The 57,671-nt window shown below is 71.8% G+C and carries 46 protein-coding genes and 1 pseudogene (2 of these 47 running past the window's edge); 20 read left to right on the top strand and 27 right to left on the bottom strand.

Translation table 11 applies throughout. The features are described 5' to 3' along the window. Window positions 1–307: the 3' portion of a bifunctional polysaccharide deacetylase/glycosyltransferase family 2 protein gene (locus ACFYYR_RS23425; protein WP_388856778.1), read on the top strand. 1,775 nt of this gene lie to the left of the window's left edge; the window shows 307 of its 2,082 coding nt (coding positions 1,776–2,082); its start codon lies off the left edge, out of view; its stop codon occupies window positions 305–307. Between the two features lie 297 nt (window positions 308–604). Further along, the gene (locus ACFYYR_RS23420; RefSeq protein ID WP_388856775.1) at window positions 605–2,290 is read left to right on the top strand and encodes an LCP family protein; all 1,686 of its coding nucleotides are present in this window, start codon (window positions 605–607) and stop codon (window positions 2,288–2,290) included. A gap of 391 nt (window positions 2,291–2,681) precedes the next feature. Here ACFYYR_RS23420 and ACFYYR_RS23415 read toward each other — a convergent pair whose 3' ends face one another. Next, on the bottom strand, window positions 2,682–3,116 hold the full coding sequence (locus tag ACFYYR_RS23415; RefSeq protein ID WP_388856966.1) for a RidA family protein: 435 nt from the start codon (window positions 3,114–3,116) through the stop codon (window positions 2,682–2,684). Window positions 3,117–3,214: 98 nt separating this feature from the next. Then, window positions 3,215–4,345 (bottom strand): acyl-CoA dehydrogenase family protein, encoded by a 1,131-nt coding sequence (locus ACFYYR_RS23410; protein ID WP_388856772.1) that lies wholly within the window; start codon window positions 4,343–4,345, stop codon window positions 3,215–3,217. A 119-nt stretch (window positions 4,346–4,464) separates the two neighbouring features. Here ACFYYR_RS23410 and ACFYYR_RS23405 point away from each other — a divergent pair, with 119 nt between their 5' ends. Beyond that, entirely contained in the window at window positions 4,465–6,249 is a 1,785-nt protein-coding gene (locus ACFYYR_RS23405; protein ID WP_388856769.1) for an AMP-binding protein, read from the top strand. A gap of 9 nt (window positions 6,250–6,258) precedes the next feature. Next, window positions 6,259–7,092: a PaaX family transcriptional regulator C-terminal domain-containing protein gene (locus tag ACFYYR_RS23400; RefSeq protein WP_388856766.1), complete on the top strand. Its 834-nt coding sequence runs from the start codon at window positions 6,259–6,261 to the stop codon at window positions 7,090–7,092. 89 nt (window positions 7,093–7,181) lie between these two features. On the opposite strand, the gene ACFYYR_RS23395 is transcribed toward ACFYYR_RS23400, so the two are convergent. Both ACFYYR_RS23395 and ACFYYR_RS23390 read right to left on the bottom strand, forming a co-directional pair. Continuing rightward, window positions 7,182–9,611, bottom strand: a complete 2,430-nt coding sequence (locus ACFYYR_RS23395; protein WP_388856763.1) for an FAD-dependent monooxygenase — start codon at window positions 9,609–9,611, stop codon at window positions 7,182–7,184. Continuing rightward, a complete protein-coding gene (locus tag ACFYYR_RS23390; RefSeq protein ID WP_351513560.1) occupies window positions 9,596–10,423 on the bottom strand; it encodes an enoyl-CoA hydratase family protein in 828 nt (275 codons plus the stop codon). Before ACFYYR_RS23390 ends, ACFYYR_RS23395 begins: the two co-directional genes overlap by 16 nt. 323 nt (window positions 10,424–10,746) lie before the next feature. On the opposite strand from ACFYYR_RS23390, the gene ACFYYR_RS23385 reads away from it, so the two are divergent. Continuing rightward, the gene (locus ACFYYR_RS23385) at window positions 10,747–11,169 is read left to right on the top strand and encodes an ATP-binding protein (protein WP_351513562.1); all 423 of its coding nucleotides are present in this window, start codon (window positions 10,747–10,749) and stop codon (window positions 11,167–11,169) included. A gap of 220 nt (window positions 11,170–11,389) precedes the next feature. Here ACFYYR_RS23385 and argF read toward each other — a convergent pair whose 3' ends face one another. The 14 genes from argF to ACFYYR_RS23315 all read right to left on the bottom strand — a co-directional run bounded on the left by argF (window position 11,390) and on the right by ACFYYR_RS23315 (window position 30,609). Next, complete coding sequence (gene argF, locus ACFYYR_RS23380) at window positions 11,390–12,397, bottom strand: ornithine carbamoyltransferase (protein WP_388856760.1); 1,008 nt, start codon at window positions 12,395–12,397, stop codon at window positions 11,390–11,392. Window positions 12,398–12,529: 132 nt separating this feature from the next. Then, entirely contained in the window at window positions 12,530–13,756 is a 1,227-nt protein-coding gene (locus tag ACFYYR_RS23375; protein WP_388856757.1) for an arginine deiminase, read from the bottom strand. Between the two features lie 80 nt (window positions 13,757–13,836). Continuing rightward, the gene (locus tag ACFYYR_RS23370) at window positions 13,837–15,558 is read right to left on the bottom strand and encodes an acyl-CoA dehydrogenase family protein (protein ID WP_388856754.1); all 1,722 of its coding nucleotides are present in this window, start codon (window positions 15,556–15,558) and stop codon (window positions 13,837–13,839) included. 49 nt (window positions 15,559–15,607) lie between these two features. After that, window positions 15,608–16,156 carry a PadR family transcriptional regulator gene (locus ACFYYR_RS23365; protein ID WP_388856751.1) on the bottom strand — a complete coding sequence of 183 codons (549 nt, stop codon included), beginning with the start codon at window positions 16,154–16,156 and terminating at the stop codon, window positions 15,608–15,610. A 201-nt stretch (window positions 16,157–16,357) separates the two neighbouring features. After that, entirely contained in the window at window positions 16,358–19,321 is a 2,964-nt protein-coding gene (locus ACFYYR_RS23360) for a polynucleotide kinase-phosphatase (RefSeq protein WP_388856748.1), read from the bottom strand. Then, complete coding sequence (locus tag ACFYYR_RS23355) at window positions 19,318–20,805, bottom strand: 3' terminal RNA ribose 2'-O-methyltransferase Hen1 (protein ID WP_388856745.1); 1,488 nt, start codon at window positions 20,803–20,805, stop codon at window positions 19,318–19,320. Before ACFYYR_RS23355 ends, ACFYYR_RS23360 begins: the two co-directional genes overlap by 4 nt. A 185-nt stretch (window positions 20,806–20,990) precedes the next feature. Continuing rightward, window positions 20,991–21,374, bottom strand: a complete 384-nt coding sequence (locus tag ACFYYR_RS23350) for a hypothetical protein (RefSeq protein WP_388856742.1) — start codon at window positions 21,372–21,374, stop codon at window positions 20,991–20,993. 190 nt (window positions 21,375–21,564) lie between these two features. After that, the gene (mmuM, locus tag ACFYYR_RS23345; protein WP_388856739.1) at window positions 21,565–22,560 is read right to left on the bottom strand and encodes a homocysteine S-methyltransferase; all 996 of its coding nucleotides are present in this window, start codon (window positions 22,558–22,560) and stop codon (window positions 21,565–21,567) included. A gap of 279 nt (window positions 22,561–22,839) precedes the next feature. Next, window positions 22,840–23,763 carry an LLM class F420-dependent oxidoreductase gene (locus tag ACFYYR_RS23340; RefSeq protein ID WP_388856736.1) on the bottom strand — a complete coding sequence of 308 codons (924 nt, stop codon included), beginning with the start codon at window positions 23,761–23,763 and terminating at the stop codon, window positions 22,840–22,842. Between the two features lie 237 nt (window positions 23,764–24,000). Beyond that, a complete protein-coding gene (locus ACFYYR_RS23335) occupies window positions 24,001–24,477 on the bottom strand; it encodes a DUF6099 family protein (RefSeq protein WP_388856733.1) in 477 nt (158 codons plus the stop codon). A gap of 164 nt (window positions 24,478–24,641) precedes the next feature. Then, entirely contained in the window at window positions 24,642–25,016 is a 375-nt protein-coding gene (locus ACFYYR_RS23330) for a nucleotide pyrophosphohydrolase (protein ID WP_388856963.1), read from the bottom strand. 236 nt (window positions 25,017–25,252) lie between these two features. Next, the gene (locus ACFYYR_RS23325; protein WP_388856730.1) at window positions 25,253–26,395 is read right to left on the bottom strand and encodes an AAA family ATPase; all 1,143 of its coding nucleotides are present in this window, start codon (window positions 26,393–26,395) and stop codon (window positions 25,253–25,255) included. Window positions 26,396–26,480: 85 nt separating this feature from the next. After that, on the bottom strand, window positions 26,481–26,873 hold the full coding sequence (locus tag ACFYYR_RS23320) for a cell division protein SepF (protein ID WP_388856727.1): 393 nt from the start codon (window positions 26,871–26,873) through the stop codon (window positions 26,481–26,483). Window positions 26,874–27,375: 502 nt separating this feature from the next. Then, complete coding sequence (locus tag ACFYYR_RS23315; protein WP_388856724.1) at window positions 27,376–30,609, bottom strand: cytochrome P450; 3,234 nt, start codon at window positions 30,607–30,609, stop codon at window positions 27,376–27,378. 441 nt (window positions 30,610–31,050) lie between these two features. Between ACFYYR_RS23315 and ACFYYR_RS23310 the strand changes: the two genes are divergently transcribed. After that, window positions 31,051–31,680 carry a PAS domain-containing protein gene (locus tag ACFYYR_RS23310; protein WP_388856721.1) on the top strand — a complete coding sequence of 210 codons (630 nt, stop codon included), beginning with the start codon at window positions 31,051–31,053 and terminating at the stop codon, window positions 31,678–31,680. 107 nt (window positions 31,681–31,787) lie between these two features. Here the strand turns inward: ACFYYR_RS23310 and ACFYYR_RS23305 are convergent, their stop codons facing one another. Both ACFYYR_RS23305 and ctaD read right to left on the bottom strand, forming a co-directional pair. Then, on the bottom strand, window positions 31,788–32,156 hold the full coding sequence (locus ACFYYR_RS23305; RefSeq protein WP_388856718.1) for a hypothetical protein: 369 nt from the start codon (window positions 32,154–32,156) through the stop codon (window positions 31,788–31,790). Between the two features lie 44 nt (window positions 32,157–32,200). Then, window positions 32,201–33,934 (bottom strand): cytochrome c oxidase subunit I, encoded by a 1,734-nt coding sequence (ctaD, locus tag ACFYYR_RS23300; protein WP_388856715.1) that lies wholly within the window; start codon window positions 33,932–33,934, stop codon window positions 32,201–32,203. 158 nt (window positions 33,935–34,092) lie between these two features. On the opposite strand from ctaD, the gene ACFYYR_RS23295 reads away from it, so the two are divergent. Beyond that, on the top strand, window positions 34,093–34,686 hold the full coding sequence (locus tag ACFYYR_RS23295) for an RNA polymerase sigma factor (protein WP_388856712.1): 594 nt from the start codon (window positions 34,093–34,095) through the stop codon (window positions 34,684–34,686). Beyond that, the gene (locus ACFYYR_RS23290) at window positions 34,683–35,861 is read left to right on the top strand and encodes a CU044_5270 family protein (RefSeq protein ID WP_388856709.1); all 1,179 of its coding nucleotides are present in this window, start codon (window positions 34,683–34,685) and stop codon (window positions 35,859–35,861) included. The genes ACFYYR_RS23295 and ACFYYR_RS23290 overlap by 4 nt, the downstream gene beginning before the upstream one ends. Window positions 35,862–36,087: 226 nt before the next feature. Here the strand turns inward: ACFYYR_RS23290 and ACFYYR_RS23285 are convergent, their stop codons facing one another. Beyond that, window positions 36,088–37,143 carry a fatty acid desaturase family protein gene (locus ACFYYR_RS23285; RefSeq protein ID WP_388856960.1) on the bottom strand — a complete coding sequence of 352 codons (1,056 nt, stop codon included), beginning with the start codon at window positions 37,141–37,143 and terminating at the stop codon, window positions 36,088–36,090. A gap of 199 nt (window positions 37,144–37,342) precedes the next feature. Between ACFYYR_RS23285 and ACFYYR_RS23280 the strand changes: the two genes are divergently transcribed. From ACFYYR_RS23280 to ACFYYR_RS23260, 5 genes are all read left to right on the top strand, one after another. Then, window positions 37,343–38,716, top strand: coding sequence for a sensor histidine kinase (locus ACFYYR_RS23280; protein WP_388856706.1), 1,374 nt, complete (start codon window positions 37,343–37,345; stop codon window positions 38,714–38,716). Further along, window positions 38,704–39,348, top strand: coding sequence for a LuxR C-terminal-related transcriptional regulator (locus ACFYYR_RS23275; protein ID WP_388856702.1), 645 nt, complete (start codon window positions 38,704–38,706; stop codon window positions 39,346–39,348). The genes ACFYYR_RS23280 and ACFYYR_RS23275 overlap by 13 nt, the downstream gene beginning before the upstream one ends. An 88-nt stretch (window positions 39,349–39,436) precedes the next feature. Beyond that, window positions 39,437–40,045 carry a hypothetical protein gene (locus tag ACFYYR_RS23270; RefSeq protein WP_388856699.1) on the top strand — a complete coding sequence of 203 codons (609 nt, stop codon included), beginning with the start codon at window positions 39,437–39,439 and terminating at the stop codon, window positions 40,043–40,045. A gap of 168 nt (window positions 40,046–40,213) precedes the next feature. Continuing rightward, the gene (locus tag ACFYYR_RS23265; protein ID WP_388856696.1) at window positions 40,214–40,492 is read left to right on the top strand and encodes a hypothetical protein; all 279 of its coding nucleotides are present in this window, start codon (window positions 40,214–40,216) and stop codon (window positions 40,490–40,492) included. After that, on the top strand, window positions 40,489–40,887 hold the full coding sequence (locus ACFYYR_RS23260; protein ID WP_388856693.1) for a PIN domain-containing protein: 399 nt from the start codon (window positions 40,489–40,491) through the stop codon (window positions 40,885–40,887). Before ACFYYR_RS23265 ends, ACFYYR_RS23260 begins: the two co-directional genes overlap by 4 nt. A 787-nt stretch (window positions 40,888–41,674) precedes the next feature. On the opposite strand, the gene ACFYYR_RS23255 is transcribed toward ACFYYR_RS23260, so the two are convergent. After that, a complete protein-coding gene (locus ACFYYR_RS23255) occupies window positions 41,675–42,268 on the bottom strand; it encodes a TetR/AcrR family transcriptional regulator (protein WP_388856690.1) in 594 nt (197 codons plus the stop codon). 94 nt (window positions 42,269–42,362) lie between these two features. Here ACFYYR_RS23255 and ACFYYR_RS23250 point away from each other — a divergent pair, with 94 nt between their 5' ends. Beyond that, window positions 42,363–42,578, top strand: coding sequence for a hypothetical protein (locus ACFYYR_RS23250; RefSeq protein WP_388856687.1), 216 nt, complete (start codon window positions 42,363–42,365; stop codon window positions 42,576–42,578). Between the two features lie 278 nt (window positions 42,579–42,856). Here ACFYYR_RS23250 and istB read toward each other — a convergent pair. The 3 genes and pseudogenes from istB to ACFYYR_RS23235 form a co-directional block, all read right to left on the bottom strand. Beyond that, window positions 42,857–43,652, bottom strand: a pseudogene (gene istB / locus ACFYYR_RS23245) (IS21-like element helper ATPase IstB). Continuing rightward, the gene (gene istA, locus ACFYYR_RS23240) at window positions 43,649–45,283 is read right to left on the bottom strand and encodes an IS21 family transposase (protein ID WP_388856957.1); all 1,635 of its coding nucleotides are present in this window, start codon (window positions 45,281–45,283) and stop codon (window positions 43,649–43,651) included. Before istA ends, istB begins: the two are co-directional and overlap by 4 nt. A 285-nt stretch (window positions 45,284–45,568) precedes the next feature. Further along, window positions 45,569–46,645, bottom strand: a complete 1,077-nt coding sequence (locus ACFYYR_RS23235) for a TerD family protein (RefSeq protein ID WP_388856684.1) — start codon at window positions 46,643–46,645, stop codon at window positions 45,569–45,571. Between the two features lie 281 nt (window positions 46,646–46,926). On the opposite strand from ACFYYR_RS23235, the gene ACFYYR_RS23230 reads away from it, so the two are divergent. The 3 genes from ACFYYR_RS23230 (at window position 46,927) to ACFYYR_RS23220 (ending at window position 49,740) form a co-directional block, all read left to right on the top strand. Then, a complete protein-coding gene (locus ACFYYR_RS23230; RefSeq protein ID WP_388856681.1) occupies window positions 46,927–48,816 on the top strand; it encodes a DNA/RNA helicase domain-containing protein in 1,890 nt (629 codons plus the stop codon). A gap of 247 nt (window positions 48,817–49,063) precedes the next feature. Further along, window positions 49,064–49,261: a hypothetical protein gene (locus ACFYYR_RS23225; protein WP_388856678.1), complete on the top strand. Its 198-nt coding sequence runs from the start codon at window positions 49,064–49,066 to the stop codon at window positions 49,259–49,261. Between the two features lie 5 nt (window positions 49,262–49,266). Beyond that, window positions 49,267–49,740, top strand: coding sequence for a protease inhibitor I42 family protein (locus tag ACFYYR_RS23220; RefSeq protein WP_388856675.1), 474 nt, complete (start codon window positions 49,267–49,269; stop codon window positions 49,738–49,740). An 81-nt stretch (window positions 49,741–49,821) separates the two neighbouring features. Here the strand turns inward: ACFYYR_RS23220 and ACFYYR_RS23215 are convergent, their stop codons facing one another. Then, on the bottom strand, window positions 49,822–51,240 hold the full coding sequence (locus ACFYYR_RS23215; protein ID WP_388856672.1) for a DEAD/DEAH box helicase: 1,419 nt from the start codon (window positions 51,238–51,240) through the stop codon (window positions 49,822–49,824). Between the two features lie 209 nt (window positions 51,241–51,449). Between ACFYYR_RS23215 and ACFYYR_RS23210 the strand changes: the two genes are divergently transcribed. Further along, window positions 51,450–51,617 (top strand): hypothetical protein, encoded by a 168-nt coding sequence (locus tag ACFYYR_RS23210; RefSeq protein ID WP_388856669.1) that lies wholly within the window; start codon window positions 51,450–51,452, stop codon window positions 51,615–51,617. Between the two features lie 238 nt (window positions 51,618–51,855). After that, window positions 51,856–53,046 carry an acetyl-CoA C-acetyltransferase gene (locus ACFYYR_RS23205; RefSeq protein WP_388856666.1) on the top strand — a complete coding sequence of 397 codons (1,191 nt, stop codon included), beginning with the start codon at window positions 51,856–51,858 and terminating at the stop codon, window positions 53,044–53,046. A 123-nt stretch (window positions 53,047–53,169) separates the two neighbouring features. Here ACFYYR_RS23205 and ACFYYR_RS23200 read toward each other — a convergent pair whose 3' ends face one another. Beyond that, the gene (locus ACFYYR_RS23200; protein ID WP_388856663.1) at window positions 53,170–54,639 is read right to left on the bottom strand and encodes an MFS transporter; all 1,470 of its coding nucleotides are present in this window, start codon (window positions 54,637–54,639) and stop codon (window positions 53,170–53,172) included. Window positions 54,640–55,262: 623 nt separating this feature from the next. On the opposite strand from ACFYYR_RS23200, the gene ACFYYR_RS23195 reads away from it, so the two are divergent. Next, on the top strand, window positions 55,263–57,671 hold the 5' end (the start) of the coding sequence (locus ACFYYR_RS23195) for an amino acid adenylation domain-containing protein (RefSeq protein ID WP_388856660.1). 9,867 nt of this gene lie beyond the right edge of the window; the window shows 2,409 of its 12,276 coding nt (coding positions 1–2,409); the start codon lies at window positions 55,263–55,265; the stop codon falls past the right edge of the window.

The raw sequence follows: 57,671 nt of genomic DNA, 5'->3' as shown, positions 1-57,671 counted from the left end.
CTTCGCGCTGTACGGCGGGCTGTTCCTGAACTCGGCCCAGTCGATCCTCATCTGGGTCGGTTTCCTCAGCGTCCAGATGCTCGGCGCCGGCTACGCGCTGAAGCTGGACGGCGAACGGCTGCGGACGCTCTGGGTGATGCCGCTGCAGCTGTTCGTCTACCGGCAGCTGATGTACCTGGTGACGATCCAGTCCGTGGTCACCGCGCTGCTCGGCAGCCGGCTGAAGTGGCACCGGATGCAGCGCTCCGGCACGGCGGGCCAGCAGGTGCTCAGCGAACCCGCGCGCAAGCCGGTGCAGTTGAAATGAACAAGTGGTTCCGTTTCGTCGGAACCACGTCCGCACGACCGTCCGCCCGGGCCGGGGATCCGTCCCCCGGCCCGGGTTTTCGCATGCCCTCCACCGGGAAACACCCGGGCGGCCCACCCCGCCCCGGGATCCCATCGACGGTAAAAGTGCTTCTCCTGCGGGAATTCACCTTCTGCGCGGCGTCCGGGGATACTGGCGATTCGTCTCGTTCTGCCGGGCGGCACAATTCCCCTTCTTTCGGTCGGTTGTCCGAACCGCTTGGCGAGGACGCCCGGTAACCGTGCAGACTTTCACGTCATGAACGACTGGCCGGACAACTGGACCGACGAGACCCGAAGCGGCGGTTTTACGGAGCCGGCGCATGTCACGGGGCAGCTGTGGCGACAGGACGGCTACGCGCCGGAATACGGCGCGGCGCCCGATTACGGCACGGGGCCTCACTACGGCGGGGCGCCCGATTACGGCATGGGGCCCGATTACGGCGCGCCTGGTTACGCCACAGCGCCCGACTACGGCACAGCGGCCGATTACGGCGCGGTGCCCGACTACGGTGCGGTGCCCGATTACAGCGCGGTGCCCGACTACGGCGCGGCGCCGCACCCGGGGGCGCCGGGCGACCCGCTGCTGCCGGGGCACGTGACGCCGGAGCAGGTGACGCCAGGGCAGGTGACATCGGCAGCGGCGTACGGGAACCACCCCGTGCCGACGCCGGGGGACGACCTGCCGCACCCGCACGGCGGCCACCTGCTGCCGCCCCAGGGAGACCCCCTGCTGCACGACCCCCAACAGGACCCTCTCGCCTCCCAAGAGGCTCCTCCGCTGCACCTCCAGGAGACATCGACGCTCCCGGCGGTGGGCGGAGAGACACTGCTGCCGGCACAGGACGACATGCCGCGCGCCGCGGTACGGCGCACCCCGCCGGCCCGGTTCGGCGGCGACCGGGGCGCCGCGGACGGGGACGGGCCGGAGCGGCGCCGTACCGCCGGGTCCGGCGCGAAGCGGCCCCGCCGCAGGAAGCGGACGCTGCTGATCCTGGCCGCGGCGCTGCTCCTGAGCCCGGGCGGCGCGTACGCCTGGGGCGAGGGGAAGCTCAACCACGACGTCGACCTGGACAAGTACGGCAGCCGGCCGGCGGCGGGCAAGGGCACCAACTACCTCATCGTGGGCTCCGACAGCCGTGACGGGCTCACCGCACAGGCCAAGAAGGACCTGCACACCGGCACGGGTGAGGGCCGCCGCACCGACTCGATGATGGTGCTGCACACCAGCCCCAAGGGCAGGACCACGATGCTGAGTCTGCCGCGTGACTCCTGGGTGACCCTGCCGGGGTTCGTCCGCCCCGAGACCGGCAAGCACCTCCGCCCGGCGAAGAACAAGCTCAACGCCGCGTTCTCGCTGGGCGGCCCCGAACTGCTGGTCCGGACCATCGAGAACAACACCGGGCTGCGGATCGACCACTACGCGGAAATCGGGTTCGCGGGCTTCGTGAACATCGTCGACGCGGTCGGCGGCGTGGACGTCTGCCTCGACCGGGCCATCAAGGACGAGAAGTCCGGCGCGGACCTGAAGAAGGGCTGCCAGACCCTGCACGGCACCGAGGCGCTCGCCTTCGTCCGCCAGCGCCACCAGGAGGCCGAGGGCGACCTGGGCCGGGCCAAGAACCAGCAGAAGTTCCTGGCCGCACTGGCCAAGAAGGCCGGCAACACGGACACCATGCTCGACCCGCCCAAGCTCTACGACGCGATGGACGCGGGGCTCGGCACGCTCATCGTGGACAAGGACACCCGGCTGTGGAACCTCACGGCCATCTTCAAGGGCCTGAAGAGCGTCTCGGGCGGCCAGGGCACGAAGATCAACGTGCCGGTCTCCAACACGAACCTGCGCACTTCCAAGGGCAGCGCCGTGGAGTGGGACGAGGCCAAGGCGAACCAGCTCTTCAGCGAACTGCGCAACGACCGGCGGGTGACGGTCACGGACAAGTGAGCGGGTGGCGGTCCGCGCGACGGTGACGCTTGCGCGGCAGTCGCGGTGGGGCGGCGATCCCCGGTGGCGCAGCAGTCCTGACGGCGCGGCGGTTCCGGTCGGGTGGCCGTGACGGTTGCGCGGCCGGCCGGACGGTGGTGACGCGCCGCGGGCACGGGTGACCGGCCGGCCGGGATTTCACGGAGCGGAGGCCGCTCCCTCCAGGCGAGGGGGCGGCCTCCGGTCTGCGTCCGGGCCCGGCCGGTGGAGGGGACAACGGTGCCGGGACAAGGTGCCGGGAAGAACGGCGCCGGGAGGCTGGTGCCACAGCCGGTGCAGGCCACGGGCCACGACGAGGCCCGTGGCTTCGCGTCGGCACCCGGATCGTCCCCCTCCCTCCGTCCCCCGCCCCTCACACGACCGCGATCCCGTCCAGTTCGACCAGCGCCTGCTCGTCCCAGAGCCGGACCGCGCCGATCACCGCCATCGCCGGGTAGTCGCGGCCCGCCAGCCTGCGCCAGATCCTGCCGAGTTCGGGGGCGTGCGCGCGGTAGTCGGCGACGTCCGTCGCGTAGACCGTGACCCGGGCCAGGTGCTCCGGGCCGCCGCCCGCCGCGCGCAGGGCGGTGAGGAGGTTGGACAGCGCCGTCTCGAACTGGGCGGGGAGCGTGCCGCCGACCACGGCGCCGCTCCCGTCCAGGGCGGTCTGCCCGGCCAGCAGGACCAGCCGCCCGCCGGTGGCCGTCACGGCGTGGCTGAAGCCCGTGGGGGGCGAGAGCTCCGGCGGGTTGATCCGCCGGAGGCCGGCCGGGGCGCCGGCGCCGTCGGTGCTCGTTGCACCGCCGATGCTCTTCGTGTCGCCGATACTCTTCGTGCCACCGATGCTCTCCGCGCCTTCGGCGCTCTCCTCGCCGGAGGCGTCGTTCGCGGGCCGGGGGGACTCGTTCATCGGTACAGCTCCTTCGCGACGATGGTGCGCTGGACCTCGGTGGCACCCTCGTAGATCCGCGGTGCGCGGACCTCGCGGTAGAGGTGTTCCAGGAGGTGGCCCTGTTGCAGGGCGCGGGCGCCGTGGATCTGGACGGCGGCGTCCACGACGTACTGGGCGGTCTCGGTGGCCAGCAGCTTCGCCATGGCGGCCCGTTTGGCGATGTCCGGGGCGCCCCGGTCGTACGCCGCCGCGGCGGCGTGCACCAGCAGCCGGGCGGCCTCGGTGCGAGTGGCCATCTCGGCCAGCTGGTGGGAGACCGACTGGAGGTCCCTGAGGGGACCGCCGAAAGCGATGCGCCGGGCGGCGTGCGCCAGGGCGGCGTCGAGTGCCGCCTGCGCCATGCCCACCGCGAACGCGCCGACGCTCGGCCGGAAGAGGTTGAGGGTGCGCATGGCGACCCCGAAGCCCGCACCGGGCTCGCCCAGCAGATCGTCCGCGGTGACGGGCACGCCGTCGAACACCACGGTGCCGATGGGGTGCGGGCTGAGCAGGGCGAGCGGTTCGCCGGACAGTCCCGGCCGCCCGGCGGGGACGAGGAAGGCCGTGATGCCGCGGGCGCCGCGGTCCTCCCCGGTGCGGGCGAACACCGAATAGAAGTCGGCGTGCGGGGCGTTGGAGATCCAGCACTTCTCGCCGCTCAGCCGCCAGCGGCCCGGTCCGTCGGCCTCGGCGCTCAGCGCCAGGGCGGCCGCGTCCGAGCCCGCGTCCGGCTCGCTGAGCGCGAACGCGGGCACCGCCCGGCCCGCCACGACCTCCGGAAGCCACTCCTCCCGCTGCGCCCGGTTGCCGGACTGGACCACGGGGTAGGCGCCGAGGCCCTGGAGCGCCAGCGCGGTCTCCGCCTCGGTGCACTCCCGGGCCAGGGACTCCCGGAGGAGACAGAGGTCGAGGGCGGACACCCCGGCCTCCCCCGCCGCCGGGAAGACCCGGCCGAGCAGCCCCGCCTCGCCGAGGGCGGTGACCAACGGCCGGTTGATCAGGCCCGGTTCGCCCTCGGCCGCCAGTGCGCGCAATCGCCCGGCGGCGAGCTCCCGTACCTGGTCGCACCACTTCTCCTGCTCCGGTTCCAGCGCGAATGCGGGCACGGACAGCCCCTCTCTTATCGCGGACCGTTGACTGTCGTCACTATCACGTTACGCTCGTTCAGCAACCGCACGGCCGGAACCACCCCGATTCCCGGACCGGCGCAAGGGGGCGCACCGCCATGGAGCTCAAGCCATCGGCCCACGTGGACACGTTCACCCGCGACCACCTGCCGCCGCCCGACCAGTGGCCGGAGCTGTCGTTCGGCCTGCCCGGGCTGTGCTACCCCGACCGGCTCAACTGCGGTACGGAGCTGCTGGACCGCACCGTGGAGCGGTTCGGCGCGGACCGCCCCGCCTTCGTCGACGGCACCGGCGAGGTCTGGTCCTACGGCGAACTGCAGGAGCGCACCGACCGGATCGCCCATGTCCTGACGGCCGAGCTGGGCGTGGTGCCCGGGAACCGGGTGCTGCTGCGCGGTCCCACCACCCCCTGGCTGGCGGCCTGCTGGCTCGCGGTGATGAAGGCGGGAGCCGTGGCCGTGACCGTGCTCGCCGCGCAGCGCCCCCTGGAGCTGGCGGGCATCTGCGCGACGGCGCGGATCCGGCACGCCCTGTGCGACATCCGCTCCCTGGACGACCTCGCGAAGGCCGAGGTGCCGGACCTGCGGATCACCACCTACGGTGGCGACGGCCCCGACGACCTCCGGACCCGCGCCGCCGCCGCGCCCGCCGGCTACCGCGCGGTCGCGACCTCCGCGGACGACGTGGCCCTGATCGCCTTCACCTCCGGCACCACCGGCCGCCCCAAGGGGTGCCTGCACTTCCACCGCGACGTGCTGGCCATCGCCGACACCTTCTCGGCACATGTGCTGCGCCCGCGGCCCGAGGACGTGTTCGCGGGCAGCCCGCCGCTCGGCTTCACCTTCGGGCTCGGCGGGCTCGTCGTCTTCCCGCTGCGCGCGGGCGCCTCCGCCCTGCTGCTGGAACAGGCCGGGCCGCGGCAGTTGCTGCCCGCGATCGGGCGGCACCGGGTGTCCGTGCTGTTCACCGCGCCGACCGCGTACCGGGTCATGCTGGAGGAACTCGACGCACAGCCGGGGCGAGACGTGAGCTCGCTGCGCCGCTGCGTCTCGGCCGGGGAGAACCTGCCCGGGGCCACCTGGAACGCCTGGCGCCGCCGGACCGGGCTGCGCATCATCAACGGCATCGGGGCCACCGAACTGCTGCACATCTTCATCTCCGCCGCCGACGAGGCGATCCGGCCCGGCACCACCGGGATTCCGGTTCCGGGCTTCGAGGCGCGCGTGATCGGGCCGGACGGGTGGCCGGTACCGGACGGCGAACCGGGGCTGCTGGCCGTCCGCGGGCCGACCGGCTGCCGCTATCTCGCGGACGAGCGGCAGCGCGAGTACGTCCGCGGCGGCTGGAACGTCACCGGTGACACCTATGTCCGGGAGCCCGACGGCTGGTTCCGCTACGTGGCCCGCGCCGACGACATGATCATTTCGGCCGGGTACAACATAGCGGGCCCCGAGGTCGAGGACGCCCTGCTGCGCCACCCCGACGTCCTGGAGGCCGCGGTGGTGGGGCGCCCCGACGAGCGCCGGGGGCAGGTCGTGGTGGCGTACACCGTGCTGCGGGACGGGGCGCGCCGCGACGCGGCGGCGACCGAGGCCCTGCGGCAGTTCGTCAAGTCCGAGATAGCGCCGTACAAATGCCCTCGGGAGATCGTCTTCCTGAACGCGCTGCCCCGGACACCGACCGGGAAGCTGCAACGGTTCCGGCTCCGCGCCCCGGGCGGGGCCGAAGCGCCGCCCGGCACCCCGGACGGGAGCGGGGGCGGCGGGGCGGAGGGCGTTCCGAGCGCGCACGGGGACGGAGAGGCGGCGAGCGCTCCGGACGGGCGCGGGAACGGAAGCAGGGGCGCGGACGGCAGCGCGACCGGGACGGCCGCGGCGTTTTAGAGTGACCCCGTGGCAGAGCAGCACACACCGCGGTCCCTGATCGTCACCTTCTACGGCGCGCACGGGCGCGGGAACGGTCCCGGCGGAGGGCGGCCGGTGCCGATCGCGGCGCTGATCCGGCTGCTGGGCGCGGTGGACGTGGACCCGCCCTCGGTGCGCTCGGCGGTCTCCCGGCTGAAGCGCCGCGGGCTGCTGCGGCCGGCCCGGGCGGAGGGCGGCGCGGCCGGCTATGTGCTCTCCGACGACGCCCGGCAGCTCCTCGACGACGGCGACCGGCGCATCTACGACCGGCCGCCCGCCCGCCTCGACGACGGCTGGGTGCTGGCCGTCTTCTCCGTGCCCGAGCAGGAGCGCCACAAGCGCCATCTGCTGCGCTCCCGGCTGGCGCGGCTGGGGTTCGGCACCGCCGCGCCCGGGGTGTGGATCGCCCCCGCGCACCTGCTGGAGGAGGCCCGGCACACGCTGGAGCGGCTGGAACTCGCCGGTTACGTGGACCTGTTCACCGGGGCGCACACCGGGTTCGAGCCGACCGCGCGCTCGGTGGCGCGCTGGTGGGACCTGGACGCGACGGCGGAGCTCCACCGGGACTTCCTCCGGACCCACGAGCCGGTGCTGCGGCGCTGGTCCGGTCCGGCCCCCGGCGACCCGGCCGAGGCCTACCGGGACCACCTCCTGGCGCTGGACTCCTGGCGGCGGGTGCCGTACGCCGACCCGGGCCTGCCGGCGGCACTGCTGCCGGCGGACTGGCCGGGCGGACGGAGCGCCGAGGTGTTCGCGGCCCTCCACACCCGGCTGCGCGAGGCGGCGGCCGGCCATGTGCGCGGGGTGCTGGAGGCGGGCTGACCGGCCGGGCCCCCGACGGACCCGGCGGTGCTCGTGCGGGACCGGGTGCGTTCCCCCGTCATCCCGCCCCCCCCCTCAGCCGTCCCCCGTCAGCCGGCCGTCGGGGCGTCCAGCGTCAGCCGCGGCTTCGGGGCGTCGGTCCGGCCGGTCGGGGGTTTGCGGCTGCCCGCGGCGTACGGCAGCGGCCAGGGCGCTCCGGGACCGCTGTAGCCCTGGTCCGCGGCGGCGTGCAGCGTCCAGTGCGGGTCGTAGAGGTGCGGCCGGGCCAGCGCGCACAGGTCGGCGCGGCCCGCCAGCACCAGGGAGTTGACGTCGTCCCAGGAGGAGATGGCGCCGACCGCGATGACCGGCACGCCGAGGGTGTTGCGGATCCGGTCGGCGTACGGCGTCTGGTAGGAGCGGCCGTACTCCGGGCGCTCGTCGGGGACGACCTGGCCGGTGGAGACGTCGAGCGCGTCGGCGCCGTGGGCGTGGAACGCGCGGGCGATCTCCACGGCGTCGTCGGCGGTGGTGCCGCCCTCGGCCCAGTCGGTGGCGGAGATCCGCACGGTCATCGGGCGGTCGTCCGGCCACACCTCCCGCACCGCGTCGAAGACTTCCAGGGGGTAGCGGAGCCGTCCCGCCAGGTCGCCCCCGTAACCGTCGGTGCGCCGGTTGGTGAGCGGCGACAGGAAGCCGGAGAGCAGATAGCCGTGGGCGCAGTGCAGTTCGAGGAGGTCGAAGCCGGCGCGGGCGGCGCGCCGGGCCGCGTCGGTGAACTGCTCGCGGACCTCGGCCAGTCCGGTGGCACCGAGCTCCTGCGGCACCTGGTTCACGCCGGCCCGGTACGGCAGCGGGGAGGCCGCGACCAGGGGCCAGTTGCCGTGCGGCAGCGGCTGGTCGATGCCCTCCCACATCAGCCGGGTGGAGCCCTTGCGCCCCGCGTGGCCGAGCTGCACCCCGACCGCCGCGGCGGGTGACTGCCGGTGGACGAAGTCGGTGATCCGCCGCCACGCCGCCTCGTGTCCGGCGGTCCAGAGCCCGGCGCACCCGGGGGTGATCCGGCCCTCCGGGGCGACGCAGACCATCTCGGTCATCACCAGCCCGGCACCGCCCAGGGCGCGGGAGCCCAGGTGCATCAGATGGAAGTCGCCGGGTGTGCCGTCCTCGGTGGAGTACATGTCCATCGGGGACACCACGACCCGGTTGCGCAGGGTGAGTCCGCGCAGCCGGAACGGGGTGAACATCGGCGGGGTGGCGGACGTTCCGGCGTCCCCGGGAGCGGTGTCCGGCAGCACGTCGCGCTCGACCGCGGTGACGAACTCCGGGTCGCGCAGCCGCAGATTGTCATGGGTGATGCGGCGGCTGCGGGTGAGCAGGTTGAAGGCGAACTGGCGGGGCGGCTGGCCGAGCACGGTGTCCAGCTCCTCGAACCACTCCAGGCTGGCGCGGGCCGCCCGCTGGGTGGACTCCACGACGGGGCGGCGCTCGGCCTCGTAGGCGGCGAGGGCGTCGGGCAGCGCGGGGTGTTCCCGGAGGCAGGCGGCGAGCGCGAGGGCGTCCTCGACGGCGAGCTTGGTGCCGGAGCCGATGGAGAAGTGGGCGGTGTGGGCGGCGTCGCCGAGCAGGACCGTACGGCCGTGGCTCCAGCGCTCGTTGGTGACGGTGGCGAAGGAGATCCAGGTGGAGCGGTTGCCGCGCAGCCCGCGGCCGCCGAGCGCGTCGGAGAAGATCTTCGCGCACCGCTCGGCGGACTCCGCCTCCCCGCACCGGTCCAGACCGGCACGCCGCCAGACCTCCTCGCGCATCTCGACGATGACCGTGCTCGCACCGGGCGCGTCGGCCGAGGGCTCCGAGGAGTCGGGGGACGCAGGGGGCCGCTGCGGCCCGCAGCGCCTCGATGAGGGACGGGAGTAGGGGTAGCCGTGGAGCTGCATCACCCCGTGCTCCGTCTCCGCGATCTCGAAGCGGAAGGCGTCGAAGGCGAAGTCGGCGGCGAGCCAGATGTAGCGGCAGCGGTGCCGGACGACCCGTGGCCGGAAGGCATCGGCCAGGGCGTCCCGGGTGACGCTGTGCACCCCGTCCGCGGCGATCACCAGATCGTGGTCGCGGACGAGTTCGGCGTGCGGCGGCGCCTCGGTACCGAAGCGCAGCCGGACGCCGAGCTCCCGGCAGCGTGCCTGCAGCACGGCGAGGAGGGTGCGGCGGCCGAGGGCCGCGAAGCCGTGGCCGCCGGAGGTGAGGGTGCGGCCGCGGTGGACGACGTCGATGTCGTCCCAGCGGACGAAGGCGTTCCGGAGCTCCCGGAAGACCTGGGGGTCGGCGTGTTCGATACCGCCGAGGGTCTCGTCGGAGAGGACGACGCCGAAGCCGAAGGTGTCGTCGGGGGCGTTGCGCTCCCAGACGGTGATCTCCCGGGCCGGGTCGAGGCGTTTCAGCAGTGCCGCCGCGTAGAGGCCGCCGGGCCCGCCGCCGACGACCGCGACCCGCAGCGGCCCGTCCGTGGCGCTCCGCCCCGGCACGGCTACCTGCCCTGCCACTTCGGCTGCCGCTTCTCGCTGAAGGCGGCGTGGAACTCGGCGTAGTCGGCGCTGTTCATCAGCAGCGCCTGGGTGGCCGCGTCCATCTCGACGGCGGCGGCGAGCGGCATGTCGAGCTCGGCGGTGAGCAGCGCCTTGGTCTGGGCGTGGGCGAGGGCCGGCCCCTCGGCGAGCCGGCGGGCCAGCGCGGCGGCCTCCGCCCCGGCCCGGCCCTCCTCGGCGAGGGTGCTGATCAGGCCGATGCGCTCGGCCTCCGGGGCACGCACCGGTTCGCCGAGCATCAGCAGCCGGGTGGCGTGCCCGAGGCCGACGACGCGGGGCAGCAGATAGGCCGCGCCCATGTCCCCGCCGGAGAGCCCCACCTTGGTGAAGAGGAACGCGAAGCGGGCCGACGGGTCGGCGACCCGGAAGTCGGCCGCCAGCGCGAGGACGGCGCCCGCGCCCGCGGCGACGCCGTGCACCGCGGCGATCACCGGGAAGGGGCACTCGCGCAGCGCCCGGACGACCTGGCCGGTCATCCGGTTGAAGTCCAGCAGCTCGCCGGTGTCCATGGCGAGGGTGGCGCCGATGATCTCGTCGACGTCGCCGCCGGAGCAGAATCCGCGCCCCTCGCCGCCGAGCACCAGGGCCCGTACGGAGCCGTCGCGGGCGAGTTCCGCGATCAGATCGCGCAGGTCGGCGTAGGCGCCGAAGGTCAGCGCGTTGAGCTTCTCGGGGCGGGCCAGGGTGACCGTGGCGACGCCGCCGTCCCGGGTGAGGCGGAGATGCCGCCACTCCTCGGTCGTCCGGGCGGAACCGGTGAACGGACTCATGGAGTACGGCCTCCTTCAGCCGGGCGGCTGGTACCTGCCCTGCGAAGCTATCACCGTTGTGTGACTGTCGTCATGAGTACGACATAAGACGGCGCGCGGCCCGGGCGAACCGGCTCCCGGGCCAGGATGGCCGGGGCCACCGCGGGGCCGGCCACAGGCGCCCCGGACCGGCGGACCGTGTCCGCTCCGGGGCGGAAGACCCGTCCGATTCGGGACCTCGGTCCCGCGGAGGGCGGTCCGGCGACCCCTGCCGGGCCATGGGTACCCGTTCCTACGGTGGAACGTCGCAGAGAGCCCATCCCCCCGACCGACCGGAACCCTTCGTGCCTGACGCCGACTCCCCGACCTTCTGGCAGTTCGAGCTGCCCCACACCGCCGCGGCTGTGCCGATGGCCCGATCCCTGGTCCGCGACGCCCTGGCGGAGCTGGACGAACCGGCCGACCGCGATACCGCGGAGCTCCTCACGGCCGAGCTGGTGACCAACGCCATCCAGCACACCCCCGGCGACCAGTCGGTCGTTCTGGTGGTGGAGCTGCTGACCGGGGGCTGCCGGATCGAGGTGCACGACCGCAACCCGGCACCGCCCGGGGACCTGAAGAACCCGGAGTCGGATCCGCACGCCCTGGAGGAGCGGGGGCGCGGCCTGGTGCTGATCCGCGCGCTCAGCTCGCGCGCGGGCTACCGCGCGACCCCGCGGGGGAAGGCGGTCTGGTTCACGCTCCACCCGCCGGGCGAGCCGCGCTGACCCAGGGCGGCCGCAGGCCCGCTGCCCGGGCCCAGCGGCCGCACGTCGCCCCGCCGCGGGGGCCACGGTCGCCCGTCCATGGCCCCGGCGGTCACGGCCGGCCGGTCCGGGGCTCCCGGGGCCGGACATTCACCGGCCCCGGAGGCCCACACCTATCCGGCGGCGGTCGCGCGGCCCGGCAGGGCCCGCGCTCCGCCGTCCGCGCTCCGCCGTCCGCCCGCTACTCGGGCCCGGCGAGGGTGGCGACCAGGACCGCCTTGATGGTGTGCATCCGGTTCTCCGCCTCGTCGAAGACGACGGAGTGCTCCGATTCGAACACCTCGTCCGTGACCTCCAGCGAGGTCAGCCCGTGCCGCTCGTATATCTCGCGGCCGACCGCGGTGCCCAGGTCGTGGAAGGCCGGCAGGCAGTGCAGGAACTTCACGTCGGGCCGGCCGGTGGCCCGCAGCACGTCCATGGTCACGGCGTACGGGGTGAGCAGTTCGATCCGCTCGTCCCAGACCTCCTTGGGCTCCCCCATGGACACCCAGACGTCGGTGGTGACGAAGTCCGCGCCCTTCACGCCCTCGGCCACGTCCTCGGTGAGGGTCACCCGGGCCCCGCTCCCCGCCGCCAGCTCACGGGCGCGGGCGATCACCTCGTCGGCGGGCCAGAGCGACTTCGGGGCGACGATCCGCACGTCCATGCCGAGCAGCGCGCCGGTGACGAGGTAGGAGTTGCCCATGTTGTAGCGGGCGTCGCCGAGGTAGGCGAAGGCGACCTCGGCCAGGGGCCGGTCGCTGTGCTCGGTCATGGTGAGCACGTCGGCCAGCATCTGGGTGGGGTGCCACTCGTCCGTCAGACCGTTGAAGACCGGCACACCGGCCGCCCCGGCCAGCTCCTCGACGATCTCCTGGCCGTGCCCGCGGTACTCGATGCCGTTGAACATCCGGCCCAGCACCCGGGCGGTGTCCCGCACCGACTCCTTGTGCCCGATCTGCGATCCCGACGGGTCGAGATACGTGGTGGAGGCACCCTGGTCGGCCGCCGCGACCTCGAAGGCGCAGCGGGTCCGGGTCGAGGTCTTCTCGAAGATCAGGGCGATGTTCCGGCCGCGCAGCCGCGGCTCCTCGGTCCCCGCCCGCTTGGCGGCCTTCAGCCGGGCCGCGAGCTCGACGAGGTGCCGGAACTCCTCGGCGGTGAAGTCCAGCTCCTTGAGGAAGTGGCGGCCCGAGAGGTCTGTCGCCATGGTGGGGCTCCTCGGTCACGGATCGGTCGGTGATGGATCAGGGAATCGAATACTGAAAGTATATACGAGACCTTGCATCTCTATACGGACCCGGGTGTCCGCGGCCGTGACCGCGGAACCCCATCCTCCGCCCTACACGGGGTCCCGCTCGACCGGGCAGCTCATGCAGCGCGGCCCGCCCCGGCCCCGGCCCAGCTCGCTCCCGGGGATGGTGATGACCTCGATGCCCCGCTTGCGGAGGAAGGTGTTGGTGGTGGCGTTCCGCTCGTAGGCCACGACCACGCCCGGCTCCACGGCGAGCACGTTGCAGCCGTCGTCCCACTGCTCCCGCTCGGCCGAGTGCACATCCTGGGTGGCGGTGAGCACCCGGATGCCGTCCAGGCCGAGCGCGGCGGCGATGGCCCGGTGCATGTGCTCCGGCGGATGGTCGGTGACCTTGAGCTCCCGCTCCCCGGAGCCCGGCTCGATGGTGTACGAGCGGAGCTCGCCCAGCCCCGCGTACTGGGTGAAGGTGTCCCCGTCGACCATCGTCATCACCGTGTCCAGGTGCATGAAGGCGCGCGCCTTGGGCATGTCGAGCGCCACGATGGTCGTGGCCGAGCCCGCCGCGAACAGGCCGCGCGCCAGCATCTCCACCGCCTGCGGGGTGGTCCGCTCGCTCATGCCGATCAGCACCGCGCCGTTGCCGATGACGAGCACGTCGCCGCCCTCGATGGTGGAGGGGTAGGCGCTCTGCCCCTCGGACCAGACGTGGAAGGCGCCGGACTGGGTGAACAGCGGGTGGTGCCGGTAGATCGCCTCGAAGTGCATCGTCTCGCGCTGCCGCGCGGGCCAGCGCATGGCGTTGATCGAGACCCCGTCGTACACCCAGGCCGAGGTGTCGCGGGTGAAGAGGTGGTTGGGGAGCGGGGCGAGGAGGAAGTCGTCCAGGTCCATGACGTGGAAGCGGACGGAGACCGGCTCGGCGTGCCGCTCCAGGAACTCCCGCTTCGTCATGCCGCCGACGAGCGCCTCCACCAGGTCGGGGATCGGCAGTTCGTCGAAGGCGGCCCGCAGGTGCTCGGTGGCGAGCGGGCCGTACTCCTTCTCCTGGAAGACCCGGTCCAGGATCATCCTGTGCGCCTCGGGGACCTCCAGGGTCTCGGCGAGCAGATCGCCGAAGAGGTGCACCTCGATGCCGAGATCCCGCAGCACGTCCGCGAAGCCGTCGTGCTCCTGCCGTGCCCTGCGCACCCACAGCAGGTCGTCGAAGAGCAGCGCGTCCTTGTTGCTGGGAGTGAGCCGCTTCAGTTCCAGGTCGGGGCGGTGCAGGATGACGCGGCGGAGCCGCCCGGCCTCGGAATCCACATGGAACGCCATGGCTCCATCCTGGCCGAGACGGGCGGCCCGCGCGCCTGCCGAGCCCGATTTCACGGGCTCAAGGGCTGGACTTCACCGGCTCATGGCCGCATCTCGTAGGCGTCGGACAGCGCCTCGACCTGCGCCCAGACGCGGGCGGTGCGCTCGGTGTCGGTGACCGGGCGGCGGACCGCGCCGAGCGCCCACTGCTGCTGGGCCTCGGTCGCCGAGTCCTTGCCGTGCAGCTCGACGGCGTACGCCGAGAAGTCCCGGACGAGGATGCCGAAGAGCTCGTCCAGGACGTCGCGGTCCAGGCCGGTGAGCTCGGCCTGCTCCAGGATCAGCTGGCCGTGCACGACGAGCGCGAAGAGCTGGCCGACCGCGAGCAGCAGGTCGAGGTCCTTGGCCTGCTCGGCGTCCGGCGCGGCGGTGGTGACCAGGGTGCACAGCGCGTTCGCCTGCTCCCGCAGCCGGGCCACGTTGGGCAGGTCCGCGTGGGCGTCGTAGGCGGTGCGCCAGTCGTGGAACTGGATGGAGCCCAGGCCGCGGGCCGCGCCCTGGCGGAACAGGAACGTGTCGTCGGCGTCGTCGCGCCGGGTCGGCACCGGGGCGTACTCGGCCGGGTTGAGGAGGTAGTTCCCCATGAACTTCAGGATCAGGGCCAGGTTGACGTGGACCGTGCCCTCCAGCTTGGGCAGGCCGCGGATCTCGGTGGCCGCCTGCGAGAAGTAGGTGTCCTTCTCGAAGCCCTTGGCCGCGATGACGTCCCAGAGCAGGTCGATGACCTTCTCGCCCTCGGTGGTCACCTTCATCTTCGTCATCGGGTTGAAGAGGAGGTAGCGGCGGTCCTCGGGACCGGCGCTGCGGAAGTAGTCCACGGCGCGGTCGCTGAACAGCTTCATGCCGACCAGGCGGGCGTAGGCGTCGGTCAGCTCACGGCGCACATGGGCGAAGTCGGTGACCCGGCGGCCGTAGAGGATCCGGTTGTGGGCGTGGGTGACGGCCTCGTACATCGCGTGCTCGCAGATGCCGACGGCGCCGGTGCAGAGGTTGAACTTGCCGACGTTGACGGTGTTCAGCGCGGCGTCGAACGCGGCACGGCCGGTGTGCAGCACGTCCTCGGCCCGCACCGGGTACCGCTCCAGCCGGAACTCGCTGACGTACTTCGAGGAGTCGACGACGTTCTTGACCAGGTGGTAGTCGGGGTGCCGGCTGTCGGCGGCGAAGAAGACGTAGCCCTCGGGGCCCTCGATGTCGGAGCGGCGGCCGAAGACCGAGACCAGCCCGGCCGCGTTGCCGTTGCCGATGTAGTACTTGGAGCCGGTCGCGTGGAAGCCGCCCTCGGCGTCCGGGGTGAGCACCATGTCGGTGCTGTAGATGTCGGCGCCGTGCGCCTTCTCGGACAGGCCGAACGCGAACACCTCGCCCTGCTGGAGGAGTTCCGCGGCACGGGCGCGGACCGCGGTGTTGTCGCTCTGCCAGACCGGCCCGAGGCCGAGGATGGTGACCTGCCAGGCGTACCAGTAGTCCAGGCCGTAGAAGCCGAATATCTCGTTGAGGGCGGCGATCCGCGAGGTGTCCCAGCGCTTGTCGCCGTTGTCGCCCGCCTCGGCGGACGGGGTCAGGAAGGTCGCGAACAGCCCTTCCTTCTCGGAGAACGCGAGGAAGTCCTCGAGCCAGGCCCGGGACCGGTAGTCCTCGATGAGCTGCCGCTTGCCCCGCCCCTCGAACCAGTCGACGGTGGCGCGGAGCAGCCGGCGCGTCTCGGGGTCGAAGTGGGCGGGGTCGTAGGTGCGCGGGTTGAACAGCAGCGGGTCCGCCATGGTGCGGGACACCTTCCTGGAAGAGGGTTCGGACGGTGAGTGGTACGGGTCAGTGCCGGTCGCCGAGGCGGCGCAGGGTGGCGAGGACGTCGTCGAGCCAGGCGAGCGTCATCCGCTCGTACTCGATACCGCCGCGCAGCACCACGTGCTGGAGCTCCTGGCCGGTGTCGAGCGCGCCGGGATCCGGGAAGTCCCGCCGCTCCCCCGCGAGGTAGCGGTCGAGCCGGTCGGCGTGCGCCTTCCGGTGGCGCTCCACCTCGGCGATCAGCGCGGCCGGGTCGTCGAAGGCCGCGCCGCGGATCTTCACCGCCAGGTCGTGGCGGACGCTCTCGGGCTCGACGGGTTCGTGCAGCCAGTCCGAGAGCGCGGCCCGGCCCGGGGCGGCGACGGAGTAGGTCTTCTTGTCCGGGCGCCCCTCCTGGGGCACCTCGTGGACATCGATCCAGCCGTCGCCCTCCATGCGCTTGAGGACGCGGTAGATCTGCTGGTGGGTCGCGGTCCAGAAGTGCCCGATGGACCGGTCGAACCGCCGGGCCAGCTCGTAGCCGGACCCCGGCTGCTCCAGCAGGGAGACGAGGATCGCGTGCTCGAGGGCCATGCCCCACACCCTGCTATGCAACTTGTTGCATAGGCAAGAGGGCCTGGTCCGGATGAGACACGGCTCACTCCGACGGCGGGGAGGGGCGATTGCGGCCTCGGCCGGAACACCGGAGCCCCGGCCTGATCAGGCCGGGGCTCCGGTGTTCCGGCCGGGGCCGGGTTGTGGTGGAGGCGTGGGGGCGCCCAGGGGCCCGAAGGCTCAGAGCCGTGGGTCGACCGGTTCCGACTCCAGCGCCAGCACCGCGAACACCGCCTCGTGGACCCGCCACAGCGGCTCGCCCGCCGCCAGCCGGTCCAGCGCCTCCAGCCCGAGGGCGTACTCGCGCAGGGCCAGGGACCGCTTGTGGCCGAGGTGTCGGACCCGCAGCCGCTCCAGGTTCTCCGGCCGGGTGTACTCCGGGCCGTAGATGATCCGCAGGTACTCCCGGCCCCGGCACTTGATGCCGGGCTGGACGAGCCGCCCGTCCTCCCCGCGGACCAGGGCCCGGGCGGGTTTCACGACCATCCCCTCCCCGCCCGCGGCCGTCAGGTCCAGCCACCACTGCACACCGGCGGCGACCGAGGCCTCGTCCCCGGTGTCGACGACCAGCCGGCGGGTGGGCGTCAGCAGGCCGGCCGCCGGCTCCGGGTGCCGGTGGCCGCTGCTGCCACCGGTGCCGTCGGGGCTGCCGTCGGCTGTGCCGCCCAGGGCCTCGGCCTCGATGAGACGGTCGATCAGCGCGAGCTGGTCGAGGTGCGGGAGCGCGGCGAGGCTGCGTCCCCGGACCGCCAGGATCTGGAAGGGCGCCAGCCGGATGCCGTCGAGGCCGTCCGCCCTCCGCGGGACCGTGGCGGTGCCGTCCGGCGCCTGCTCCGCCCCGCTCGTCCGGCCGCGCGCCGCGTCCCCGACCGGCCAGCAGTAGCGGCGGTAGGCGTCGGTGAACGCGGCGGCGTCCGCGGCCCGTTCCCGCTGGTGGTCCAGCAGCCCGGAGACGTCCAGACCGCGCGCGGCGGCCGACTCCAGTGCCGCGAGGGCGCCGGGGAAGACGGCACGGGAGGCCGCGCCGACCGCCGCGTACTGGTTGCGCAGCAGGCCGACGGCCTTCAGCGACCAGGGCATCAGCTCGGCGTCGAACAGCATCCAGTCGGTGTCCAGCTCCGCCCAGAGGCCCGCCCCGTCGACGCACGTCCGCAGCCGGGCCAGGATCCGCTCGGTCGTCGCGGCGTCCTCGAAGAACGGTCTTCCGGTGCGGGTGTACAGCGCGCCCGACACCCCGTCCGGGGCCTCGAACCGCTCCCGCGCGGCCTTCTCGTCCCGGCACACCAGGACCATCGCCCGGGAGCCCATGTGCTTCTCCTCGCACACCACCCGGCGCACGCCGTCGGCGCGGTACGCGGCGAACGCCTCCGCCGGGTGCTCCAGATACCCCTCCTCCCGCGAGGTGGCACAGGGCGCCATGGTCGGCGGGAGATACATCAGCAGCCGCGGGTCGGTGGCGAACCGGCTCATGACCTCCAGCGCCGCCGCGGCGTTCTCCTCCTTGACCGACACCCGGCCCGCGTGCCGGGTCTCCACGACGCGGCGCCCGGAGACGTCCGCGAGGTCCAGCGGACGCCCGTCGGCGCCGCCCGGGGCCTGCGTGGCGAGGGGCTTGGCCGGCGCGTACCAGACCCGCTCGGCCGGTACGTCCACCAGCTCGCGCTCGGGCCAGCGCAGGGCGGTCATCCGGCCGCCGAAGACACACCCGGTGTCGAGGCAGATGGTGTTGTTGAGCCAGGAGGCACGCGGGGTGGGGGTGTGGCCGTAGACGACGGCGGCCCGGCCCCGGTAGTCCTCGGCCCACGGGTAGCGGACGGGGAGGCCGAACTCGTCGGTCTCGCCGGTGGTGTCCCCGTAGAGCGCGTGCGAGCGGACCCGGCCGGAGGTGCGGCCGTGGTACTTCTCGGGCAGCCCGGCGTGGCAGACGACGAGTCTGCCCTCGTCCAGGACGTAGTGGCTGACCAGCGAGTCGATGAACTCCGCCACCCGGGTGCGGAAGGCGGGATCGGCGTCCTCCTCCTTCTCCAGCTGCTCGACGGTCTCGGCCAGCCCGTGGGTGTGCTGCACCGTGCGGCCCTTGAGGTAGCGGCCGAGCTTGTTCTCGTGGTTGCCGGGGACGCAGAGCGCGGTGCCGGCGACGACCATGCCCATGACCAGGCGCAGCACGCCCGGGCTGTCCGGCCCGCGGTCGACGAGGTCACCCACGAAGACCGCGGTGCGGCCCCCGGGGTGCGCGGCGCCCACCGGGCGCCCGTCGGCGTCCCGTTCAAGGACGTAGCCCAGGGTCCCGAGCAGGGTCTCCAGCTCGGACCGGCAGCCGTGGATGTCGCCGATGATGTCGAACGGGCCGGTGAGGTGCCGCAGATCGTTGTAGCGGCGCTCCAGCCGGACCGAGGCGGCGTCCACCTCGTCCGTGCCGCGCAGCACGTGCACCGTGCGGAAGCCCTCGCGGGCCAGGGACTTCAGTGAACGGCGCAGCTCGCGGCGCTGCCGCGGGATGACATGGGCGGGGACGTCCGCACGGTCGGGACGGGCGGCGTTCCGCTCGGCGCAGACCCGCTCCGGCACGTCGAGGACGATCGCCACCGGCAGGACATCGTGCTCGCGGGCGAGTTTCACCAGGTGGCGCCGGGAATCGGCCTGGACGTTGGTGGCGTCCACCAACGTCAGCCGGCCGGCGGCGAGCCGCTTGCCGGCGATGTAGTCGAGGACGTCGAAGGCGTCCGGTGTCGCACTCTGGTCGTTCTCGTCGTCGGAGACCAGCCCGCGACAGACGTCGGAGGAGACGACCTGGGTGGGCAGGAAGTGCCGGCGGGCGAACGTGGACTTGCCCGACCCGGTGGTTCCCACCAGGACCACGAGCGACAGGTCGGGCACCGCGAGGGACCGGCCCTCCGTGGGGGGCCGGTCGGACGGCTCCGCGAGGGGCCGGCCGGACAGCTCAGCGCGAGGCCGGCCGGGGCCGGGGGACGCGAGGGGGGCGCCGTGGCCAGGAGCCGTGGCGGAGGCGTCGGCAGCGAGGTCACCGGGCACCGGGGCCCCGCGGTCGTCCTCCGCGGAAGCGGGGACACCGGATTCCGCGACACCGTGCTCAGGTGCGGCAGCCGGGGCACCGGTCTCCGGGGCACCGTACTCGTTCGTCATGCTGCCGCCCCTTTCCCGGACGTCCCGCTCACGCTCTGCTCCCCTGCCCCACCCGCGTGGAAGACCGCCATCTGGGTCGGCGGTCCGACCTCCGGGTCCTCCGGCCCCACCGGCCGGAACTCGACGTCGTAGCCATGCCGTTCGGCCACCTCCCCGGCCCAGGACCGGAACTGTGCCCGGGTCCACTCGAAGCGGTGGTCGGGGTGGCGCACCCGCCCGGCGGGGAGGGTGTCCCAGCGGACGTTGTACTCGACGTTCGGCGTGGTCACCACGACCGTCGTGGGCCGGGCGGACCCGAACACCGCGTACTCCAGCGCCGGCAGCCGCGGCAGGTCCACATGCTCGACGACCTCGCTGAGCACCGCAGCGTCGTATCCCTTGAGGCGGCTGTCGGTGTAGGCCAGGGAGCCCTGGAGCAGCCTGACCCGGTCCGCCTGCCGCTCGGGCATGCGGTCCAGTCGCAGCCGCCGGCGCGCCTCGTGCAGGGCCCGTATCGAGACGTCGACCCCGACGATCTCGGTGAACTGCCGCTCCTTCAGCAGGGCTCCGACCAACTGCCCCTGTCCGCAGCCGAGATCGAGGACCCGGGCAGAACCGGCGGCGCGGAGCGCGTCCAGGACGGCCTCGCGCCGACGCACGGCCAGCGGTACGGGCTTCTCCTCGGTGTCGGCGCTCTCGTCCACGGCGTTGTCGAGCTCCTCCGGGCGGGCGTCGTCGGCCTCGGCGAGCCGGGCCAGCGCGAGCCGCGCCATGGCGTCCCGGGTGAGCGCCCCGCGGCGGGCGAGATAGCGGCTGGTGATCAGCCGCTGCTCGGGGTGGTCCTCCAGCCAGCCCTCACCGGACCGCAGCAGCTTGTCCACCTCGTCGGCCGAGACCCAGTAGTGCTTGGCGTCGTCGAGCACCGGCAGCAGCACGTACAGGTGGCGCAGTGCGTCGGCGAGGCGGAACGCGCCGTCCAGCACCAGCCGTACATAGCGGGAGTCGCCCCACTCGGGAAAGGTGTCGTCCAGCGGCACCGAGTCGGCGGTGACCCTCCAGCCGAGCGGCGCGAACAGCCGGCGCACCAGGTCCGGCCCGCCGCGAGCGGGCAGCGCCGGCACGTCGATACGCAGCGGTATACGCCGGTCGGCGAGGTCCGGGCGGGCCTGGCAGCGTCCCTTGACCGCGCTGGAGAAGACATTGCCGAGAGCGACCGCCAGCAGCGAAGAGGCCGCGTAGGGACGGTCGTTGACGTACTGCGCCAGCGCCGCGTCGGGCGCGCCACCACGCCCCTTGTCCTTCCCCCGGCGGACCAGCGCGACCGGATCGACCTCCAGCAGCAGCGCGGCGGTGCACTGCTCGGGGGTCGCCTCGGGGTAGAAGACATGAGCCCTGCCCTGAGCGGTGGAGAACACCTGCACCACGTCGGGATGCTTGTGCAGCAGGAACCCGAGGTCCGTCGCGGGCCGCTCCGGCGTACCGGTCGTACTGATCGTCAGAAACACATGTCCGAGTATGGTCGGCCGGGTTCTCCCCCCACCACGCATTTTGTCCGCGGTGGTGCGCCTGCGGGGGAGTTGGAGTTGGGCCAGGTTCTGTCCGGCAGATCCTGTGACCGCCCGGGTCCCGATTCGCTGGCATGGTCATGGGGCGGGGAGATCGCTCAAGCACTCCCGGGCGGTGGCCCCGATCAAGCTCGTTGACGACGCCGCACAAAGGCGGCGGCAATCGCCATCGCCAAGGTGGTGTTGGCAGCGGTCCAGAACACGAGCTTGGCGTTCGGCCCATTGACCGTCCGCAACTCCCCGTCCGCGTGGAGGCAGAACGAGTCGGGCGGGAAGTACTGCGAGACAGGAGTGGCACGCGTGCCGTAACAGGGTGACGTATCGGGAAAAAGGGATGGCTGTGCCCGCTGCGAGAGGACCCAGCCGACGGACACCGTCAGCCACCCGGCCAGCAGGAACACGACCAGCATCCAGCCGGCGACCCGCGCTCGCCGCCCCAGCAGCCACACCAGGGACGTCGGCATGATGAAAACGACGAACACGGCGAACAGTAAGATGAGAGCCTTCATGAGGCTCTGACCATACTGCTCACGGATGCGCCGGACAGGCCCTCATGGATCCGCTGTTGCGGTCCGCACGCACCGCATGCGCGGAGCTCCCCCGCGGCGTCCCCTTCTGACGCGGGCAGGGCCGGTGCCCTCTCCGCCGGGCTGCGGGCGGGGCAGCCCACCGCGCCGAACCCCGCGGGGACCCGGTCGGTCACGGCAGCACGGCATCCAGCGCGCGGGCGACGGCGGCGATCCGGTCCGGCCCCACCCGGCAGCACCCCCCGATCAGCCGGGCACCCGCCGAACGCCACTCCACGGCCCTGGCCGGGTCGAACGTGACGCCGCCCCGCCAGCCGCGCCGCTCCGCGTCCCAGATCTCGCCACTGTTCGGGTAGACGACGACCGGCTTCCCGCTCACCTCCGCCGCGAGGCCCACGGCGTGGTCCGCGTCAGCCGGATCGCAGCAGTTGACCCCGACGGCCAGCACCTGGCCGGAATCGGCCGCCAGCGCCAGGGCCCGGTCCAGGGGCTGCCCGGCGCGGGTGGCGTCACCGACCGCGGTGTACGACAGCCAGACCGGCACTCCGGTCCCCTCGGCCGCCCGGAGCAGGGCCTCGGCCTCATCCATGTCGGGCACGGTCTCCAGGGCGAGCACATCCGGCCCGGCGGCACAGAGCGCCTCGATCCGCGGCCGGTGGAAGCGCTCCAGTTCGCGGACGCTCAGCCCGTACCGTCCGCGGTACTCACTGCCGTCCGCGAGCAGCGCGCCGTACGGCCCCACGGAGGCCGCGACCCACACGTCCGTCCTGTCCCCCGCCGCACGGCGGGCCAGTTCGACGCTGCGCCGCAGCAGCGCCGTGGTCTGCGCACGGCTGATGCCCCGCCGGGCGAACCCCTCGTACGTCGCCTGGTAGCTCGCGGTGATGAGCATCCGCGCGCCCGCCCGTACGTACGCGGCGTGAGCGGCCTCGATCTGCTCGGGCGCGTCCGCGAGCAGCCGCGCCGACCACAGCGCGTCCGACAGGTCGCACCCCTGGTCCGCGAGCTGGTTCGACAGACCGCCGTCGAGCACCACGGCCCCCCGCGCCAGGGCCGCGGCCACGGTCCCCGCGCCCGCCCCGCCGCCGTCCCCGGGGGTGGACGCGGGCGGAGGTGTGGACGCGGGTCCGGGTGCGGGTCCGGGTCCGGGTCCGTCGGAAGCGGACATCACGACAAGCTCCTCTGCGGCTGCTACGGCTCCTATGACTCCTACGGCTGCCAACGGCGGCGACACCGCGCGTCAAACATCCGGCTCCCGCGCCTCCACAGCTCGGGCACCTACAGCTCCTACAGCTCCTACAGTCCAGGCTGCCACCGGCCGGCCCGAGCACCGGCGCCGACCGCGCGCCGCAAGGAACAGGACGGGCCAGGGCCTCACAACCCACAGGCAACAGGCCATGGGCAGTGGACAGCGGAGTGGTGGGGTTCCGAGGTTGCAGACAGCGGCTCAGTCGAGCTGGGACTGCACTTCGGAAGCGATGAGTTCCAGGTGGTCGAGGTCGTGCAGATCCAGCATCTGCAGGTAGATCCGGGAGGAGCCGGCCTCGCCGTAGCGGCCGATCTTCTCCACGACCTCGGCAGGGGATCCCGCGAGACCGTTCTCCTTGAGCTCGTTCACCTCCCGTCCGATGGCGGCGGCCCGTCGTGCGACATCGGCGTCGTTCCGGCCGACGCACACCACCAGCGCGTTCGAGTACACCAGGTCGTCCCCCTTGCGGCCGGCCTCCTCCGCCGCTGCCCGCACCCGGCCGAACTGTCGCTCGGTGTCCGCGACGGAGGCAAAGGGGATGTTGAACTCGTCGGCGTAGCGGGCGGCCAGCCGCGGTGTGCGGGTCGCGCCGTGTCCGCCGATCAGTACCGGGACCTTCGGCTGGGCGGGCTTCGGCAGTGCCGGGGAGTCCTCGATCCGGTAGTGCTTTCCGTCGTAGTCGAACCGGCTGCCCACCTCCGTCCGCCACAGTCCGGTGACGATCGCCAGCTGCTCCTCCAGCCGGGCGAACTTCTCCTTGGGGAAGGGGATGCCGTACGCCTGGTGCTCGGCCTCGAACCAGCCGGCCCCGAGGCCCAGCTCGACCCGTCCACCGGACATTTGGTCCACCTGGGCCACCTGGACGGCCAGCACACCGGGCAGCCGGAAGGTGGCCGCGGTCATCAGCGTGCCGAGTCGGATCCGCCGGGTCTCCCGCGCCAGCCCCGCCAGGGTGATCCAGGCATCGGTGGGCCCGGGGAGACCGTCGACGTCGCCCATGTGGAGGTAGTGATCCGAGCGGAAGAAGGCGTCGAATCCGAGGTCCTCCGTGGCCTTGGCGACGGTGAGCAAGGTGTCGTAGCTCGCGCCCTGCTGGGGCTCGGTGAAGATGCGAAGGTCCATGCATCCATCCTGCCTGTTCCTTGCCGTTCCCCCCTGCCCGCTCCTCCCTCTCCTGGCTCCGCGCCTACCCGCGCAGCGGGCGTCTCCGCCACCGCCTCACACATGACCGCACGGCAACGGCCTGCCCTCGCCTCACGCGTGACGTCCGGCTCCGGCCATGCGCCGCGGGGGCGCTTCCGTTCACGCCCGGATCGACTCACCGACACCCACCACCCCGCGCAGGACGACTCGGTCGGCTCATGACGGCTCCGCCGCCGGGTCCGCCTGCCAGCGCTCGCGTTCCGTCAACTGCCGCAGCAGCCCGCGCACGCGGTCGCCCGCCTCGTCGGTGGCGTCTATCGCCTCTATGCACTGCCAGTAGAGCGCCTCCTCGTCCGCCGAGCAGGCCACACCCACGAGGGCTATACCCACCTCCCCGAGCAGCCCGCCCAGCCCCAGCAGCACGCTCCGCGGGTCCTTCAGCCCGGAGAGCTGGGCCGCCCGGACACCGCCCTCCCGCTGCCCGGGAAGCTGGAGCGCACTGCACGCTCTGCCGCCGGATTCGCTCAGGCCGTGAGCCCTGGACCTGAGCTCCGGCGGCCCGTGGAGCGCCAGATGACTCCCCACGGCCTGCGCCAGCGCCTGCGCCTGCCATGCCTCGGCAACAATCTCCTCGGCCGCCCGCGACTGCGCCAGGGCATGCCGGGTGGCACCGATCAACCGAACCGCGTCCATCCGCCCGTCCCCTTCGCCCCGTGCCCCGTCCGTACGGCCATCGGCCGAACGTCACCTAGCCACTACCCAGAGTGATACCGAACGGGCCGAAAAGCCAGGGGGATTCCGAAATTTGTGGACAACTGTTCCCGTGTTGATATCCCCGCCACTCCGAAGAGTGACGATCAGGCTTCTTCGCCGGACGGCATGGGCGGCGCGGACGCCCCGGACGGCGCGGACGACCGGGACCGCTTGGACGGCGCCGGGAAGCGGAGCTCGTTCCGCTCGATCTTCGCGGCGAGCGCCGTGAGGGCGTCGATCCCGAGCACCTCGCAGAACTGCAGCAGGTACGCGAGCACATCGGCGACCTCGTCGGTCACCCGGTGGGCGGACTCCGGGTCCTCCATCACCCGGGCCGACTCCTCCGGCGTGAGCCACTGGAAGATCTCCACCAGCTCCGACGCCTCGACACTCAGCGCCGTCGACAGGTTCTTCGGGGTGTGGAACGGCTGCCAGTCGCGTGCCGCCGCGAAGTCGGCGAGCCGCCGCTGCAGCGCCAGGAGGGTGAGCCCGCCGCCGGAGCCGGGCGCGCCCTCGACCGGCTCCGGGGAGCCCGCGGCGGACGCGACCGGGCCGGCCGGACCGGCGGAGCCGGGGCCCGCCCCGTAACGAGAGCCGGAGCCCGAGTCGGCGGTGGAGCGGGAGCCGGAGTGGGCAACGGAGCCGGAGTCGGTGCCGGAGCCGGAGCCGGGAACGGAGTCGGTGCCCGGTCCGGAGCCGGGGTCGGATGTCTGGTTCACACCCCCAGGTCTACCACCGACACCCCGGCCACCCCCTCGGCGGGCGCCCGGTCCTGCACCGCCCCCACCAGCCGCACATGGCCGCGCTCCCCCATCCGGACCGCCAGCGACAGCAGTTCGCGCACCTGCCGCCGGTCGAGACAGCGGTCGAAGCCGTCCGCGAGCACCGTCATCGCCTGCAGGGCGGGCAGGACCTCGGCCACCGGTTCCATCTCCAGCACCCCGGGCCCCGTCAACAGCACCAGGGCGAGGGCCAGATAGCGCAGTTCGCCGTCGCCGAGCCGCCCGACCGGCGTGGTGCCGAACACTCCCCGGTCGAGGACGGCCCGGACCGTGCCGTCGGCGAGCTCCTGGGCCGCCAGGTCCTCCACCGCGCCCGCACAGCCCGCCCGGCTCGCGGCGATCAGTGCGGCGTGCCGGGTGCCGCACTCCTCGCGGGTCCGCAGCAGCACCTCGGCCAGGTTGCCGCAGCCGCCGTGCAGCCGCCCCGCCCCGAGGGGGACGGGCACCCGCATCCGCTCCGGCCGCGGGTCACAGGCGAAGACCGAGCGCAGCGCCACCACGACCTGTTCGGCGGCGGCCAGCACCAGCCGCTGTCCCGCCGTCTTCCCCGCCACCCGTAACGGCAGCAGCGCGGTGGCCAGCCGGTCGTCCGGCAGCGGCGCCCGGGTCACCGGCACCGAACCGGCCGTGTGCCAGGCCGCCTGGACGGTACGGCGCGCGGGGTCGCGGAGCGCCGTGGAGAGCAGGATCTGCCCGCCGCTGGTCAGCCGCTCACCGACCACACGCAGCTCCGGCTCGGCCTGGACGGCGACGTCGAGCCGTACCGATCCGACCGGTCCGTCGACGGTGCAGCCGATCCGGAAACCGCGCCGCCCCTGCGGGTCCGGCCGGGCGCGCTCGGGCACACAGCCCGAGGCGTCCGGGAACGCCGTCCCGACCTGCTCGCCGCCGCCCAGCCGCGCCAGTGCCGTATACGCCTGGAGGGCACTGGTCTTGCCGCTGCCGCTCGGCCCGGCGAAGACGGTGAACGGGCTCAGCGGGAGGACGGCCCGGCGGTGGGATTTGAAGGAGGAGAGCCGCAGTTCGGACAGGGCCGGGCGGTCGTCGGCCCCGACGGGGGCACCGGTGGGATCCATGACGGGACGGTATGCAGCGGCCGTTCCGGCGAACCGTTCCGCCGGGACGGCCTTCCTACGATCGAGTTAACCGATGAGTCGCCGGTCAGTCCAGCGCCGCGGCCTCCCCGAGCCGCGGCTGCTCCACCTCGGTCCCGGCCGGGGTGAGCAGGAAGACATTGGTGTCGACCCGGTGCATCTTGGCGTTGAGGCCGAAGGCGACGCCGCTCGCGAAGTCCAGGATGCGCTTGGCGACATCGGGCTCCGTGCCGGACAGGTCGAGGAGGATCGGGGTGCGCCCCATGAGGTACTCCGCCACCTCACGGGCGTCGGCGAAGATCTGTACCCGGATCACCACGAAGCGGCGCGGGTCCCGGCCGCCGCCGTCGGCGGGAAGGGTGCGGTGCCCGGGCCAGGTCGGCCAGGCGTCGCTGCCGCGCAACGGAACGACTTCGGCGAGCCCCTCCCACTGCGCATCGGTGACGTCACGCCGGTTCACCGGACCTCCCCGTGGGTGAGCTGGCTGGATATCGGCATCCTGCCAGCGTAATGACCGTCGCACCGGGATCGGGCGGAGCGACACATGCCGCGCGCCATCGGTGTGACGAGGACCATTCCGGTGGACGGTGACTCATCGACCACGTCGGCGGGTTCAGGGTGGGGCCGACCACGACGGAATGTTCTGACGAAGCGCCAATTGAACACCATGGGAGCACCGTTCGGGCCCCGGGGCCACGAATCAGGCCTTGGTCCGGAGTGGTCCGGATCGGTCCGGATCGTTCCGAACCTCGCCGCGCGTCCGCCCCGCGCGAGGCGGACGCCCGCCCGGCGCCGGCGGTACGGATCGGCCGGAGGGCGGGCTCCGCGTCTCTCGGGAAGCCGCGGTCACGCCCGGCGGCGGACCTGTTGCGCCGGGCGGGCTCCGCGTCTCTCCGGAAGCCGGAACGGGTCCGTCGCACCACCCGGGTGGTGCGACGGACCCGCGCAGTGCGCGCTCCGGGTCAGCCCGCTGCGTAGACGTCCTCCACATAGCGCCCGTCGGCGATCAGGCCGTCGAGCCAGGCGGCGGCCTCCTCCGCGGCCGCACCGGTCCGGGCCGCGTACAGCGCGGTGAAGGCCTCGCGGACGCCCGGCGCCATCCGGCGGCCGTCGCCGCAGACGTACACCCGGGCGCCGTCCGCCAGCAGGTCCCACACCTCGGCCGCCTCGGTGGCGATGCGGTGCTGCACGAAGCGCAGCCCGTTCTCGGGGCATTCGCTGAAGACCGGGCGCATGGACACCGCGCCGAGGGCGTCCGCGGCCCGCAGCTCCTCCGCGTGGAGGTAGTCGGCCTCGGGGTCGTCGCAGCCGAAGTAGCAGAGCGCCGGCCCCAGCCGCTCCCCCGCCGCGAGCCGCGCCCTGCGGTCGGCCACCGCACCGCGGAAGGGCGCCAGTCCGGTGCCCGCGGCGACGAGGATCAGGGGCGTGGCGGCGTCCTCGGGCAGCCGGAACACCTCACGGCACGGCTGGACCCGGGCGTGGACGACGTCCCCGGGCCGCAGGCCGGACAGGAAGCCCGACCCCGTGCCGTGGTACTCGCCGCGCCCGGAGCGGGCCGGTCCGCTCAGCCGCGACACCATGAGGTCGGCGTGGCGCGGATCGCCGGCGGGCGAGGAGGAGATCGAGTAGTGGCGCGGGCGCAGCGGCGGCAGCAGCTCCAGCAGCACCGGCCAGGGGACGGCGCCGCGCAGGGCCGGGTGGTCGGTGAAGAGGTCCGGCAGGGTGCGCCGGTCCGCGGCCAGGGCCTCCGGGCTGTCGGCGAGGGCCTGGAGCGCGGCGCGCTCCGGCGGGCAGGGGTTGTGTCCGGCGAGCAGCGCCATCTGCTGTGCGGTGGGCCGGTCCTGCAGCTCGACGAAGTGCGCGAGCAGCTGCCGTACGGTCACCGGGCGGTCGACCGGCAGCGCGGCGCGGCCGGCGCCGTGCGGCCTGATGTCGAGCGCCGTGTCCGGGTCGGCGCCGAACGCGTCCGCGGCACGCGCCACCAGGGCGGCGTCGTTGACCGGCAGCACCGTCAGATGGTCGGCGGTGCGGTACTCGACGCCGTCGGGGAGGGCGAGCCGGACGAACTGCTTGACGCGGGGGTAGCCGGGTGCGGTGAGCGGGTGGGACTCGGTGACGGTCATCGGGAGCAGGCCGTGGCGCTCGGCGAGCGCGTCGAGGGGGCCGCCGGTCAGCTCCGTGACGGTGTACGCCCCTTCACCGCCGGCCGGCTCCGCGGCGGCGGGGTCCGCCCCGGCGGAGAGCGGGTCGCCGTAGCGGCCGAGCAGGGAGTGCCGCAGGCTCCGGGTGAAGGCGCGGACGCCGCCGGCCAGGTCGCCGGCCGCGTCCGCGGCGCCGCGCCCGGCCAGCCGGGTGCCGCCGAGCTCGGCCAGCCGCTCGTCGAGCAGGGTCGGGATCCGCTGGTAGGTGGCCGCCCAGTTGCGGTCGCCGACGCCGAGCACGGCGTACGTGACACCGTCGGCCGCTCCCGGTCCGGCCTGCTCCAGCCAGGACAGGAAGGCCGCGGCGTCGTCCGTGGGGCGGCCGTTGTAGGAAGCGGCCACGATGACCACGGGGCGGTCGGTGGGCAGCCGGCCGGCACCGGTGTCCAGGGGTGCGGTGACGGGTGTGGTGAACCCGAGCTCCTCGGCCTCACCGGCCAGTTGCTCGGCGAAGGTGCGGCAGGTGCCGTAGTTGGAACCGTGCAGGACCAGCAGGTCCGTACCGGCCACCACCCGGGTGGGCAGCGTGTCCGCGCCGGCCGGTGACGCCGGGTCCTCGGCGGGCGCGTCCATGGCGTGCACGGCGAGCGCGGTGCGGTCGCCGGCCCGGTCGGCGGGGGTGCGCGGGGTGAGCGTCAGGCTGAAGCCCTCGGGCTTGAGGGTGAGCGTCTCCTTGATCCGGAGCCGGTAGTCGGCGTGGTCGGTCAGCCGGTAGCGGTGCACCAGCAGCCCCAGCAGGAGGACGGCCTCGTGCAGCGCGAACTGCCGTCCGATGCAGGCGCGTTCACCGGTGCCGAAGGGCTTGTAGGCGTGCGGTGAGCGGGCGGCCTCGGCCTCCGGGCCGAAGCGGGCCGGGTCGAACAGCTCCGGGTTGGGTCCCCATACCGGGTCGCGGTGGAGCATCGGGGTGAGGACCACGGCCGCCTGGCCGGCACGCATCGGGATCCGGCCGCCCAGCAGGGTGTCCTCGCGGGCCTGGCGCCCGAAGGCGGCCGCGGTCGGCCACAGCCGCAGCGCCTCGTTGACCACCTGGCGGGTGTAGCGGAGCCGGCCCACGTCCTCGAACGACGGGTCCGGGTCCGGGGTGTCGCCCCAGAGCGCGTCCACCTCCCGCTGCACGAGGCGCAGCACGGTGGGGTCCTTGGCCAGGTGGTACAGGGCGAAGGAGAGGGCTCCCGAGGTGGTCTCGTGCCCCGCGATGAGGAAGGTGATGACCTGGTTGCGGATGTTGGCCAGGTCCAGGGTGGTGCCGTCGGACGGGTGCGGGGCGCCGAGCATCAGCCCGAGGAGGTCGTCGGTGGACCGGTCCCCGGCCGCCGCCCGGGCCCCGATGACCTCGTCGACCACGGCGGCGAGATAGTCGGCGTCGGCGCGGAAGGCGCGGTCCTGGACGCTGTGGTCGCCGCCGGGGGCGCGGCCCAGGCGGGTCATGCTCCATTCGAGGCAGCGGACCATGGCACTCACGAAGGGGTGCATGCCGGGCCGGGAGAAGGAAGCGAAGTCGTAGCCGAATCCGGCCAGTCCGATGGTGTCCAGCGTCATCCGGGTCATGTCGTCGGGTACGTCGACGGGCCGGCCCGCGGCGGCCGCGGCGTCCCAGGCGGCGAGCACCCGGCGGGCGACCTTCAGCATCACGGGGTGGTAGGTGCGCAGGGAGCCTAGGGCGAAGGCCGGCATGAGGACGTCGTGCGCCTTGGCCCAGTTCGGCTCGTCGTTGTACGCCGTGAACAGCCCGTCGGCGGCCACCTCCCGGACGTTCTCCAGGGCGGGGCCGACGTGTTTGGCGAACCGGGTCTCGTCGGCGAGTTCCGTGACGAGGTCCAGTGAACCGACGAACAGCGTCTCGATGCTGTGCAGCCGGCGGCGGAACACCGGGCCGTGCAGCCGGGCCTGCTCCATGGCCTGCTGGAGGGGCGTGTGCGAGGGGCCGGTGCGCGAAATGTCCACGACGGGGATCTCGTCGCGGTCCGGCCTGACGGTCGTGTCGGTCGTCATCACCTGTGCTGCTTCCGCTGGAGGAGGGGTACGCGGGTGCCCGCTCCCCGGACCGCCCGTGGTGGTGCGGTACGGGGCCGGAGGGGCACCTGGTTCAACCTTGGACCGAGTCGCGTACCGTTCCGAGCCCGAGAACTACGGAAACATGTAGGGGAACGGCGGGGCGCGCGCTTGCGCTCGCACCGACCGGAGTTCGGCCGGGCGCGGTGCACGGATCCGGTCGGGCGCGGTGCGCGGATCCGGTCGGGCGCGGCGCGCAGGGTCGTTCGGGCGCGGCGCGCGGGAAGTGGTCCCGCTGTCACGGAAGGGGGCGTTCCGTTGTCGGAGTGCCGACGGCCGGCAGGGCCTGGCGCACAGTCGGGACCGGTAGAGCGGCCGGGACCGGTCGAGCCGCCGGGGCCGCACCGCGACGAGGCGGTCTCCTGGCGCAACCGGTTCCTGGTGCTGTTCGACCGGATGCCGCTGCCCCTCGCCCTGTGCGGCACCGACGGAGGCATCGTGCTGGCCAATCCCGCGATGGGTGCGGAGTGCGGCCGGACGGCCGGGCGGCTCGTCGGCCGGAACATCCTCGAACTCTTCCGCCCGCAGGCCTCGGCCCAACTGGACCGGATCACCGAGGCGCTGCACCTGGGCCGGCGGTCACGGTATCCGCTGGCGGTGCGCTGGACGGCCGGCGGCGCGGTGTACGAGGGCGAGCTGATGGTCGATCCGGTCAGCGAGGACACCGGAGGACCGCCCGGGCTGCTGGTGATGCTGCGGCGGACGGACACGGCGCGGGCCGCCACCGACGGGCCCCCGGCGCACCGGCCACCGGAGGTCGGGCCGACGGCCGGGCGGATCCTGGCGCTGGCCGCGGCGGGCCACACCACGGCGGCCATCGCCCGGACCGTGGGACTGACCGTGGACGGCGTCACCTACCACCTGACGCAGCTGTCCCGGCGGTGGCGGGCCCCGAACCGGGCCGCGCTGGTGGCCCGGGCGTACGCCCTCGGGGTCCTGGTCCCGGGGCAGTGGCCGCCGGCGCCCGCGGGGGACGGGGGCCGGCCGGCGGTGGAGGGCGGTGCGGGGTGAGCTGCGGGACGGACACCCTCGCCCGCGTACGCACCCCCTGACCCACCACGCACCCGCCGCGGCACGGCGACACTCCGAGAGGTGAGGGCGCCGGCACCGCCGCGCCCTCACCCCGCCGGTGCGCCCCGCAGGCCGAGGGCGAGGAGGGTGACGAACGCCAGCCCGCATCCGGCCAGCAGACAGGCCGCGACCAGGCGCCTGCGCAGGGTGCGGTAGCGGGCCCGGTACTCCTCCTGGAGCTCCTCGCAGCGGGCGGCGACCCGCCGCAGGTCGCGCCGGGCGTCGTCCAGCCGGTCCTGGACATAGACGCGTTCGACCTCCTCGCGCTGGCCCGTGGTGAGCCAGGGGAGCCGGTCGCAGAACGCCTCGGCCCGCTCCTCGGCGCCGGCTGTCTCGGCCTGCCACAGCAGATACCCCTCGATCCGGTTGATCCCGGCGGTGACCCCGTGGGGGTCGGGGGCGTCGGTGCTCGTCAACTGCGTACCTCCCTGGTCAGAACTCCTTGGTACCCCCTTCCCGGTCAGTTCCGCTCGGAGGCAACGCCGGTGCCGCCCGCGCGAGGGGCCGGCGGGCGCAGCTCACCGGCTGCTGCAGCGAGAGCGCCGCTGCCGGATCCGCCGAGTGCGCCGGCCGCGACATCCGGGTGGTGCAGATCGAACGCCGGGGACTCGGAACGGATCCGGGGCAGGCTGACGAAGTTGTGCCGCGGCGGCGGGCAGGACGTCGCCCACTCCAGCGAACGGCCCCAGCCCCACGGGTCGTCCACCTCGATCTTCTCGCCGTACTTGGCGGTCCTCCAGACGTTGTAGAGGAACGGCAGGAAGGAGAGGCCCAGGACGAACGACGCGATGGTGGAGACCGTGTTCAGCGTGGTGACCCCGTCGGCCGCGAGGTAGTCCGGGATGCGGCGCTGCATGCCTTCGGTGCCCAGCCAGTGCTGGACCAGGAAGGTGCCGTGGAAGCCGATGAACAGCGTCCAGAAGGTGATCTTGCCGAGCCGCTCGTCCAGCATCTTGCCGGTGAACTTCGGCCACCAGAAGTGGAAGCCGGCGAACATCGCGAACACCACGGTGCCGAACACCACGTAGTGGAAGTGGGCCACCACGAAGTACGAGTCCGAGACGTGGAAGTCCATCGGCGGCGAGGCCAGGATCACACCGGTCAGACCACCGAAGAGAAAGGTGACCAGGAAGCCGACCGTCCACAGCATCGGCGTCTCGAAACTCAGGCTGCCCTGCCACATGGTGCCGATCCAGTTGAAGAACTTCACCCCGGTCGGGACCGCGATCAGCAGCGTCATGAAGGAGAAGAACGGCAGGAGCACGCCACCCGAGACATACATGTGGTGCGCCCACACCGTCACCGAGAGCCCGGCGATGGCGATGGTGGCGGCGATGAGGCTGATGTAGCCGAACATCGGCTTGCGGCTGAAGACCGGCACCACCTCGGAGATGATGCCGAAGAACGGCAGCGCGATGATGTACACCTCGGGATGGCCGAAGAACCAGAAGAGGTGCTGCCAGAGCAGCGCCCCGCCGTTGGCCGCGTCGAAGATGTGCGCCCCGAACTTCCGGTCCAGTTCCAGCGCGAAGAGCGCGGCCGCCAGGACGGGGAAGGCCATCAGCACCAGCACCCCGGTGAGCAGCACGTTCCAGGTGAAGATCGGCATCCGGAACATCGTCATGCCGGGGGCCCGCAGGCACATGACGGTGGTGATGAAGTTGACCGCGCCCAGAATCGTGCCGAAGCCGGAGAGCGCCAGACCCATGATCCACATATCGGCGCCCACACCCGGGGAGCGGACGGCGTCCGACAGCGGGGCGTAGGCGAACCAGCCGAAGTCCGCGGCGCCCTGCGGCGTCAGAAAGCCGCCGACCGCGATCAGCGAACCCAGCAGATACAGCCAGTAGGCGAACATGTTCAGCCGCGGGAACGCCACATCGGGTGCGCCGATCTGCAGCGGCATGATCCAGTTCGCGAATCCGGCGAACAGCGGCGTCGCGAACATCAGCAGCATGATCGTGCCGTGCATCGTGAACGCCTGGTTGAACTGCTCGTTCGACATGATCTGCGTGCCGGGACGGGCCAGTTCGGCGCGCATGAGCAGCGCCATCAGCCCGCCGAGGCAGAAGAACGCGAACGACGTCACCAGATACAGCGTGCCGATCGTCTTGTGATCGGTGGTGGTCAGCCACTTCACCCATCCGGTGCGCGCGGCGGTGGACGGCTCGTGGGCCGGGTCTGTCTCGCTCATGCCCTGTTCGTGTCCGGCAGCGCTCGGATCGTCACGGCTCACCGGCGGACGTGACCGGCGTCTCACCCGCGCCGGTGCCCGCGGCCTCCCGCCGGGACGGTGACGACGCTCACACCGCGAGGTGTGAGGATACGGACCGTGCCGGACACGAACAGATCATGAGCAGGGACGACCTTTTCGCCGCCGCGTACCGCGAGCACTACTGGGCGGTCAGCCGCTATGTGGCCCGCCGGCTCGACGGGCAGGCGTGGGAGGTCGACGAAGTGGTCGCGGAGGTCTTCTCCGTGGCCTGGCGGCGCCGCGCCGAAGCGCCGGAGGCGATGCTGCCGTGGCTGTACGGGGTGGCCCGGAACTGCCTGGCGAACGCGGTGCGCGGCCGCAGCCGGTACCGGCGGCTCCTGCAACGGCTGAGCCACCACGAGACCACCCGCGGCCCCCGCGTGGTGTCCGGCCCCGACGCCGAACAGCCCGGCGCCTGGGTGCGCGAGGCGCTCGCCGCGCTCCCCGAGGCGGACCAGGAGGTGCTGCGGCTGACCACCTGGGAGGAACTGACCCTGGAGGAGGCCGGACTCGCGCTGGGGTGCAGCACCACCGCGGCGGGGATGCGGCTGCACCGCGCCCGGCAACGGCTGCGCACGGTGATCGGCACGTTGGACACCACGGATCCGTGCGATGACGGGACGGCGGACGAAGCAGCCGGCGCGACGGCGGAGGAAACGGCCGGCGCGGCGGGGACGAGGAAGCGTCGATGAGCGATGAGTTGCCGATGAGTCATGAAGGTTCGAGGGGCGATGCGGTGTCGCGGGACGCTGCGGTGTCGAAGGACCCCGAGTGGCCGGAGGACGGGGTACGGCCCGTGAGGGACGAGCCGCCGGTGGACGACGCGTTGGACCTGCTGCGCCGCGCGAACCCGGTACCGGCAGACCACCCGCACCTGCGGGACCGTCCACTGGACGCCGGGGCCGAACGGCAGCTGGCAGCACTCCTCCGCGACCGAGAGGGCCCACCGGCCCCACAGGGGGAAGCCGCGCGCGGCGCGGCCCCGCTCCAGCAGCGTCGTCCCCGCCGTCTGCTGTACGGACTGGCCGCGACGGTGGCGGGCGTCGTCACCGCGGTCGCCGTGACCCTGTCGGGGCCCGGAGCGCCGGTGGCGGTCGCGGCCCCCGCTCCCCTGGTGACCGACGGCTCCTCGGCCCTGCCCCTGGCCCGGATCGCCGACCGGGCCCAGACCCTGGCCCGCCGTGCGGGCGCGGACCGGCACGCCGAACCGGGCAGCCATGTGCAGGAGTGGGCCCTGGCCATGGAGTCCGGCCCCGGCGCCCGGCCGCCGGTGACCGTGCCCCAGGAGCGGTATCTGCGCTGGAACCGGGACGGCAGCGGCTCGCTGCTGGAGGTCGCCACCGACCCGCGGCACCCCGGCAGGCCCGTCATCGACGGCAGCGGAGTGAAGCCCCGGGTGGTGGACGACGGCCATGTCGTCCGCCATGAGACCTACCCCGCGGGGGCGTTGGCCGGCAACAGCCTCTACACCACTCCCCCGCCGCGGACCCCGGACGCCCTCCGCGCGTACTTCGACCGGGACGAACGGGCGGGCGTCTCGGATGCGGAGCCGACCGACGACCTGCTGGACGACGTGTCGGAGTTCCTCGGGGACTGGACACCCGGGCCGCGGGAAACCGCCGCGATCACCACCCTGCTCGCCCGGTCCGACGGCCTGAGGCCCGTGGGAGCGGTGACGGACCGGCTCGGCCGGCAGGGACAGGCCTACGTCACACGGGACGACCACGGGACCGGGGCGCGCCAGATGGTCGTCCTCGATCCGGACACGGGCCGGATCCTCGGCCGCGAGGTGACCGTCACCAGGGACTGGAAGGAGGGGCGGGTCGAGGCCGGGGACGTGCTGTCCTACGAGGCGTGGATGTACTGAGGCGGCGATCGCTGCGGCGCTGGTCGAGGGCCTGCCGGATGCCCTGCGCCGTTCCCGGACGTTCCCGGCGCCGGAACGCACGAAGCCCGGCCCGGTGCCGCTGTCCCGCGCTATCGCACGGGGAAGGGACAGCGAACCGGGCCGGGCGCCGGGGCCGGCGTTGTGGCGGTCCGAGGGGGACGGAGGCCGGGCGCAGCGGCCGCCATAGGCGGCCGGTGTCCGCGGGTCAGCCGGCGACGCTGCGGATCGGTTCGCCCGCCCGGTGCAGATGCCCCACGACCTCCCGGTACGAGGCCAGCAGCCCGGTCTCGTAGTAAGGGATCCCCTTCTCCGCACAGAACTCCTTGGTGATCTGCGCGGTCCGGGTGAGCGCGGGAGTCGGCATGCTCGGGAAGAGGTGGTGCTCGATCTGGTAGTTGAGGCCGCCCATGACCGCGTCGATGAAGCGGCCACCGCGGACGTTGCGGGAGGTGAGCACCTGCCGGCGCAGGAAGTCGAGCTTCATCTCCGGGGTGACCATCAGCATGCCCTTGTGGTTGGGAGCGAAGACGCACCCCATGTAGATCCCGAGCAGGCCCTCGTGCACGGCGATGAAGGCGAGTGCCTTGCCCAGCGGCAGCACGGCGAATATCGCGCCGAAGTAGGCCACGAAGTGGGCGACCAGCAGCGTGCCTTCGAGGTACGGGCGCTTCATCGCCGGGCTGCGCAGCGCCCGGAAGCTGGAGACGCTGAGGTTGAGCCCCTCCAGCGTCAGCAGCGGGAAGAAGAGCAGGCCCTGCCGCTTGCCGATGAACTTCGCGAGCCCGTTCGCGTTCCTCGCCTGCCGCTGGGACCACACCAGGATGTCGGGGGCCACGTCGGGGTCCCGCTCCTCGTGGTTGGGGTTGGCGTGGTGGCGGGTGTGCTTGTTCATCCACCAGCCGTAGCTCATCCCCATGACGAGGTTCGCGGCGATCCGGCCGCCGACCTCGCTGTACCTCCGGTGGGAGAACACCTGCCGGTGCGCCAGGTCATGGGCGATGAGCCCGACCTGGGCGAAGACCACGGCCAGCACAGCGGCCAGGGCCAGTTGCAGCCATGAGTCACCCAGCAGGAAGAACGCGACGCAGCCGCCCACCAGCGACAGGCCCACGAGGCCGAACCGCACCATGTAGTACCCGGGCCGCCGGTCCAGCAGCCCTTCTTCGGCGACGCGGCGGCTGAGTTGCGCGAAGTCGCTCCCGGAGACCCTTCCGGCGGGTGGCGTGGCCACCCCCGCCGCGGGCGCCTCCACTGTCGTCATCACTGACTGAATGCTCATGGCCTCGAGTCTGGTTTCCGGGGGCGGGCGTCAGAACCCGCTTAGCCCCCCACTTCGAGGTGGGCAAAACCCTACCCCCGCTCCTGGGGCCCGCCTTGCCCGGCAGGGGGGCCGGCCATAGGCTCACTGGACATCACACCAGCCAGGACCACCCACAGTGCTTGGAGCATGCGAGTTGCCCATGAGGAGCACGTGGTGGCCCGCGCCGCTGCGCACCGGACTGTGTCCCTGGCGTCGTACCGGACTGCGTCCCTGGCTGCGTACCGAACTACGTCCCCGGCTGCGCACCGAACTGCGTCCCTGGCTGGTCACCGGACTGGTGACCGCCCGCCGCGGTCTCGCCCTGGCCCTGCTGTCGCAGTTGGGGGCCGTACCCCTGCTCACGCTGACGCTGGTGTCCCTGGCCCTGCTCGTCACGGGCGTCGGGGTGCTCACCCTCCCGATCGCGCTGTTCGCCGTGCGCGGCCTCGCCGACATGCACCGCCGCTTCGCCCGGGAGTGGTGGTCGGTCGACATCCCCACTCCCTACCGAGCCCAGCAGGGCGAGGACTTCGAGCCCCTGGACGTGCCCAGCAGCCTGCGGTACTGCCGTTCGCTGCTCACCGACCCGGCCACCTGGCGCGACCTGCTCTGGCTCCTCATCCACGCCCCGGCCGGGCTGGTCCTGGGCCTGCTGCCGGGCTGGCTGATCATCTACGGCATCCACGGGGTAGTGGCCACTCCCCTGTTCTGGCCCTTCATGCGGCCCGACTACGGGTACGGGCTGATCTGGCCGGTCCACAGCCCCGGCATGGCGGCGCTCGCCTTCGTCGAGGGGCTGGTCATCCTCTTCCTCGGCTTCTGGTCGGGAACCCGGCTGCTGCGGGTCCACACCCGGATCACCGAGAGACTGCTGCGCCCCACGGAGAAGGCCCGGCTCGCCCGGCGGGTGCTGCACCTGACCGAGACCCGCTCGGAGGCCGTGGACGCCCAGGCCGCGGAACTGCGGCGCATCGAACGGGATCTGCACGACGGCGCGCAGGCACGACTGGTGACCGTGGGGCTCAAACTCGGCCTCGCGGAGCAGTTGTTCACCCGGAACCCCGACGCCGCACACAAACTGCTCACCGACGCCCGCGCGGCGAGCAGCCAGGCCCTGGCGGAGCTGCGGGACCTGGTGCGGGGCATCCATCCGCCGGTCCTCGCCGAACGCGGCCTCGACGGCGCCGTCCGGGCCCTCGCCCTCGATCTGCCGGTTCCGGTGGAGGTGCACATCGACCTGCCCGCCCGCCCGCAGGCACCGGTGGAGTCGGCCGGATACTTCGCCGTCGCCGAAGCGCTTGCGAACGTCGTGAAGCACAGCGGCGCCACCACGGCCCGGGTACGGATCCACCACGCCGACGAACGGCTGCACCTGACCGTCGGCGACAACGGCGGCGGTGGCGCACGGGTGCAGCCGGGCGGCGGACTGGACGGCATGCGGCGCCGGCTCGCCACCTTCGACGGAACCCTCGACCTGAACAGTCCGGTGGGCGGCCCCACCGCAGTGACCATGGAGCTGCCGTGCGCGTTGTGATCGCCGAGGATCTGGCCCTGCTCCGGGAGGGCATCATCCAACTGCTCACGATCAACGACTTCGAGGTCGTCGAAGCCGTGGACAACGGTCCCGATCTGCTGCGGGCCCTGCTGGAGCACCGTCCGGACGTCGCCGTGGTCGACGTCCGGCTGCCGCCCACCTTCACCGACGAAGGCCTCCAGGCGGTCACCAAGGCCCGCCGCGAGGTTCCCGGCCTCCCGGTCCTGGTCCTGTCCCAGCACGTGGAGCACCTCTACGCGCGGGAGCTGCTGTCCGACCACGACGGCGGCATCGGCTACCTGCTCAAGGACCGGGTCTTCGAGGTGAGCGAATTCGTCGACGCCGTACGACGGGTGGCCGCCGGCGGCACGGCGATGGACACCTCCGTCATCTCCCAGCTGCTGGCCAGGAACTCCGGCCAGGAACCGATGCAGTCCCTCACCGCCCGGGAACGCGAAGTGCTGGGCCTGATGGCCGAGGGACGGACCAACGCGGCGATCGCCCGGCAGCTGTGCATCACCGAGAAGTCGGTGAGCAAGCACACCAACAACATCTTCGCGAAACTGGGCCTGGCCCCATCGTGCGACGACAACCGCCGGGTGCTGGCGGTGCTGGCCCATCTGGACCTCTGAGGGCGCGGAGCTGAAACGGCTCTCACCACCGACGGCACATCAGCGGCGAACGATCAGGACAAGCCCTCAAAACCTCAAGGCAGCCCGCATGACCACGAGCACCAACACGAGTACGAGTACGGCCACGGCTACGACCACGACCGCCCGCACGATCACCGACATACTCCAGCCCCGCAACGTCCTGCTCGCCGGCCTCACCGGCGTCGGCATCGCGGCCGCGGGCGACTGGACCGGCGCCGCCTGGGGCCTGTTCGCCGCCCTGTGCGCCGGAATCGTGCCCGCCGCCTACATCGAGTGGGAACGCAAGCGCGGCACCTGGGGCGACCGGCACGTCGTGGACCGCGGGCAGCGCGCACCCATCTTCTTCGTGATCCTCGGCTCCATCGGCACCGGCTCGGCCGTCATGCTCCTCGCCGACGCCCCCAGGGACATCCTCATCGCGATGCTCGCGCTCTGGGCCATGACCGTGGCCCTACTGGCGATCAACAAGGTCTGGAAGATCTCAGTGGACTCGGCGGTCGCCTCCGCCATCGCCATCATGCTCGCGGCGGTCCACACCCCTTGGTGGCTGGCGGCCTACCCCTTGGTTGTTGCCGTGTGCCGGACCCGAGTGGCCCTGACCTACCACTCCGTGGCCCAGACCGTCGCGGGCGCGTCCCTGGGCGCGGTGGCGGCGGGGACGCTGGTGCTGTTCTAGGTCCTGCTCAGCCCTTGGCGGGCGCACGGCGTCGGGCGCGGACATGGTGCGCGCCGTAGGCACGATGTGTGCTCATTCGACGCACTCAGCGCCGCTGCGCAGCGGCATCAGAAGCTCACCACCAGCCAAGCTCTCGCCATATAGCATTTGAAATGCCATACTCGTGCCATGACTGACGACGCCACCGGCTTCCCTCCCGGCGACGGCCCCAGCAGTGGTATCTCCGTCTCCCTGACCGCCGGCACCCTCCAGGCGATCCGCGAGCGGGTCGGAAAGCGGGGCATGTCCGCCTACCTCGAGAAGGCCGCGCAGCGACAGATCGAGCGAGACAACCTGGACGAGTTGATCGCCGACTTCGACAAGACCAACGGTCCCGCCGACCCGGAGGCCGTGGCCGCCAAGCGGGCCAAGCTCACCGGCGGCACCGGGGCCGGGGCGGCCGCATGAGCGGCGCGCTCATCCTGGACAGCGAGGGCCTGGCCAAGGCCGTGCAGCGCGACAGGGAGGTCCACGAGTGGCTCACCGCCGCCCGCGACGCAGACCTTCCGTTGATCACCTCGGCCGCGATTCTCGTCGAGGTGATCCACCCAAAGATCAACGACGCCGCACTGAAGTGGACGCTCTCCCGGCTGCGGGTCGAGCCCGTCACCCAGGCCGTCGCCCAGTCCGCCGCCGGCCTGCTCCGCGCGGCCGGACTCCACGGCCACAAGTACGCCATCGACGCCATGCTCTGCGCCACCGCCCTCACCCAGTCGGGCAATGTCACGATCCTGACCTCCGACGTCGAGGACATCAGCATGCTCACCGCCGCCCACCCCCGCGTGGCCGCTGAGAAGGTCTGATCCGAGCCGCCGCACCGGCTGCTGCGCGACTCCAAGGGCCGCGGAACGCTCTCCGGGGTGTTCCGGGCAAGCAACGTGACAGCGACGCCACGGCATCGTCCCAGCCGATCGCCCCCGACGACGGGCCGAACCAACCACGGTCCCGGACGTGGAGGTCAGGCCCGCACTGTCAGCGGGTGGCTTCATCGATGTGTAGTGACAGCACTTGTGCACGGGTTCCGAAGGCAGTTGATGATCAACCCAACTCGGATTGTTGATGAGAAGTGACGGCACTGCCGGTTGCTCCCAGGGCCGCGTCAACCATTCGCTGTGACGGGATAGGGGCGTCCGTAGGGTTCGTGCACTGGCAGCGGGAGCGAGCGGGCCGTTCAGGCGGTATTGAGGCGGAGCTGCGGCTTCTCGACCCTGACCGGCGTGCTTCGCCGGTCCTGGTCTTGCAGCTTCTCGATCCCGAGTCCACCGAGATCGGTGCGTCTGGCAGGCGCTGGGATGCGACGTCGATTCTCGCGGTGACGAGTGCCGGTTCAGTAGTCCCGGAGTCTCCGATCAGGGGCAGCGAGACCTCAGGGGCGTACTCGCCCGGGCATCGTCACCTGACGTACTTCGCCGACAACGGAGGGCGCCGAGCAGGCCCCGGGCTCCTATCTCTGACCCGGGTCGCGCGGGCGAGGGGTGCTGTCCCTTGAAACGGAGAATGCTCAACGCGGCCGTACCGGGCGTCGCTGTTTCATGAGTGACCACCTACGAAACGCGGTGTCGCCGCGTGATGCGCTGGGCGAGGCGGTGGTCAGCCCAGGAGGTTGTCCAGGTGATAGTCCAGCACCCTGAGTGCTTCGTCGGGAGAACGCTGCCCCAGGGCGACGTCGACCCCCAGGCTCGTGGCCAGATTCCAACAGATGTCGGCGTCGATCAGGCCGTTGCCCCGTGCTGGCGCGCCCCGTTCCTGCCGGGCCGCGGCGATGAGTCCCGCGGTGAAGTCCAGAAGCTCGCCGCTACCTGGCGCCAGCACGCCGGCCATTGCCGGATCCGAGATCGCCCTTCCGACGACCGCGACTGACAGCTGGAGTAGGCGCAGGCTTTCCGGGTCACGGGCGAGCATCGCGCGCAGACATTCACGGAGCATCGTCTCCGCACTCGCCGGGTCTGTTGCCTTGATGGATGCCTCAATCCGGGCGTTCAGTGCCCGCACGGCGCGGTCGATCGCGTCACGGACCAGGTCCTCCCGGGTGGCGTAGTAGTGCTGCACCTGGCCCATGGACACCCCGGCCTCCACCGCGACCTTGCGAAGCGTCACACCCTCCAGTCCGTCGCGGAGCGTCAGTGTCCAGACGGCTTCGGCAAGGCGGTGTCGGCGCTCCTCATGGTCAACGATCTTCGGCATGCATCCTCCCTGGCGAGCCAATGCGTTCGCATTGCATCGCCATCGACAGTCTATTACAATGCATGTGCATTGTTAAAATAACTGAGGGGGCATCATGAAGTTCGTCGTTCTGCTGATCATCGGAATGGCTTTAGTGGTCTTCAGCGGCCAAGGCACGATCCGGCTGCTCATCGATCACGACAACGGTGGGGTGCTCAGCGGATTGCCGTTCCCGGGCGCCCTGTGCGTTTACATCGCTGCCCTCGCCATCGGTGTCTTCCTCGCCGGCTGGGCACAGGGCCGCGCCAAGGCCCTCGGACACCTCAAGTAACACCTACCCACGGCTCCCAGCGGGCTGCCGCAACACATTCCGGCCTCTGCCCCGTTCGGAGTCCGGCCAGTGTCCGCTTCGCCAGGACCATCAGCGGGCCCGGCGGCCTGCTTTGCACCGTGGGTCAGAGAGTCCGGGGTCGAGTGTGGCGAAGCTCCCTGTGGCGTATGACGGAAACGGGCTGGTGCATGTACTTTCACCAGGGCACTTTGGCGGGTTGAGCGGGGATGGTCCGCCGCTCGTGAGGGCGGCGGACCATCGCGACGTAGCGGCAGAGGTCAGTCGGCCTTGGCAGGCTCTTCGGCTCGTGCGCGGGTGCCGGCGAGGCGGTAGGAGTCGGTGCCGGTCTCGATGATGGTGCCGTTGAAGGTGAGGCGGTCGACGATGGCCGCGCAGAGGCGGGGGTCGGTGAAGGTCTTGGCCCAGCCTCCGAAGGGCTCGTTGGAGGCGATGGCGACGCTGTTCTTCTCCTCGTGTTCGGTCAGGACCTGGAAGAGGAGTTCGGCGCCGTGGCGGTCGAGTTCCATGTAGCCGAGTTCGTCGATGCAGAGGAGGTCGACGCGGCCGTAGCGGGCGATGGTCTTGTTCAGCTACTTCTCGTCGGCGGCCTCGACGAGCTCGTTCACCAGCTTCGTCGCCAGGGTGTAGCGGACGCGGTAGCCCTTCATGGCGGCCTCGGTGCCCAGCGATGAGCATGTGGGACTTGCCGGTGCCGGAATCGCCGATCAGGCAGAGCGGCTGGCTATTCTTGATCCACTCACAGCTGGCGAGAGTGTGGATGGTCGCGGCGTCGATGTTCGGGTTGGCGTCGAAGTCGAACGCCCGCAAGGACTTCTCCCGCGGGAAGCCAGCCGCCTTGATTCGCCGCTCTGAGCGGCGACGGGCCCGGTCGTCGCACTCGGCCATCAACAGCTCGGCGAGGAAACCGCGGTAGCTCATCTGGTCCTTAAGCGCCCGCTCGGCGATGTCGGAGAACTCGTTGCGGATCGACGGCAGCCGCAGCAGGCGGCAAGCACTGTCGATGGCAGCGTCGGCGGCCTGCTCGGTCAGGCCTCGCTGGCGGGGCAGGGTCACTGTGCTTCTCCCTCACGGTGGTCACCGCCGCTGGTGCGACGGCGTCGGAGCAACTGGTCATAGGGGGTCACCGAGGGCAGCGGCCTGGTGTCCGGCGGAAGGTGCGCGAGTCGCCATTCGTGCAGGGAGGTCACTGTCGCCGACGGTTTCTCGGAGACCATCTGGCCTGCGGAGGGGGCGGGTTCGGTCTCGGCCTGAGCGGCCTTGCGGGCCTCGAGCGCAACCGCGTCGGCGGTCATGGCCCCGGCTCGCAGGGCCGCGGCCAGGCCGGCAACGACATGCTCATGAGGCAGATGGCGCCCCAGCAGGAGAACCTCGATCAGGGCACGGGTGCCGTCCCGCTCACCATGAATCTTGCGGGCCTGGTCCCACCAGGCGTCGTGGACCGGGGTGAACCTACCTGCTGAACGAGCCTGTTCGAGCGCAGTCGAGCCTGGGAAGGCGCCGGGCTTGCGGACCAGAACTTCCAGGTAGTGGTCCAGGTCCAGACGGACGGCGCCCTTCGCGATCAGCCGCTCGTGCCGGGCCACTTCCACGTTCTGGTCGTAAACCACCAGATGAGACGCGTGCAGCACGACCCGCACGCGTTTGCCGATCAGCCGAATCGGGACCGAGTAGCGATTGGTGCGGACCGGGATCTGGCCGTAGCGGTCGACCCGCGGCGTGAACAGCCGACCTGTCTCGAACGGTTCCTCGGGCAGCGGCATCAGCAGCGGTTGTTCGAGTGCGAAGTACTCCGCGACCGTCTTGGGCCTGGACCCGATGCGGCGGGCGTCGTCCTGCCGGTCCCACTGTTCGACCATTTCGTTCAGCTCGGCGAGCGAGGAGACCTCGGGGACGGGAACGAAGTGGTTGCGGCGGAAGTAGCCGATCATTCCTTCGACTCCGCCCCTCTCATGGGCGCCTTCGATGCCGGGCCGGCAGTAGAAGCTCTCAATGCCGAAGTGCGACCGGAAGGCGATCCACCGGTCGGCCTCAACTCTTCCCCGGCTCTGCCCCAGCACCCTGGCGACGGCGGCTTTCAAGTTGTCGTAGCGGACCTTGGTCCGCGGGACCCCGCCCAGCGTCCGCAATGCGTGAACGTGGCCTTCGAAGAAGGCTTCCTGGCCGCAGGAAGCGAACACGCGGTGGACGGCCTTGCCCGAGTACGACAGCCGGAAGGAGAACAGGTAGCAGGTCACCAGCTCGCCGGCCAGGCGCACGGTCACGTCACCGAAGTCGACCTCTGCCTCATGGCCGGGCAGGTGCGTCTGCGGGACGAACGCCTCCAGTGGCGCCTTGCCCGACTCGACCAGGATCTCGGGCTTCCGGCTGGCGACGTAATAACGCACCACCCCGTAGGAGACGTCCGCGCCATGCTCTTCGACCAGCCGGTGGAAGATCCGGGTGACCGTGTGACGCTGTTTGCGGGGCGCGTCCAGATCCGCCCGCAGGATCTCGTCGATCACCGGCTTGTACGGGTCCAGCGTGGTGGCTCGGGGCGGGAGCTTCTTGCGAGGCTCCGGCCAGGACGAGTCCAGCGCCTTGCGCACTGTCCGCCAGGTCACGCCGTGCTTGCGTTCAAGCTCCCGCATCGACATGCCGTTGTGATGGTCACGCCGGATCGCCGCGTACAGCTCGTCCTTCGACATCTGCGGCATGACCAGCACCTTTCACCGAGAGCATCCCGATGCTGCCCTGGCAAGAGCCCCCGTGCCTCCCAAACTCATCAACATCACCCGACCGTGGATCGGGGCGCCTCCCAAACCCATCGACAAGTGACGTCACTACTACTCGATAAAGCCACAGCGGGCGCCCACGAGACAGGAGCGCCCCGACGGGGGAGGCCGGACAGTGAGCCCGGTTCGCACCTGGCAATGACACGTACGGGTGACGGCTCATTTGAGGGGCCGGCCCTCCCGAAGGGAGCCCGTCGGTCATTCGGCGACGTCGACGCCGTAGCCGCGAGCAAGGTCGGCCAGGCCATGGTCGTAGCCCTGTCCGACCGCACGCAGCCGCCAGCCCTCTCCTCGGCGGTAGATCTCGGCGAGGATCATCGTGCGCTCGGTGGTGGCGGCGTCGAGGGTGGCCCGGGCGGTCGGGGCCGCGCCGATCCCGTGGGTGGCGGTGATCTCGATGGCTCCGACGTCGGAGAAGGTCGCGGCACCGTCGATCGCGGCGGCGATGACGACCCTGTGGATCTCCAAGGGCAGACGCTCCAGGTCGGCGGTGACGGCCTGCTCCGTCGGCCCGTCCGTGGCGAGCCGCACGGTGCCGTTCGGGTGCTCCGGGGCACCGTAGAAGACGAAGTCCTCATCTCCTGGTACCTGTTCCTGCACATCGACCGCGAGAGCGACGACGTCCACGTCGCAGACGGCCTGCTGACGCCACGTCGCGGCCACCGTCCAGGCCGTGCCGGTGTCGGGCAAGTCGATGACGGCACCACGGACCAGTACCTCCGCCGTGTCCGGCTGCTCCCCGGCCTCGCCCTGTGCCGGCGCGGGCATCGCCGCAGGCGTGGGTGCAAGGAGCCAACCGGCGTCGTGCACACGGAGGCCGAGGGCCGTGATGCGGTTCATGCGCCGGTCCGCTTCACCGCCGGGAAGCACGACGACATCGGTCACACTGGCGGAGAGGTTGACTGCCGCGGAGGCGCCGAGAGCTACGGCACGAGCACGCGCTTCCGCGGCTGCCTCGTGGGTGCCGCCCAGGACCAGGACTCTCCGTCCGGTGAGCGGCTGGTCCGCACCGGCAGTGAGTGCGGTCGGCCTGACCGTGCGCTGTACCGGGACGCTCGGTACAGGACCAGGCTGTGCGATCGTCGCACTCCCGGGAGCCTCGGCGACGCGACGCTGCCGGGCGGTGCCCTTGGCCTGGCCGGGCTGCACGCTCTCCAGCAGCCGCACGTAGGTCGACTCGTCCACGAGCGGGACACCCTCGTCTGCGGCACAACGCAGTTTCCCGGACGCGGCGCTGGGGTCGTTGGTGACAACGACGCTGGTCTGGCTGCTCACCGAGGTCAGTGGAGCCAACCCGCTCCCCCAAGCCCGCCTGCCTACGAGCCCCCTCCGCCGGATCGGGCCGAATGCAAGAGACCCTGTGAGGACGTCCGCCTGGGCAGCGCCCCCGTTCCCACCCCATGAGTGCTGCCCAACTCTGGATGCATGATCCACCTCCTGTTCTAGGATGGTGAGACCAATCTCAGCGGCCCGACGGGCTTCCGCTCCACTTCGGTGGAACTGAAGGACATGCCCCCACCCGCACGAGCTACTTCGTGCTGCCTGGGGGCATTTCCTTGCTGTTCCGTGAGTCCGCGGCGTCATTGGCCAACCGCACCCAACTCGAAGGACGGCTGGCCGAGCTCCTGACCGAGAACTTCCTGCACAAGCACCGCCACCGGCCCCAGACGTCGGAGGTGCGCTCCTGGGAGCGCAGCATCCCGGCCCTCACTCACGCGCTGGTCGAAGCCGGGCTCGGTGAGGTGGAGATGCTGCTGGAGTACGGACTGCCCCTGACCAGCAAGCGCGCTGACGTGATACTGGCCGGTGTCCATCCCACGACCGGCGGGCCCTCGTACGTCGTTGTGGAACTCAAGCAGTGGAGCAACGCCTACCCGGAGGACGGCGATCCGCTGCGGTGCCGCATCGATGCGTACCCGGCGCCCGTCCTCAACCCGATCGAGCAGGTCCGCGGGTACTGCGACTACCTGGTGTCGTTCAACGGTGCGCTGGAGCAGGCACCGGAGTCGATCGCCGGAGTGGCATACCTGCACAACGCGACCGAGTTCGGGGTGGCGGGACTGCGTGCCGTTACGGAAGACCGTCGGGGCCGGATGTTCACCGGCGAGCAGCGCGGCGCCTTCCTCAACTACCTGCGCTCGATGCTGGCGCCGAAGCCCGGCGCCGACGCGGCCGACACCCTGCTCCAGGGCAAGGTCAGGCCGTCCAGGCAACTGATGGCTGTCGCCGCCGAAGAAGTGCGGAACCGGGAGCAATTCGTACTTCTGGGCGAGCAGCGACTTGCCTACGAGACCGTGATGTCCGCCGTCCGGGAGGCACGACGGTCCAACCACAAGCAGGTGGTCGTGGTGGCCGGTGGCCCGGGCTCCGGCAAGAGCGTGATTGCCCTGTCCCTGCTGGGTGACATGTACCGGCGTGGGGTGCCCGCTCTGCACGCCACCGGTTCGCAATCGTTCACCAAGACGATGCGTAAGGTCGCGGGAACCCGCAAGACTGAGGTCCAGAAGCTCTTCCGCTACTTCAACAGCTTCATGGAGGCCGAGCCGAACGATCTGGACGTGCTCGTCTGCGACGAAGCCCACCGCCTCCGCAAGACCTCCGCCAACCGCTACACCAAAGCCGCCCTCCGCACCGGCCGCCCGCAGGTGGCGGAACTGATGGACGCCGCCCGAGTCCCGGTGTTCCTGCTCGACCAGCACCAGGTGGTGCGCCCTGGCGAGATGGGGACGGTGGAGGAGATCCGCGAGGCCGCCGCTGAGCAAGGGCTGCAGTGCACGGTCGTGGAGTTGGACAGCCAGTTCCGATGCGGTGGTAGTGACGCCTATCTGCGGTGGGTGACCGGCCTGCTGGGGCTGGAAGACGGCGGGCCCACGGTGTGGGAGCCGGACGGCAAGGTCCAGTTGCTCACGGCGGAGAGCCCGCAGGAGCTGGAGGCATTCCTGGCCGACAAACGGGCCAAGGACTACGGGGCACGCATGTCGGCGGGCTACTGCTGGAAGTGGACGACGAAGATCAAGCCCACCATGACATCGCTGCCGGCGGACGTGACCATCGGCGACTGGGCACGGCCATGGAACCTGTACGGCGACCGCTCCCTGCTCGGCGCGCCCCCGGCACCGCTATGGGCCACCGACCCCGCCGGTTTCGGTCAGGTCGGTTGCGTCTACACCGCTCAGGGCTTCGAGTACGACTGGTCGGGCGTGATCATGGGCCCGGACCTCGTCTGGCGGACCGACCGTTGGGTGGTGAACCGCACCGCATCCAAGGACCCCGTGTTCACCAAGGCAACCCCCGACGAAGACGTCGCCCGGCTCATCCGCAATACCTACAAGGTGCTGCTGACCCGGGGCATGATCGGAACGATCGTCTACTCCACGGACCCGGAAACCCGCGAGAAGCTCCGTTCGCTGATCCCCTGTGCCGTGGATGAGCCGACCCTCCAGTGAGACCACAGTGACGAGCCGAGTCGATGAGCGTCACGGCCGCCCGGCCCGGACTTCTCAAGGCGGGCCCCCGCTCTGCCCGCGGGCACGCCGAGAACGCATTACTCCGCGGCCTCCTCGGTCCTGACACCCACTGGCCGGGGCGGGACAGGCCGCACTTCAGGTGTGCCCACTACTGGGCACCGGCGACCGTCCCGCCCGATCAGTATTGGCACTTCCCTGACCGCCTGTGGTGATAGGACGGTGCCCGATGGATGCGCCGCTGCACGCCCGGCACGGACACCAGATGATGGTGATCGGCCAGGAAGGCGACATGCTGCAGATCTACAACCCATGGGGCCAAACGCCCTGGGTCAGCGAGGACGACTTCGTCAACGGCCACAAGGCATCCGGCTGTCGCATGGCCCGACGCGTACGCCGTCCCCCTGCCCGCCGACCGAAGAAGTGAGCGTCATGACCGGCTCCCTGCGCCGACTCGCCCTTCCCGCCCTGCTGATGACCGTGCTCGCGGGCTGCGGCCTCGTCGGGCCGGACACCTACGAGCTGGATGAGAAGCACATACAGGTGGATGAGGGGGAGGAGTTCACGCTGTCCGTTCCGGTCGCCACCGCGATGGGGGAATGGTGGTACCTGACATCGCCGGAGCCCGACCCCGACGTCGTCCGGAAGAACGGCAAGCGGGAGGACATCGAGGCCGACGAAGACGTCGACGGCAGCGGGAGCGGAACGGACTTCTTCGACTTCAAGGCCGTCGGTCCGGGCACGACGACGATCCGGCTCATCCAGTGCCCCCACGGTGCCTGCGTCGGCGGCGGCGATGCCGGCGGTCCCATCACCCCGTCCCCTGTCCCGGGCGGCAGCCCCACCCCCGACAAGAAGTACCGAGCCACCATCCACACCTACACCGTCACGGTGCGGAAGCCATGACCTCCGTGCCGGAAACCTCGTCCCCGGCCGGACCGACGGCGAGCCGGCGCAGTCGGACATCCCGGCGAAAGCTGCTTCGCGTCAGCGGGACCTGCGCGCCTGGGCGGCCTTCCGGGCTTCCGCGAGCTTCCGGGCTTCGGCGGCCTTGCGGCTCTCCTTCGCCGGACGGCCCGGGCGGGTGCCCATGCCCCGGAAGGGAGCGTTGGTGTTCTTCGCGGGAGCCGTCGCCGGTGCGCGTCTGGCGCCGGTGATACCCGTCAGCTTCGCCTCGCCGGACCGCACCGGCGTGACCGTGGGCCGGATGCCGGCCTCCGACATCATCCGGTTCACCTCGCGACGCTGCCCGGGGGTGACCACAGTGACCACGCTGCCCGACTCGCCCGCGCGGGCGGTGCGCCCGCCGCGGTGGAGGTAGTCCTTGGAATCGGCGGGCGGATCCACATTGACGACGAGGTCCAGGTCGTCGATGTGGATGCCGCGGGCGGCGACATTGGTCGCCACCAGCACTGTGATCCCGCCGTCCTTGAACCGGGCCAGCGTGTGGGTGCGCTGCGGCTGCGACTTCCCACTGTGCAGGGCGGCGGCCTGAATCCCGCTGTCCCGCAAGTGGCGGGTGAACCGGTCCACGGCGGCTTTGGTGTCCAGGAACATCAGGACCCGGCCGTCACGGGCCGCGATCTCGGTCGCGGTGGCGAGTTTGTCGGCAGGATGGACGAGCAGGACGTGGTGCTCCATCGTGGTCACCGATCCCGACGGCCGGTCGACCGAGGCGGAGACCGGGGCGTGCAGGTGGCACTCGACCAGCCGCTCGACGTCGCGGTCGAGCGTGGCGGAGAAGAGCATCCGCTGCCCGCCGGGGCGCACCTGGTCCAGGAGTTCCGAGACCTGGGGCAGAAACCCCAGGTCGCACATCTGGTCCGCCTCGTCCAGAACGGTGATCTCCACACGGTCCAGGTGGCAGTCCCGGCGGGAGACCAGGTCGGTCAGCCGTCCCGGAGTGGCGACGACGACCTCGGCCCCGGTCCGCAGCGATGCCGCCTGGCGCCCGATCGACAGGCCGCCGACCACGGTCGCCAACCGTAGGCCGAGGACCTGCGCATACGGCTCCAAGGCGTCGCTGACCTGCTGCGCGAGTTCCCTCGTCGGTACCAGGACCAGACCGAGGGGCCGCTTCGCGTCGGCGCGCCGGCCCGCCGTACGGACGAGCAGCGGGAGGCCGAAGGCGAGCGTCTTGCCCGAGCCGGTGCGCGCCCGGCCGAGGACATCGCGCCCGGCAAGAGCGTTCGGCAGGGTGATCGCCTGGATCGGGAAGGGCTCCCGCACCGCCAGGCTTGTCATGGTCCGGATCAGCTCCGGCGGCAGATCCAGCTCAGCGAACCCCTCGACCGGCGGCAGCCCCGCCGTCACCGCCCCGGGCACCGGGTCCCCGCTCTCCGGTACCCCGGCACGGTCGTTGTTGCCGGCACCGGAATGCCCGGATGCGGACGTCTTCGCGTTCATGGGGGCCTTCCTCGACTGGTGACCCCGAACGAGACGAGGCCCGAGCCTTGGCCGGCACGGACCCCGTGTGTATCGAAGCGTACGGCGATTTTACCAGCGCCCGGCTCAAGGCCGCCGACCGTTGAGACCCGGGCCTTCTCGACGATGATCCCTTCTGAATCCTGCTTGCGCAGGAGGATCAGGCAGGGGTGACGGTCTGCGCTCGCGCGATGACGTTCACCTCTGGGTGGCGGGGCGGCTTCGACGACGTCGCGGTCAACGCGCTGCATGCAGAATGCTTCAACCGTCCGGCCCTGGATGTCGATTGGCTGATCCGGCGCCGGCCTGAAAGCCCGCGGTCGGAAGGTGTACGCGTTGGAGACCGCCCGTTCGACTGAGCGCTGGACAGGACGGCCAGGCCCGGCGGCCCGTTCAGCCGCCGGGCAGGCTCCGCGCAACGTCAGTCAAGTGCGGCTCCCCCATGAAGCGGCGTCTCGCGCAGTCATCACCGCCAGAGGGGGACGCCTCCGATCGGCTATGCCGTGGCTCACACCGCCGGAGAGCGCATCTCCCTAACCCAACTCGTGGGTAATGTGACCGTGTTGTGGTCTACAACTGCTACCCACGGAGGACGTCGTGTCCGGATCCGTCATCCTGGCTGGGGCCCGTACCCCCACCGGTCGCCTGCTCGGGGCTCTGAAAGACTTCTCCGGAGCCCAGCTCGGGGCGATCGCGATCAAGGCGGCTCTGGAGAGGGCGGGGGTGGCGCCCGAGCAAGTGGAGTACACGATCATGGGGCAGGTGCTCACCGCAGGCGCCGGCCAGATCCCGGCCCGTCAGGCCGCGGTGGCCGCCGGCATCCCGATGAGCGTCCCGGCGCTGACCGTCAACAAAGTGTGTCTCTCCGGGGTCGACGCGATCGCGCTGGCCGACCAGCTGATCAGGGCCGGTGAGTTCGACCTGGTCGTGGCGGGCGGTCAGGAGTCCATGACGCAGGCTCCGCACGTGCTTCCCAAGTCGCGTGGGGGCTTCAAGTCCGGTGATGTACCGCTGATCGACCACATGGTCCACGACGGCTTGTTCTGCCCCTTCGACCAGGTCGGCATGGGCGTCTCGACCGAGAAGTACAACAGCCGCTACGCCGGGCTGACCCGGGAGAAGCAGGACGCGTTCGCCGCGGCCTCGCACCAGCGTGCCGCCGCCGCGGCGGCGGCCGGGCGGTTCGCCGAGGAGATGGCGCCGGTGACGGTCCCGCAGCGCAAGGGCGACCCAGTGGTGTGTGACACCGACGAGGGCGTGCGTCCCGACACCACGACGGAGGTCCTGGCGAAGCTGCGTCCCGTGTACAGCGCCGACGGCACGATCACGGCGGCGACGGCGTCGCAGATCTCCGACGGCGCCGCGGCCGTGGTAGTGGCGAGCAAGGCCAAGGCCGAGGAGCTGGGCCTGCCCTGGATCGCCGAGATCGGCGCCCACGGTGTGGTGGCCGGGCCGGACGGAAGCCTGCACGAGCAGCCGTCGAACGCGATCAGGGCGGCACTGGCCAAGGCCAAGCTGGAGCCGTCCGACCTGGACCTGGTGGAGATCAACGAGGCGTTCTCCGCCGTCGGCATCGTCTCCACCGAGCAACTGGGCATCAGCCCGGACATCGTCAACGTCGACGGCGGAGCCATCGCGCTCGGCCACCCGATCGGCGCCTCCGGCGCCCGGCTCATCGTCCACCTGGCCTATGAGCTGCGCCGCCGCGGCGGCGGTCTCGGCGCGGCAGCGCTGTGCGGCGGCGGCGGGCAGGGCGACGCCCTGCTGATCCGCGTGCCGTCCACCTGACGGCTGATCGGAGCAGCGGCCGGAGAGTCGGCGGAATACACGGTCCCCTGGGTGCGGCAGATGTGGCCGCACCCAGGGGGCCGTCCACAACCCGCAACCCGGCGTGCCCCTGGAGTACAGGGGTCACTGGGTGGGCGTGATCCGGTCCTGAGGCGCCTGCGCTGCGATCGCAGCCGCCGGCGCGGATGTCGGCCGCAGCGTGATGAGCATCGTGCACACCAAGGCCGCGCACAGGATGTTGACGGCCATTGCGGCGACATAGACGTGGTGGAACGACGGGATACCGCCGGGGGCCGGGCCCGACGCCATGATCGAAGCGAATCCGGCGACGCCGACCGCACCGCCGACCTGGCGCACCGTCAGGGTCATACCGAGGCCGCCCGCGAACTTCTGCGGGGGCACCGTCCCGGCCGCCAGCGACGACAGGCAGGTGATGGCGAGGCCGAGGCCGCAGCCGCCGAGGATCGCGGCCGGCAGCCAGCCGCCCAGGAAGTTGGGCGTGGGGCCGAAGAGGCCGGACGCCCAGATGGCGTTGCTGGCTGTGAAGGACAGCGCGCCCAGGACCGTCACCTTCACCTGGGTCGCCGGTCGGGTGAGCCGTCCGGCGGCCAGTGAGCCGGCCATCGAGGAGACGGCCCCGATGCTCAGAGCACCGGCCGTCTGCAGGACCGACCAGTGCCAGATGTCGGCAGCGAACAGCGGGGCGGCCAGCATCCACGCGAACATCGTCATGTTGAGCATGCCGAGGCCGAGGTTGGCAGTCCGGAAGACGGGGCTGCGCCACACCGTCATCTCCAGGGCCGGCGCCGGGTGCGTTCTCGAGCGCAGCACGGTCACGGCGACGAACGCCAGCCCGGCCAGCCCCAGTCCGATGGTGCGGACATCTCCCCAGCCCCAGGTGTCCCCCAAGGTGAGTGCGCTCACCACCCCGCCGATGCCGAGGGCGAGCGCGATACTGCCCACCGCGTCCGGCAACCTGTCCCCGGTGCCTCGCAACCGCTGCCTCGGCAGCATCACCACAGCGGCGACCAGCATCGCGCCGCACAGCGGGAGGTTGACGTAGAACACCGAGCGCCAGCCGAAGGCGCGCAGCAGCAGCCCGCCCGCGGCCGGTCCGATGACGGCGGAGAAGCCCGCCACCGCGGACCAGGTGCCGACCGCTCTGGCGATGCGCTCCCGTGGTGCCGTGGCGAGGATCAGGCCGAGCGCGGCAGGGATCATGCCACCGGCCGCCGCGCCCTGGACGAACCGTGCTGCGATGAGCCACCAGATGGTCGGCGCCACGGCGCAGACGAGCGAAGCGGCGGTGAAGGCGGCCAGGGACCAGAGGAAGACGGTGCGCCGGCCGACGCTGTCGGCGATCCTTCCGGCGGGCGTGAGCACGGCCGCCAGCAAGATCGTGTAGCCGCTGAGGACCCACGTCATGGTGTTGAGCGACGCACCCGGGAAGTCGCCCATGATGTCCGGAAACGCGATACTGACGATCGAGAGGTCGAGGAAGGCCATGAAGCTCGCGCCGCTGCACAGCGCCAGGACGTGGGCCGGCTTGATCTCCTGCGTTGCGCGTGTACCGTCAGCCGACTCGTCGGGCATGCCGATCCCCTCAGTTCGTGTGCGTCGTCGAACTCGCCCACCGTCCACCTCGGTGCGCGGGAAGGTCGGTTGAAGCAATGCGGCCGAAGCAAGTGTGACCGGCCACCGTCGGCGGCGGGGCGAATCGCGTGACCAACGCGTGTGATGACCGTCACTCGGGATTCGCTCGAAGATCTTTGCCGTCATGCCTTGCGGTGGCTCTCACGGCAGGCCAATGATGAGCGGGGCGCCCGGGGGAGGAACCGGCGCAACGGAGGGGTCCGCTACCGCCCCGTCGCACGACAACACATCTCTGCGGCGCGGTACTTCCGCACGTCTGCTTGACAGCGTTTCAGTACGACAGCGTTTCTGCACGACAGCACTTCGGCAGTTCAGCAATTGGCGTACTTGCAATCCTGAACAGCGCAGACGACTCACGGCCCAGCCACTCGCACGACGGCTCGTGAGGCGTACGCCGCTCGATCACGGGGGAATCGGCACGGACGCACGGGGGATCAGCCTTGTGCACGCGCCTGGATCCAGCACCTGTAGCCCTCACAGGGCTGCCTTTGGTGCCGTTGCCCTGCCCCGGGACGGGCGGCGCTCACCGGACGCGCTGCGGGTGATCACGGGGAGACACGGCTTTGACTTCTTTGAGTTCCGTCCTGATCGGCAGTGGGAGCGTACTCGCTCGCTGCGGCGACGTACTTGTGGCGAAAGGGCACCGCATCGCGGCCGTGGTGACCGGTGACGCCACCGCCCGGTCCTGGGCGGTCAAGGCCGGCATTCCGCACCACGCACTCGCCGAGGCCGTGGCGCTCGCACCGGCGTTATCCTGCGACCTCCTGCTGAGCGTCGGCAACTACGCGGTGGTGCCCGAAGCACTGCTGGCCCGCGCGACGCGGGCCGCCGTCAATTACCACTACGGCCCGCTCCCCGAGTACTCGGGCCTGCACTCGCCGTCCTGGGCCATCGCGGACGGGGCGCGGGAGTACGGCATCACCTGGCACCGCATGGCCGAGGTGGTCGACGGCGGTGAGGTGCTGGGGCGGGTACCGGTGGCGATCGGGCCGGAGGACACCGCGCTCTCGCTGGGCCTGAAGTGCGACGAGGCGGCCGTCGCCAGTCTGGCCGCACTGATCGACGACATCGCTGGGGGCCGCGAGACCGCGACGCCCCAGAACGCCGCGACGCGCCGCTACTTCTCGCGGCACACCCAGCTCGCCGCCGAGGGACTGATCGACTGGATCCTTCCGGCCGAGCGCATCGCCGCCCTGGTCCGGGCCACCGACTACGGCCCGTTCGCGAGCCCGTTGGTGTGGCCCAAGGTCAACCTCGACGGGACCTTCTACGCCGTCCGGGAAGCCCGCGCCCAGGCCGCCGCCGGTGCCGCCGCAGATGACGCCGCCGCCGCGCCCGGTACGGTCCTCTCCTGCGACGACGCGTCGGGCCTGCGGGTGGCCACGGGCGCCGGAAGCGTCACCCTGACCCGGATGTGCACCCTGGAGGGCGAGGAACGGCCCGCCGGCGCCGTCGCGGCGGCCCACGGGATCCGGCCCGGCGCGATCCTGGACGTCCCCGGCGAGGACGCGAGCGCGCGCCTGACCGAGGCGGGCGTCAGAGCCTCCAAGGCCGCCAACCGCTGGCGTGAGCGCCTGATCGGGGCCGGCGACCACCCGTACCGCCTTCCCTACCCTCAGCCCCGCTCGGGGACCCGGGCCGAGAGCGCCGAGAGCGGACGGCAGGCGGATCCCGTCCTCGTGCGCTGCCACGTCCCGCTCCAGGACGGCGGCGACGGCGACATGGAAACGTCTACGCAGGCCGCCGCCCACCTGGCCGGTGCGCTGGGCATCTTCCTGAGCCGGGCGAGCGGCCGGCGGGAGGTCCACCTCGCGATGGCGGCCCCCCGCGAGGGCGTCGACGCCGCGCACCGGGACCTGTTCGCCACCTGGCTGCCCCTGCTGTGCCGTGTCGACGCCGACGCGACGATCTCGGAGAACCTGCGGTCGGTGCGGCAGGAGTTCACCCTCGGTCAGGAGCGGGGATGGCTCCGCCGCGACGCCGTCGGCCGGGACGAAGCGCTCCGTGAACGCTGGAACAGCGGCGCACTGACACCGGACGTGCTGATCTCCTGGGGCACCCGCTACGCCGCCGACCAGGGCTCCGGCGGCCAGGGCGACCACCGTCCGAAACTGGAACTCCACATCCAGCAGGACGGCGCCGAGGACGGTGCGCTCGTCACCTTCCACTACGACGCCACGCGCCTGCCGGCCCGGCACGTCGCCCGGCTGGCCGGCCAGTTCACCGCCTGGTGCCGCCGTCTCCCCGCCGCCGCGCAGCAGCTTCCGGCCGCCGCCGACCTCCTCACCGCCGACGAACGCGTACTCCTCATCGAGGAGTTCAACGACACGGCCGACGCCGGCGCGGACCTCCCCGAGCAGGGCCTGCACCGGCTCTTCGAGCAGGCCGCGCGCGACCATGCCGAGGACACCGCTCTGGTCTGCGCGGACACCGGCCTGACCTACGCCGCGCTCAACGGCCGCGCCAATCGGCTCGCCCACGCGCTGACCGACCGGGGCGTGGGGCGTGGCGACCTGGTCGGCGTGGCCCTGGACCGCTCGATCGACCTGGTCGTGGCCCTGCTGGCGGTCATGAAGACGGGCGCGGCCTATGTGCCCGTCGACCCCGGATTCCCGGCGGAACGCATCCGCCAGATGATCGACGACGCCGATCCCAAGCTCATCGTCACCCCCGCCGCCGTGCCCGCCGGCCTCGCCGCGTGGGACACCCGTTGCGTGAGCGTCCATCTGGGAGCCGAGCTGAGCGCTGACGGGGACCCCAAGGTCGAGGTGGGCGCCGACGACCTTGCCTACGTCATCTACACCTCGGGCTCGACCGGCCGCCCCAAGGGGGTGGAGATCACCCACGGGGCACTGAGCAACTTCCTGGCCGCCATGCGCGAACGGCCGGGGTGCGCCGCCACCGACCGGTTGCTGGCGGTCACCACCGTGTCCTTCGACATCTCCGTGCTGGAACTGTTCCTGCCACTGCTC

This window comes from Streptomyces sp. NPDC001922 (assembly GCF_042891165.1).
GTDB lineage: Bacteria > Actinomycetota > Actinomycetes > Streptomycetales > Streptomycetaceae > Streptomyces.
The sequence above is the reverse complement of the archived record's forward strand: the minus strand, read 5'-3'. Positions and strand labels throughout refer to the sequence as shown.

Excerpts from the sequence above, each read along its gene's own strand:
- ACFYYR_RS23420 (WP_388856775.1), top strand. The coding sequence starts at position 605 with ATGAACGACTGGCCGGACAACTGGACCGACGAGACCCGAAGCGGCGGT.
- ACFYYR_RS23405 (WP_388856769.1), top strand. The coding sequence starts at position 4,465 with ATGGAGCTCAAGCCATCGGCCCACGTGGACACGTTCACCCGCGACCAC.
- ACFYYR_RS23390 (WP_351513560.1), bottom strand. The coding sequence starts at position 10,423 with ATGAGTCCGTTCACCGGTTCCGCCCGGACGACCGAGGAGTGGCGGCAT.
- argF (WP_388856760.1), bottom strand. The coding sequence starts at position 12,397 with ATGGCGACAGACCTCTCGGGCCGCCACTTCCTCAAGGAGCTGGACTTC.
- ACFYYR_RS23375 (WP_388856757.1), bottom strand. The coding sequence starts at position 13,756 with ATGGCGTTCCATGTGGATTCCGAGGCCGGGCGGCTCCGCCGCGTCATC.
- ACFYYR_RS23370 (WP_388856754.1), bottom strand. The coding sequence starts at position 15,558 with ATGGCGGACCCGCTGCTGTTCAACCCGCGCACCTACGACCCCGCCCAC.
- ACFYYR_RS23365 (WP_388856751.1), bottom strand. The coding sequence starts at position 16,156 with ATGGCCCTCGAGCACGCGATCCTCGTCTCCCTGCTGGAGCAGCCGGGG.
- ACFYYR_RS23360 (WP_388856748.1), bottom strand. The coding sequence starts at position 19,321 with ATGACGAACGAGTACGGTGCCCCGGAGACCGGTGCCCCGGCTGCCGCA.
- ACFYYR_RS23350 (WP_388856742.1), bottom strand. The coding sequence starts at position 21,374 with ATGAAGGCTCTCATCTTACTGTTCGCCGTGTTCGTCGTTTTCATCATG.
- mmuM (WP_388856739.1), bottom strand. The coding sequence starts at position 22,560 with ATGTCCGCTTCCGACGGACCCGGACCCGGACCCGCACCCGGACCCGCG.
- ACFYYR_RS23340 (WP_388856736.1), bottom strand. The coding sequence starts at position 23,763 with ATGGACCTTCGCATCTTCACCGAGCCCCAGCAGGGCGCGAGCTACGAC.
- ACFYYR_RS23335 (WP_388856733.1), bottom strand. The coding sequence starts at position 24,477 with ATGGACGCGGTTCGGTTGATCGGTGCCACCCGGCATGCCCTGGCGCAG.
- ACFYYR_RS23325 (WP_388856730.1), bottom strand. The coding sequence starts at position 26,395 with ATGGATCCCACCGGTGCCCCCGTCGGGGCCGACGACCGCCCGGCCCTG.
- ACFYYR_RS23315 (WP_388856724.1), bottom strand. The coding sequence starts at position 30,609 with ATGACGACCGACACGACCGTCAGGCCGGACCGCGACGAGATCCCCGTC.
- ctaD (WP_388856715.1), bottom strand. The coding sequence starts at position 33,934 with ATGAGCGAGACAGACCCGGCCCACGAGCCGTCCACCGCCGCGCGCACC.
- ACFYYR_RS23295 (WP_388856712.1), top strand. The coding sequence starts at position 34,093 with ATGAGCAGGGACGACCTTTTCGCCGCCGCGTACCGCGAGCACTACTGG.
- ACFYYR_RS23290 (WP_388856709.1), top strand. The coding sequence starts at position 34,683 with ATGAGCGATGAGTTGCCGATGAGTCATGAAGGTTCGAGGGGCGATGCG.
- ACFYYR_RS23285 (WP_388856960.1), bottom strand. The coding sequence starts at position 37,143 with ATGACGACAGTGGAGGCGCCCGCGGCGGGGGTGGCCACGCCACCCGCC.
- ACFYYR_RS23280 (WP_388856706.1), top strand. The coding sequence starts at position 37,343 with ATGAGGAGCACGTGGTGGCCCGCGCCGCTGCGCACCGGACTGTGTCCC.
- ACFYYR_RS23270 (WP_388856699.1), top strand. The coding sequence starts at position 39,437 with ATGACCACGAGCACCAACACGAGTACGAGTACGGCCACGGCTACGACC.
- ACFYYR_RS23265 (WP_388856696.1), top strand. The coding sequence starts at position 40,214 with ATGACTGACGACGCCACCGGCTTCCCTCCCGGCGACGGCCCCAGCAGT.
- ACFYYR_RS23260 (WP_388856693.1), top strand. The coding sequence starts at position 40,489 with ATGAGCGGCGCGCTCATCCTGGACAGCGAGGGCCTGGCCAAGGCCGTG.
- ACFYYR_RS23255 (WP_388856690.1), bottom strand. The coding sequence starts at position 42,268 with ATGCCGAAGATCGTTGACCATGAGGAGCGCCGACACCGCCTTGCCGAA.
- ACFYYR_RS23250 (WP_388856687.1), top strand. The coding sequence starts at position 42,363 with ATGAAGTTCGTCGTTCTGCTGATCATCGGAATGGCTTTAGTGGTCTTC.
- istA (WP_388856957.1), bottom strand. The coding sequence starts at position 45,283 with ATGTCGAAGGACGAGCTGTACGCGGCGATCCGGCGTGACCATCACAAC.
- ACFYYR_RS23225 (WP_388856678.1), top strand. The coding sequence starts at position 49,064 with ATGGATGCGCCGCTGCACGCCCGGCACGGACACCAGATGATGGTGATC.
- ACFYYR_RS23220 (WP_388856675.1), top strand. The coding sequence starts at position 49,267 with ATGACCGGCTCCCTGCGCCGACTCGCCCTTCCCGCCCTGCTGATGACC.
- ACFYYR_RS23215 (WP_388856672.1), bottom strand. The coding sequence starts at position 51,240 with ATGAACGCGAAGACGTCCGCATCCGGGCATTCCGGTGCCGGCAACAAC.
- ACFYYR_RS23210 (WP_388856669.1), top strand. The coding sequence starts at position 51,450 with ATGACGTTCACCTCTGGGTGGCGGGGCGGCTTCGACGACGTCGCGGTC.
- ACFYYR_RS23200 (WP_388856663.1), bottom strand. The coding sequence starts at position 54,639 with ATGCCCGACGAGTCGGCTGACGGTACACGCGCAACGCAGGAGATCAAG.